Origin of the sequence: Escherichia sp. WS1265 (assembly GCF_046487585.1) — a bacterium.
Classification (GTDB): Bacteria; Pseudomonadota; Gammaproteobacteria; order Enterobacterales; family Enterobacteriaceae; genus Escherichia; species Escherichia coli.
The window spans coordinates 1-56,925 of the sequence record NZ_JBJQJE010000029.1; the positions used below are offsets into that span (position 1 = coordinate 1).

64 protein-coding genes and 2 pseudogenes (1 of these 66 only partly in view) are annotated in these 56,925 nt (G+C 50.8%); 50 read left to right on the plus strand and 16 right to left on the minus strand.

The window, feature by feature from the left end; genetic code table 11:
- Window positions 1–235 precede the first annotated feature (235 nt).
- Window positions 236–445 (plus strand): annotated as a pseudogene (locus ACJHX3_RS22325) (hypothetical protein); the annotation flags it as partial.
- A 332-nt stretch (window positions 446–777) separates the two neighbouring features.
- On the opposite strand, the gene ACJHX3_RS22330 reads toward ACJHX3_RS22325, so the two are convergent.
- The 8 genes from ACJHX3_RS22330 to ACJHX3_RS22365 form a co-directional block, all read right to left on the minus strand.
- A complete protein-coding gene (locus ACJHX3_RS22330; RefSeq protein WP_001703906.1) occupies window positions 778–969 on the minus strand; it encodes a hypothetical protein in 192 nt (63 codons plus the stop codon).
- Window positions 966–1,388: a DUF1380 family protein gene (locus ACJHX3_RS22335; RefSeq protein WP_013307864.1), complete on the minus strand. Its 423-nt coding sequence runs from the start codon at window positions 1,386–1,388 to the stop codon at window positions 966–968. The genes ACJHX3_RS22330 and ACJHX3_RS22335 overlap by 4 nt, the downstream gene beginning before the upstream one ends.
- Window positions 1,389–1,434: 46 nt before the next feature.
- Entirely contained in the window at window positions 1,435–1,860 is a 426-nt protein-coding gene (locus tag ACJHX3_RS22340) for an antirestriction protein (RefSeq protein ID WP_001546490.1), read from the minus strand.
- A 413-nt stretch (window positions 1,861–2,273) separates the two neighbouring features.
- Complete coding sequence (locus ACJHX3_RS22345; RefSeq protein WP_001006251.1) at window positions 2,274–3,044, minus strand: hypothetical protein; 771 nt, start codon at window positions 3,042–3,044, stop codon at window positions 2,274–2,276.
- A gap of 44 nt (window positions 3,045–3,088) precedes the next feature.
- Complete coding sequence (locus tag ACJHX3_RS22350; protein WP_223349485.1) at window positions 3,089–3,607, minus strand: DUF1380 family protein; 519 nt, start codon at window positions 3,605–3,607, stop codon at window positions 3,089–3,091.
- Window positions 3,537–3,758 (minus strand): hypothetical protein, encoded by a 222-nt coding sequence (locus ACJHX3_RS22355; protein WP_001104873.1) that lies wholly within the window; start codon window positions 3,756–3,758, stop codon window positions 3,537–3,539. Before ACJHX3_RS22355 ends, ACJHX3_RS22350 begins: the two co-directional genes overlap by 71 nt.
- Complete coding sequence (locus ACJHX3_RS22360; protein ID WP_040110341.1) at window positions 3,759–4,442, minus strand: DNA methylase; 684 nt, start codon at window positions 4,440–4,442, stop codon at window positions 3,759–3,761.
- 76 nt (window positions 4,443–4,518) lie between these two features.
- A complete protein-coding gene (locus ACJHX3_RS22365) occupies window positions 4,519–4,755 on the minus strand; it encodes a hypothetical protein (RefSeq protein ID WP_269216963.1) in 237 nt (78 codons plus the stop codon).
- Here ACJHX3_RS22365 and ACJHX3_RS22370 point away from each other — a divergent pair.
- Entirely contained in the window at window positions 4,647–4,877 is a 231-nt protein-coding gene (locus tag ACJHX3_RS22370; RefSeq protein ID WP_306234079.1) for an arginase, read from the plus strand. The genes ACJHX3_RS22365 and ACJHX3_RS22370 overlap by 109 nt on opposite strands.
- Here the strand turns inward: ACJHX3_RS22370 and ACJHX3_RS22375 are convergent.
- Complete coding sequence (locus ACJHX3_RS22375; protein WP_064670763.1) at window positions 4,828–5,730, minus strand: DUF1281 domain-containing protein; 903 nt, start codon at window positions 5,728–5,730, stop codon at window positions 4,828–4,830. The genes ACJHX3_RS22370 and ACJHX3_RS22375 overlap by 50 nt on opposite strands.
- 418 nt (window positions 5,731–6,148) lie before the next feature.
- Between ACJHX3_RS22375 and ACJHX3_RS22380 the strand changes: the two genes are divergently transcribed.
- The 5 genes from ACJHX3_RS22380 (at window position 6,149) to ACJHX3_RS22400 (ending at window position 9,239) form a co-directional block, all read left to right on the plus strand.
- Entirely contained in the window at window positions 6,149–6,397 is a 249-nt protein-coding gene (locus ACJHX3_RS22380; RefSeq protein ID WP_000618110.1) for a DinI-like family protein, read from the plus strand.
- Entirely contained in the window at window positions 6,394–6,831 is a 438-nt protein-coding gene (gene umuD, locus ACJHX3_RS22385; protein WP_000109062.1) for a translesion error-prone DNA polymerase V autoproteolytic subunit, read from the plus strand. Before ACJHX3_RS22380 ends, umuD begins: the two co-directional genes overlap by 4 nt.
- The gene (locus ACJHX3_RS22390) at window positions 6,831–8,102 is read left to right on the plus strand and encodes a Y-family DNA polymerase (protein WP_000457510.1); all 1,272 of its coding nucleotides are present in this window, start codon (window positions 6,831–6,833) and stop codon (window positions 8,100–8,102) included. The genes umuD and ACJHX3_RS22390 overlap by 1 nt, the downstream gene beginning before the upstream one ends.
- 211 nt (window positions 8,103–8,313) lie before the next feature.
- A complete protein-coding gene (locus ACJHX3_RS22395) occupies window positions 8,314–8,940 on the plus strand; it encodes a ParA family plasmid-partitioning AAA ATPase (RefSeq protein ID WP_000587689.1) in 627 nt (208 codons plus the stop codon).
- Window positions 8,937–9,239 carry a hypothetical protein gene (locus tag ACJHX3_RS22400; RefSeq protein WP_001245884.1) on the plus strand — a complete coding sequence of 101 codons (303 nt, stop codon included), beginning with the start codon at window positions 8,937–8,939 and terminating at the stop codon, window positions 9,237–9,239. Before ACJHX3_RS22395 ends, ACJHX3_RS22400 begins: the two co-directional genes overlap by 4 nt.
- Before the next feature lie 526 nt (window positions 9,240–9,765).
- Here ACJHX3_RS22400 and yagA read toward each other — a convergent pair.
- Window positions 9,766–11,112, minus strand: a complete 1,347-nt coding sequence (gene yagA / locus ACJHX3_RS22405; protein ID WP_001132021.1) for a protein YagA — start codon at window positions 11,110–11,112, stop codon at window positions 9,766–9,768.
- A 353-nt stretch (window positions 11,113–11,465) separates the two neighbouring features.
- On the opposite strand from yagA, the gene ACJHX3_RS22410 reads away from it, so the two are divergent.
- The gene (locus ACJHX3_RS22410; RefSeq protein WP_001401779.1) at window positions 11,466–12,059 is read left to right on the plus strand and encodes a ProQ/FINO family protein; all 594 of its coding nucleotides are present in this window, start codon (window positions 11,466–11,468) and stop codon (window positions 12,057–12,059) included.
- Window positions 12,060–12,340: 281 nt separating this feature from the next.
- Here the strand turns inward: ACJHX3_RS22410 and ACJHX3_RS22415 are convergent, their stop codons facing one another.
- The gene (locus tag ACJHX3_RS22415) at window positions 12,341–12,928 is read right to left on the minus strand and encodes a serine acetyltransferase (protein ID WP_001418189.1); all 588 of its coding nucleotides are present in this window, start codon (window positions 12,926–12,928) and stop codon (window positions 12,341–12,343) included.
- 344 nt (window positions 12,929–13,272) lie between these two features.
- Here ACJHX3_RS22415 and ACJHX3_RS22420 point away from each other — a divergent pair, with 344 nt between their 5' ends.
- Complete coding sequence (locus tag ACJHX3_RS22420) at window positions 13,273–13,569, plus strand: hypothetical protein (RefSeq protein ID WP_001419651.1); 297 nt, start codon at window positions 13,273–13,275, stop codon at window positions 13,567–13,569.
- A 195-nt stretch (window positions 13,570–13,764) separates the two neighbouring features.
- On the opposite strand, the gene yacB is transcribed toward ACJHX3_RS22420, so the two are convergent.
- The 4 genes from yacB to repA all read right to left on the minus strand — a co-directional run bounded on the left by yacB (window position 13,765) and on the right by repA (window position 16,090).
- The gene (yacB, locus tag ACJHX3_RS22425) at window positions 13,765–14,043 is read right to left on the minus strand and encodes a type II toxin-antitoxin system toxin YacB (protein ID WP_013009346.1); all 279 of its coding nucleotides are present in this window, start codon (window positions 14,041–14,043) and stop codon (window positions 13,765–13,767) included.
- Window positions 14,043–14,312: a type II toxin-antitoxin system antitoxin YacA gene (yacA, locus tag ACJHX3_RS22430; protein ID WP_000079932.1), complete on the minus strand. Its 270-nt coding sequence runs from the start codon at window positions 14,310–14,312 to the stop codon at window positions 14,043–14,045. The genes yacB and yacA overlap by 1 nt, the downstream gene beginning before the upstream one ends.
- Before the next feature lie 54 nt (window positions 14,313–14,366).
- A complete protein-coding gene (locus ACJHX3_RS22435; protein WP_000841008.1) occupies window positions 14,367–14,525 on the minus strand; it encodes a hypothetical protein in 159 nt (52 codons plus the stop codon).
- Between the two features lie 692 nt (window positions 14,526–15,217).
- Window positions 15,218–16,090 (minus strand): incFII family plasmid replication initiator RepA, encoded by an 873-nt coding sequence (gene repA, locus ACJHX3_RS22440; RefSeq protein ID WP_000729438.1) that lies wholly within the window; start codon window positions 16,088–16,090, stop codon window positions 15,218–15,220.
- A gap of 837 nt (window positions 16,091–16,927) precedes the next feature.
- On the opposite strand from repA, the gene ACJHX3_RS22445 reads away from it, so the two are divergent.
- From ACJHX3_RS22445 to ACJHX3_RS22525, 17 genes and pseudogenes are all read left to right on the plus strand, one after another.
- A complete protein-coding gene (locus tag ACJHX3_RS22445) occupies window positions 16,928–17,434 on the plus strand; it encodes a transcription termination/antitermination NusG family protein (protein WP_005082529.1) in 507 nt (168 codons plus the stop codon).
- A 139-nt stretch (window positions 17,435–17,573) separates the two neighbouring features.
- Window positions 17,574–18,236: a hypothetical protein gene (locus tag ACJHX3_RS22450; RefSeq protein WP_005082527.1), complete on the plus strand. Its 663-nt coding sequence runs from the start codon at window positions 17,574–17,576 to the stop codon at window positions 18,234–18,236.
- A gap of 266 nt (window positions 18,237–18,502) precedes the next feature.
- Entirely contained in the window at window positions 18,503–18,646 is a 144-nt protein-coding gene (locus tag ACJHX3_RS22455; protein WP_000176500.1) for a hypothetical protein, read from the plus strand.
- An 80-nt stretch (window positions 18,647–18,726) separates the two neighbouring features.
- Window positions 18,727–18,969 carry a type IV pilus biogenesis protein PilI gene (locus ACJHX3_RS22460; RefSeq protein WP_021515452.1) on the plus strand — a complete coding sequence of 81 codons (243 nt, stop codon included), beginning with the start codon at window positions 18,727–18,729 and terminating at the stop codon, window positions 18,967–18,969.
- A 115-nt stretch (window positions 18,970–19,084) separates the two neighbouring features.
- A complete protein-coding gene (locus ACJHX3_RS22465; protein ID WP_001335624.1) occupies window positions 19,085–19,420 on the plus strand; it encodes a hypothetical protein in 336 nt (111 codons plus the stop codon).
- Window positions 19,421–19,646: 226 nt separating this feature from the next.
- The gene (locus ACJHX3_RS22470) at window positions 19,647–20,717 is read left to right on the plus strand and encodes a toxin co-regulated pilus biosynthesis Q family protein (RefSeq protein WP_000730430.1); all 1,071 of its coding nucleotides are present in this window, start codon (window positions 19,647–19,649) and stop codon (window positions 20,715–20,717) included.
- Between the two features lie 3 nt (window positions 20,718–20,720).
- Window positions 20,721–21,158 carry a type IV pilus biogenesis protein PilM gene (gene pilM, locus ACJHX3_RS22475; protein WP_000539952.1) on the plus strand — a complete coding sequence of 146 codons (438 nt, stop codon included), beginning with the start codon at window positions 20,721–20,723 and terminating at the stop codon, window positions 21,156–21,158.
- 31 nt (window positions 21,159–21,189) lie between these two features.
- On the plus strand, window positions 21,190–22,809 hold the full coding sequence (locus ACJHX3_RS22480) for a PilN family type IVB pilus formation outer membrane protein (RefSeq protein WP_001035562.1): 1,620 nt from the start codon (window positions 21,190–21,192) through the stop codon (window positions 22,807–22,809).
- A 20-nt stretch (window positions 22,810–22,829) separates the two neighbouring features.
- Entirely contained in the window at window positions 22,830–24,125 is a 1,296-nt protein-coding gene (gene pilO2, locus ACJHX3_RS22485; RefSeq protein WP_000129885.1) for a type 4b pilus protein PilO2, read from the plus strand.
- Window positions 24,115–24,573 carry a type IV pilus biogenesis protein PilP gene (gene pilP / locus ACJHX3_RS22490; RefSeq protein ID WP_000095887.1) on the plus strand — a complete coding sequence of 153 codons (459 nt, stop codon included), beginning with the start codon at window positions 24,115–24,117 and terminating at the stop codon, window positions 24,571–24,573. The genes pilO2 and pilP overlap by 11 nt, the downstream gene beginning before the upstream one ends.
- Before the next feature lie 102 nt (window positions 24,574–24,675).
- Window positions 24,676–26,184, plus strand: a complete 1,509-nt coding sequence (locus tag ACJHX3_RS22495) for a GspE/PulE family protein (RefSeq protein WP_000880806.1) — start codon at window positions 24,676–24,678, stop codon at window positions 26,182–26,184.
- Window position 26,185: 1 nt separating this feature from the next.
- Window positions 26,186–27,280 (plus strand): type II secretion system F family protein, encoded by a 1,095-nt coding sequence (locus ACJHX3_RS22500; RefSeq protein ID WP_000697154.1) that lies wholly within the window; start codon window positions 26,186–26,188, stop codon window positions 27,278–27,280.
- 61 nt (window positions 27,281–27,341) lie between these two features.
- Window positions 27,342–27,878, plus strand: coding sequence for a type 4 pilus major pilin (locus ACJHX3_RS22505; RefSeq protein WP_000111521.1), 537 nt, complete (start codon window positions 27,342–27,344; stop codon window positions 27,876–27,878).
- Between the two features lie 44 nt (window positions 27,879–27,922).
- Window positions 27,923–28,408: a lytic transglycosylase domain-containing protein gene (locus ACJHX3_RS22510; RefSeq protein ID WP_001080767.1), complete on the plus strand. Its 486-nt coding sequence runs from the start codon at window positions 27,923–27,925 to the stop codon at window positions 28,406–28,408.
- A 15-nt stretch (window positions 28,409–28,423) separates the two neighbouring features.
- Window positions 28,424–29,050, plus strand: coding sequence for a prepilin peptidase (locus ACJHX3_RS22515; protein WP_013307883.1), 627 nt, complete (start codon window positions 28,424–28,426; stop codon window positions 29,048–29,050).
- A gap of 17 nt (window positions 29,051–29,067) precedes the next feature.
- Window positions 29,068–30,339, plus strand: coding sequence for a shufflon system plasmid conjugative transfer pilus tip adhesin PilV (pilV, locus tag ACJHX3_RS22520; protein WP_410236211.1), 1,272 nt, complete (start codon window positions 29,068–29,070; stop codon window positions 30,337–30,339).
- Between the two features lie 559 nt (window positions 30,340–30,898).
- Window positions 30,899–31,123 (plus strand): annotated as a pseudogene (locus tag ACJHX3_RS22525) (shufflon system plasmid conjugative transfer pilus tip adhesin PilV); the annotation flags it as partial.
- Here the strand turns inward: ACJHX3_RS22525 and ACJHX3_RS22530 are convergent.
- Window positions 31,120–31,368: a hypothetical protein gene (locus ACJHX3_RS22530; RefSeq protein WP_001349157.1), complete on the minus strand. Its 249-nt coding sequence runs from the start codon at window positions 31,366–31,368 to the stop codon at window positions 31,120–31,122. The pseudogene ACJHX3_RS22525 and the gene ACJHX3_RS22530 sit on opposite strands and share 4 nt — an antisense overlap.
- A 657-nt stretch (window positions 31,369–32,025) precedes the next feature.
- On the opposite strand from ACJHX3_RS22530, the gene ACJHX3_RS22535 reads away from it, so the two are divergent.
- From ACJHX3_RS22535 to ACJHX3_RS22650, 24 genes are all read left to right on the plus strand, one after another.
- Window positions 32,026–33,180: a tyrosine-type recombinase/integrase gene (locus ACJHX3_RS22535; protein ID WP_001139955.1), complete on the plus strand. Its 1,155-nt coding sequence runs from the start codon at window positions 32,026–32,028 to the stop codon at window positions 33,178–33,180.
- Between the two features lie 150 nt (window positions 33,181–33,330).
- The gene (gene traE, locus ACJHX3_RS22540; RefSeq protein WP_015058912.1) at window positions 33,331–34,155 is read left to right on the plus strand and encodes a conjugal transfer protein TraE; all 825 of its coding nucleotides are present in this window, start codon (window positions 33,331–33,333) and stop codon (window positions 34,153–34,155) included.
- Window positions 34,156–34,240: 85 nt separating this feature from the next.
- Window positions 34,241–35,443, plus strand: a complete 1,203-nt coding sequence (locus ACJHX3_RS22545; protein WP_000976357.1) for a conjugal transfer protein TraF — start codon at window positions 34,241–34,243, stop codon at window positions 35,441–35,443.
- 59 nt (window positions 35,444–35,502) lie between these two features.
- Window positions 35,503–36,087, plus strand: a complete 585-nt coding sequence (locus tag ACJHX3_RS22550) for a histidine phosphatase family protein (protein WP_000977520.1) — start codon at window positions 35,503–35,505, stop codon at window positions 36,085–36,087.
- 394 nt (window positions 36,088–36,481) lie between these two features.
- Entirely contained in the window at window positions 36,482–36,940 is a 459-nt protein-coding gene (gene traH / locus ACJHX3_RS22555; RefSeq protein ID WP_001079808.1) for an IncI1-type conjugal transfer lipoprotein TraH, read from the plus strand.
- Window positions 36,937–37,755, plus strand: coding sequence for an IncI1-type conjugal transfer lipoprotein TraI (traI, locus tag ACJHX3_RS22560; protein ID WP_000646097.1), 819 nt, complete (start codon window positions 36,937–36,939; stop codon window positions 37,753–37,755). Before traH ends, traI begins: the two co-directional genes overlap by 4 nt.
- Entirely contained in the window at window positions 37,752–38,900 is a 1,149-nt protein-coding gene (traJ, locus tag ACJHX3_RS22565; protein WP_001024976.1) for a plasmid transfer ATPase TraJ, read from the plus strand. Before traI ends, traJ begins: the two co-directional genes overlap by 4 nt.
- Window positions 38,897–39,187: a hypothetical protein gene (locus tag ACJHX3_RS22570; protein WP_001299214.1), complete on the plus strand. Its 291-nt coding sequence runs from the start codon at window positions 38,897–38,899 to the stop codon at window positions 39,185–39,187. The genes traJ and ACJHX3_RS22570 overlap by 4 nt, the downstream gene beginning before the upstream one ends.
- Window positions 39,188–39,201: 14 nt before the next feature.
- A complete protein-coding gene (locus ACJHX3_RS22575; RefSeq protein WP_000014584.1) occupies window positions 39,202–39,753 on the plus strand; it encodes a phospholipase D family protein in 552 nt (183 codons plus the stop codon).
- 89 nt (window positions 39,754–39,842) lie between these two features.
- The gene (locus ACJHX3_RS22580; RefSeq protein ID WP_006855639.1) at window positions 39,843–43,610 is read left to right on the plus strand and encodes an LPD7 domain-containing protein; all 3,768 of its coding nucleotides are present in this window, start codon (window positions 39,843–39,845) and stop codon (window positions 43,608–43,610) included.
- Window positions 43,611–43,627: 17 nt separating this feature from the next.
- Complete coding sequence (locus tag ACJHX3_RS22585) at window positions 43,628–43,975, plus strand: conjugal transfer protein (protein ID WP_001055900.1); 348 nt, start codon at window positions 43,628–43,630, stop codon at window positions 43,973–43,975.
- Entirely contained in the window at window positions 43,972–44,664 is a 693-nt protein-coding gene (locus ACJHX3_RS22590) for a DotI/IcmL family type IV secretion protein (RefSeq protein WP_000138552.1), read from the plus strand. Before ACJHX3_RS22585 ends, ACJHX3_RS22590 begins: the two co-directional genes overlap by 4 nt.
- 10 nt (window positions 44,665–44,674) lie before the next feature.
- On the plus strand, window positions 44,675–45,658 hold the full coding sequence (gene traN, locus ACJHX3_RS22595; RefSeq protein WP_021513963.1) for an IncI1-type conjugal transfer protein TraN: 984 nt from the start codon (window positions 44,675–44,677) through the stop codon (window positions 45,656–45,658).
- Between the two features lie 2 nt (window positions 45,659–45,660).
- Window positions 45,661–46,950 carry a conjugal transfer protein TraO gene (gene traO, locus ACJHX3_RS22600; RefSeq protein WP_001271994.1) on the plus strand — a complete coding sequence of 430 codons (1,290 nt, stop codon included), beginning with the start codon at window positions 45,661–45,663 and terminating at the stop codon, window positions 46,948–46,950.
- Window positions 46,950–47,654, plus strand: a complete 705-nt coding sequence (traP, locus tag ACJHX3_RS22605) for an IncI1-type conjugal transfer protein TraP (RefSeq protein ID WP_023155244.1) — start codon at window positions 46,950–46,952, stop codon at window positions 47,652–47,654. The genes traO and traP overlap by 1 nt, the downstream gene beginning before the upstream one ends.
- Complete coding sequence (gene traQ, locus ACJHX3_RS22610) at window positions 47,654–48,181, plus strand: conjugal transfer protein TraQ (protein WP_001055569.1); 528 nt, start codon at window positions 47,654–47,656, stop codon at window positions 48,179–48,181. The genes traP and traQ overlap by 1 nt, the downstream gene beginning before the upstream one ends.
- 50 nt (window positions 48,182–48,231) lie before the next feature.
- A complete protein-coding gene (gene traR / locus ACJHX3_RS22615) occupies window positions 48,232–48,636 on the plus strand; it encodes an IncI1-type conjugal transfer protein TraR (RefSeq protein ID WP_000086960.1) in 405 nt (134 codons plus the stop codon).
- Window positions 48,637–48,699: 63 nt separating this feature from the next.
- On the plus strand, window positions 48,700–48,888 hold the full coding sequence (gene traS / locus ACJHX3_RS22620) for a putative conjugal transfer protein TraS (RefSeq protein WP_001277255.1): 189 nt from the start codon (window positions 48,700–48,702) through the stop codon (window positions 48,886–48,888).
- Window positions 48,872–49,672 carry an IncI1-type conjugal transfer protein TraT gene (gene traT, locus ACJHX3_RS22625; RefSeq protein WP_001164792.1) on the plus strand — a complete coding sequence of 267 codons (801 nt, stop codon included), beginning with the start codon at window positions 48,872–48,874 and terminating at the stop codon, window positions 49,670–49,672. The genes traS and traT overlap by 17 nt, the downstream gene beginning before the upstream one ends.
- 89 nt (window positions 49,673–49,761) lie before the next feature.
- Window positions 49,762–52,806 (plus strand): IncI1-type conjugal transfer protein TraU, encoded by a 3,045-nt coding sequence (traU, locus tag ACJHX3_RS22630; protein ID WP_001024776.1) that lies wholly within the window; start codon window positions 49,762–49,764, stop codon window positions 52,804–52,806.
- Complete coding sequence (gene traV / locus ACJHX3_RS22635) at window positions 52,806–53,420, plus strand: IncI1-type conjugal transfer protein TraV (RefSeq protein WP_000337399.1); 615 nt, start codon at window positions 52,806–52,808, stop codon at window positions 53,418–53,420. Before traU ends, traV begins: the two co-directional genes overlap by 1 nt.
- Window positions 53,387–54,589: an IncI1-type conjugal transfer protein TraW gene (gene traW, locus ACJHX3_RS22640; protein WP_001189156.1), complete on the plus strand. Its 1,203-nt coding sequence runs from the start codon at window positions 53,387–53,389 to the stop codon at window positions 54,587–54,589. The genes traV and traW overlap by 34 nt, the downstream gene beginning before the upstream one ends.
- 28 nt (window positions 54,590–54,617) lie before the next feature.
- Complete coding sequence (gene traX / locus ACJHX3_RS22645) at window positions 54,618–55,202, plus strand: IncI1-type conjugal transfer protein TraX (RefSeq protein ID WP_001037996.1); 585 nt, start codon at window positions 54,618–54,620, stop codon at window positions 55,200–55,202.
- A 96-nt stretch (window positions 55,203–55,298) separates the two neighbouring features.
- Window positions 55,299–56,925, plus strand: the 5' portion of a protein-coding gene (locus tag ACJHX3_RS22650; protein WP_077250315.1) for a DotA/TraY family protein. Its footprint extends 542 nt past the window's final position; the window shows 1,627 of its 2,169 coding nt (coding positions 1–1,627); the start codon lies at window positions 55,299–55,301; its stop codon lies off the right edge, out of view.

Genomic DNA, 56,925 nt, shown 5'->3' on the forward strand with positions numbered 1-56,925 from the left:
GCACTCATAAGAACCTCCTGACTGAAAGATGTGAGATAAACCGGATACCGGCGACGGGACGTTCATGTGCCCCTTCAGAGGAGCGAAAGCTCCTCCTGCCGTCCACTTCACAGGGGTTTCTCCCCGCAGTGGACCTTTCCGATGGGGGCCCGTTTACCGCCTCACGGGACAGCTGTCCGGGGGCGGACGCAAAATTTTTAGCCGGGTTCATGGCTAAAAATTTTGTGGCCGGTGCATCTCACCCTGGACAGATGGAACGGGAGGGGGTCACGTCTGCCCCCCGGAAAGTCCACAGCGGGAAACAGGCCGCAGAGGTGGCGGCAGGAGGGAAGACTGCTGCGCCATCAGGCGCAGTTTCCTCACACACCGTCAGGTGTGCAGGGAGCGCAGGTCACGGCGCGACAGAGGCGGCGCGACCGGAACGGTCGCTGCAAGCCCGGGTTTTCACGCATCGGACCGTAGCGACAGCCCGAAACCGCGCCAGCGGGTTCGGCGGAGACTGGCGGGTGCGCCAGCAGCTGCCTGTCGGAGTCGGGCCTGACGACCGGATGCCGTCAGGCAGCCGGGAGCCGAAGCGGGCGCAACAAAAAACAGCCAGAAACGGTGACAGTGTCACGGAACATCACACCTGTCCCTGGCATACAGCCATACACTACCTTCTGACCGGAAAGCCGGGCCGGCAGCGCCGCAGGCGCTGCACCCCGCGTTTCCGGCAGGCGCCAGCCTGCCAGGGGGTTTCGCGCGGACTGACAGGCGGCCTCCACCGCCTGCCCTGTATCACCTGTTTCTGCTGCCCTGCAGGATGTACTGACCGCCAAGGAAAACCGCCTGCTGATTCGCCACAAAATCGCAGATTTCATCAACAATCTGCGCGGTGGTGAGCGGTTTCTGCCCCATTTCACGACGCCGCGCATTAATCACGGCTTTGTAATTACGCAGAATTTCGCGGGTTTCCGTGTTGATATTCATGACATGTTCTCCCCGTCCAGCGCCTGTAACACAACGTCCATTGCTTCGCGTTCTTCCCTGACGAACGCATCACCGTCGCCCCCGTTCTCACTCCCGACGGCATACAGGCGCTTCATTTCACTGCCTGCCAGCGCCATCACTTTTTCCAGCATCACCGCCGGGACTGTCACCTGACGGCTGGCGTGCTTTTCCTCCATCAGTTCACGAACAACGTCGTGAACAACGCTGACATCCGCACCATGCTCAAAAGCATCGTCCAGCCGCTGCATGACGGTTTCCAGCTCATCGTCTGACAGGCTCCAGTCCTGGGCTATGTGACGCACATCCCCACGGGTCAGCACTACGGCAAAAACGCATTCACTGTCCGGCACGTCTGTATCCAGTACATCGCGGATAATTTCTTTAACAGTACAGTACATGTTCTCGTCTCCTTTACAGGGGCGGCATTGCCGCCCCGTCCGTTAATCAGTCCAGTGCCGCGTAAATCGCGTTGCATTCGGGGTGAAATTCGATGTGGCTCCACAACTGCGCATCGCGCATCCTGTACAGGTGTGTCAGCCCTGCATCCCCGCTGTCGTGGTACAGCCACAACTGGCGGTTAATCACAAGGGAAGTCAGAATGATGCCTGCGGCATCAGCACTCACGGTACGGTCAAACCAGTTTTCACCGTTGACCAGATGAAAACGGTCGCCATCCGGCATCATGTAACCGCCACCGTCCGGCAGGCGGATGAAGTGCCAGAATCCGCCTTCATATTCCGGCATCATTTTTTTCGCCAGCGCGTATACAGACGCTTCGGCATACAGAAAATCCAGGCCAAACAGGTAAGGCAGAAAAGACAGACGGTCGCACTCTTCAACGTTCAGAGTGACAGGTTTCGCATACTGCATGGGATTTCCTCCGTTGTTCACATATTCCGCGACACCGGGCGGTGCCGTGCCTCCATCTTTGCCGGGCCTGCAGGGTTGCAAGGGCGCAAGGGAAGCCGCAGCCTGACGCGCACGGCTGACGGGAGTTGGAGGGTGAGACCGCGAAATCTGAGCGGGTGAACGACCGGAAAATCACGGCAGACGGGAAGGAGGGACCGGGTGACCGCAGCGGTTCACCTTACCTTGCAACCCGCCCGCAGAAGCCCGGCTACGATGGAGGCACGGCACAGCCCGCACACGACGCTGAGGCCACATAACTGAAAACCCACAAGGCCATGCCCCGCATGGCCGGGTAAAGCGGAGCCTGCGGCGACATCCTTTTGCTCTTTCCGGGGACCGGCTGGAAAAGGCGGAGATTTTCCCCGCCAGCGTCATCATTTCCGGATTTTCGCCAGTGCATCCGCCATGCTGCGGATTTCAGTCCGGGCTTCCAGGACCATCTCCCGCAGAATATCCCGGTCAAACCAGCGACGGGACGGTTCATCAGGTATACGCAGCACATCGCAGGCCAGCCCACTGGACAGGATATGCTCCACACACTCACTGACCAGATACATTTCCACCGACGAAAAACGAGCGCCACGGTTCAGAATGGCATCGAGCACCACGGGCAGATTTTCGTCATCTTCATCAAGCCAGCAGGGGTAATCGCTTTCCTTCACAACCAGACGAAAGCGGCGCGTCTGGCGGGTCAGCAACGTCTGACCGGTGGTGGTCAGCGCCGCCCGGATACGCCGGGCATCTTCTGCCACTTGGTAACAGATGCTTCGTACTGCATTGCGCACTGCATCAAGAACTGCCCTGATTTCGTCTTCGGTCAGCCATTCTCCGGCATACGGGAAAAACACCTGTGTTCCGTCTGCCGGAAGTACCGGCAGCGACTGCCACTGACTGCCGGACAGTACCAGTTCCGCCCCGGTTCCGGTCAGTTTCTGAATGGCGGAGGCCAGGAGCGGCGGCAGTACGCCGCCGTGACGGTTGATAAGTAACGTCGCCAGCCGGGGCACATCCAGCCGCACGTAAATGCTGATCCAGCCCGGATACTTCGGATTACGCTGGTCAACATCCGTCTCTTCCGGCCAGCCCTGCGCCAGCAGCAGGTTGCTGGCGTGGCGATAAATCAGTGCATTCAGCGTTTCGTTCATGATTCATGGTCTCCCTGAATCGCCGCCCGCAGGCGGCGATAACATCAGTCGTTTTCGCGTGTGTTGTTTTTCAGCAGGGCGCGGGCCTGATTAACCACCGCCTGTCGGCGGGTGACGCATTCCGGGACGGCGAGGCCGTTATCACGGGCGGCCCACTCACGTTTCCACAGTGCCTGTTCGGCGGTCTGAATCAGGGACGCCAGCAGTTCAGCAGGGACGGTCACCTGGCGGTTTTCTCTCACGTTATTGATAATCTCCATCGCCGCACCGGAAGAAATACCGGATTCAGTCCGCTGGTCTTCCGGGATGTCCTCCAGGCGCGCCAGGACGGTTCTGATTTCATGATCGGACAGAGAAATATCCATTCCGTCAGCGAGGGCCTGAATCTCTTCCGGGGACCAGATAAGCAGCATCAGCGGCGTGTTTCCCGGATACTTTGCTGCCAGCTCCCGGCATAGCGTTTCGCATGTTCCGTACATTCTCGTCTCCTTCTCAATCTTTGAAGCAGGAATCCAGTTCCAGAATTTCGGTATACGCCTCCATGAACAGGCGATTGGCGCGATACAGCGTCTGGCGTGTCAGGCGTTCAACAAGCACATCGGAATCAAAGCGACAGCGATGCTCCATATCGTTCAGCCTGGCCCGAAGGTCACACATGGTGTTGGCCACCTCCGCCACGTCGGCGCGAAGTTTTTCGTGTCCGGCATAGTTCATTTACGCAGCCTCCGGTTCAAACCAGTTATCATTCGCGGCCCCCTGCTGCATGGCCCGTTGCACGGCGGCCAGTCGTTGCTGTCCGGCACGGTGATACTGTTCAAGCAGCTCGATACCGATATACCGGCGTCCGGACTGGAGGGCAGCGACGCAGGTTGAGCCGCTGCCTGCAAACGGGTCCAGCACAATTGCGTTCGGGTGTGTGAAGCTCTCAATCAGCGGTTGCAGGCTGGTAACGGGCTTTTCCGTCGGGTGATGACGATTGCCCGAATATTTCCAGCCCAGCACGTCCGGCAGCGGGTTTTGTGGCAGACGTGGACGGCCTTTTGCCAGGATGTAGGCGCATTCGTGGCGATAGCCCACATATGCGGCCTTCGATGTGTAGTTTTTGGTGAAGACCAGGTGACCAACAACGCTGAATCCCGCATTTTTCCAGGCGGCCATAAAGCGATCGACGCGGTTCCAGCCGTAGAAGCTCACCATCAGCGCGTCTTTTTTGAGTACGCGGTACATTTCATTACAGGCCGGTTGCAGCCATTCATCGGTTTTATCGCCGGCGATGGTGCGCCCGAAACGGTCACGAAAACCGACGAGGTACGGCGGGTCAGTCAGTATGAAATCAATGGCGTTATCAGGAATACGGGCCATAACATCGATGCAGTTACCGAGGACAAAACGGGACATAACAACGCTCCTTCTCTTACAGAGGGCACCGGGAGGGCACCCCTGTGGTGCCCGTTCCCCGCTGCCTGTGGGCTGTTCACCGCGTCCGGTAACGGGTCAGGCCGACCGTGGAATACCGCAGCCGTCGTCTTTTTGACGGCAAGGCTATGCCGCGAAAGCGGCTTGAAGGGCGTTCATCAGAAAAGGGCGACGGGCTGGCGTACACTGTCACCGACGCCAGCCGGGAGCGGTAAAAGCGCCCGTCCCGTGCCCGGCCGGACGCGGGACACTGACCACAGGCAGCGTTTATGCCGCGCCGCGTCAGCCGGCGCAGTAAAAAGAGGAGCACGGCGACATCCTTTGTCGGAAAAGAAACGGGCGGTTGCCCGCCCGTCTCCGTCATACTTCATCCGCCATAATGCGCCACATTGTCGATTATCCACGCAGGTCCGGTGACTTCCGGCAGCTCATCATCATCTGTCGGGGAAGACCATTCCAGTTCCCCCCACAGCACATCAACGAGCTCTCCGCGCTCATACAACTGCCAGCCACAGAAATTGCAGCCCTGTTCGGCGTACCAGTGCTCCAGCGTGCAGCCGAAACGGCGGCTTAATTCTGCAACAACGTCGCTTTCCGGCTGACACCACGGCGTGTCGAAATCTACCTGAATGAAGTTTTCCCCCTGACTGCTGATATTCAGGTCATACCCACAAGGCCACTTCACGCCATACCGTTCTGTATACCAGTGATATGCAGAAGGAACACCGTTCAGAACACCGCCGTTAAAGCCATTCACTTCAATATCCAGGCGGGTCGGCAAAACCGTCAGCAGGTCAAACGGCATGGTTTTTTCCGGCAGTACGTTGTCACACAGACGGTTCCACCACACCGATACATCCTCGTTACCCCAGATGTCATACCAGTCACCTCTTTTTGCGGTGAAATGCACAGTGATAGTTTCCCTGACATCATCCGGTAACTCTTCCCAGCGACGCTGTCCAGTACCGCTCTGCAGCCAGAGTTCATGCAGCATCAGGCAGTTTTGCTCATCCAGCAGTACACCGTTCTGCAGGTGTGTCAGCCAGCGGGTGAACGCGATATTTTCCGGTGATACAGCACCACGTCCGGCAGCCGTCACTCCGGGGCACTGCTCAGAGCGGATATTTTCAGTGATCTGCAGAAGTCCGGCACTTCCGGCCAGAAACAGCTGAATACCTTCATTTGTGGCGCGGCGATAAAGCGGTGTAACTGCACCGCTGGCCAGTCGTTTAATCTCAGCGATCTGTGCCGGTTCACCAGAAAAATACATACGATTCGAGCACCAGTTTGGCATGGGAATTCTCCTCTCACATGCGGCCTCCATCAGGCCGTGCCGCACCTGTTACCGGGCGACCGCATACGAATGCAGGTGCGGCCCCGAAGCCGCAGCGCGTGGAGGAGGAACGACGAAACGTGACCGGGTGAGGAGGCCGGCGACAGCGACACACTTGCATCGGATGCAGCCCGGTTAACGTGCCGGCACGGCCTGGGTAACCAGGTATTTTGTCCACAGAACCGTGCACAAAATGCTGTGGATAAGCTGGACACAGCAGCCCACAGCAGGCATACAGCCACACACTCAGAGAATTGAGCGTTTTTTAGTCACAACAATGACATTTGACTGTGTGCGGATTCAGTTATTAGAATACTGTATAAGCATACAGCATAAAGAAAAGGGAGATGAGAACATGATCCGCATTGAAATTCTTTTCGACCGCCAGAGCACAAAAAACCTCAAATCAGGCACACTTCAGGCGCTACAGAATGAAATCGAACAACGTCTGAAACCACACTACCCGGAAATCTGGCTGCGTATAGACCAGGGCAGCGCCCCGTCTGTATCTGTCACAGGAGCCCGCAACGACAAGGATAAAGAACGTATCCTGTCTCTGCTGGAAGAAATCTGGCAGGACGACAGCTGGCTGCCTGCAGCATGAGTACCGTTTATCACCGTCCGGCTGCCCCTTCAGGCGATGACAGTTACGTGCGACCGTTGTTTGCCGATCGTTGCCAGGCCGGTTTTCCTTCGCCTGCCACTGATTATGCTGAGCAGGAACTGGATCTGAACAGCTATTGCATCAGCAGACCTGCAGCCACCTTCTTTCTGCGCGCCAGCGGTGAATCGATGAACCAGGCTGGCGTGCAGAATGGTGATCTGCTGGTAGTGGACAGGGCCGAAAAACCACAACACGGGGACATCGTTATCGCTGAGATCGACGGTGAGTTCACCGTCAAACGACTGCTGTTGCGCCCACGCCCGGCACTGGAGCCGGTTTCAGACAGCCCGGAGTTCCGCACACTGTATCCGGAAAACATCTGTATTTTTGGTGTTGTCACTCACGTGATACACAGGACGCGGGAGTTACGCTGATGTTTGCACTGGCTGATATCAACAGTTTCTACGCCTCATGTGAAAAAGTTTTCCGCCCGGACCTTCGCAACGAACCGGTCATCGTACTCAGCAATAACGATGGCTGTGTGATCGCGCGCAGCCCGGAGGCAAAAGCCCTTGGCATCAGAATGGGGCAGCCCTGGTTTCAGGTGAGACAAATGCGCCTGGAGAAGAAAATACATGTATTTTCCAGCAATTATGCGCTGTACCACAGCATGAGCCAACGGGTTATGGCTGTTCTGGAGTCGCTTTCTCCCGCAGTTGAGCCCTACTCAATTGATGAAATGTTCATTGATTTGCGGGGGATAAATCATTGCATCTCTCCGGAGATTTTTGGTCATCAGCTCAGGGAACAGGTAAAGAGCTGGACAGGACTCACCATGGGGGTGGGCATTGCGCCTACAAAAACGCTGGCTAAAAGTGCCCAGTGGGCAACAAAGCAATGGCCACAGTTTTCCGGTGTGGTCGCGCTGACGGCAGAAAACCGTAATCGGATCTTGAAGCTACTGGGGTTGCAGCCAGTTGGTGAGGTCTGGGGAGTAGGACGCAGACTGACGGAAAAGCTGAATGCGCTGGGTATTAACACAGCACTGCAGCTGGCGCAGGCTAACACGGCATTCATCCGGAAAAACTTCAGCGTCATTCTTGAGCGTACGGTACGCGAACTCAACGGCGAGTCCTGCATATCTCTGGAAGAAGCACCGCCGGCAAAACAGCAGATTGTCTGTAGTCGCAGTTTTGGTGAACGAATCACAGACAAAGATGCCATGCACCAGGCTGTTGTTCAGTATGCAGAGCGGGCCGCAGAGAAACTACGTGGGGAGCGTCAGTATTGCCGGCAGGTGACGACATTTGTACGGACATCCCCCTTTGCAGTAAAAGAACCCTGTTACAGCAATGCCGCTGTGGAAAAGCTTCCATTGCCCACACAGGACAGCCGGGACATTATTGCCGCAGCATGCAGAGCGTTAAACCATGTCTGGCGTGAAGGGTACCGCTATATGAAGGCAGGTGTCATGCTGGCTGATTTCACACCATCGGGTATAGCGCAGCCGGGATTATTTGATGAAATCCAGCCCCGTAAAAACAGTGAAAAGTTAATGAAAACACTCGATGAACTGAACCAGTCGGGAAAAGGGAAAGTGTGGTTTGCGGGGCGAGGAACCGCCCCTGAATGGCAAATGAAACGGGAAATGCTTTCTCCTGCGTATACCACCAGATGGACAGATTTGCCAGTAGCCCAGTTATGAATATGTAATCCATCCATAATATTGCTATCCTGTTATCTTGTTATCTTGTTATCTTGTTATCTTGTTATCTTGTTATCTTGTTATCTTAATTAATCTATAAATCAAATACTTAACAACTTGCTAAGTTGTTAACATAACAAAAATAATTGCATGGTTCGCGTTCAGATGGCAATATTAAGTTGTTAACTTAACAGCTTAATATGAGGCTATAATGATAATAGTATTAGGTAGTCAAAAGGGTGGGGTAGGTAAAAGTACACTGGCGGTATCTATAGCTGCGTATCTGATGTCACTAGGCAATAGAGTGATTATTGTCGACGCAGATGACCAGAAATCAGTATTAACCTGGTACAACAATCGCCCTGAAGATCTCCCTCATATTCCGGTTACAGGCGCGACAGGTAACATCAAAGCCATGTTAAAGGAACACGAAAAATCCTATGATTTTGTTATTGCAGACTGTGCTGGCCGTGATAGCGCAGAAATGCGTAGTGGATTGATGGCCGCAGATGTATTCATTTCTCCTTTGCGCCCATCTCAGATGGACCTGGATGTTGTGCCTCATACATGCTCCGTTTTTACAGCAGCAAAAGATTTTAATGAGGATGTTCGGGGATATCTCGTTTTAAACATGACGCCCACAAATATGTTTGTTAATGAAGCCAATGAGGCAGCTGAAGTACTTAAGGATTACCCTGAAATGCATCTGGCAAACTCCCGGGTATGTGATCGTAAAGCACATCGAGATGCTTGGGCCGAATCAATGACAATTTTTGAAACGCAAAATGATAAAGCCCAGCAAGAAATCGAAGCGTTAGTGAAAGAGGTTATTCTGTGAGAAATAGAGCAAACACTTCACCTCGTGACGAGGCAGCATTTATTAACGGTGGCACGGCTGGCCTTGATAATACCAAAAAGTCATCAGATAAATCATCGGTTGTAAGCAAAGCAAAACCAGTGAGTATTTCTTTTTTTGAAGAAAACCTAAAAGACATTGATGCCCTTATAACGGCTGAGATGGTTTCAGGTAAAGGCAGAGTGAATCGTTCTGATGTTGTCAGGGCGGCGGTAGAAGCACTTAAAACACTATCAAAAACAGAGGTATCACGATTGATAGCAGAAGTAAAACAAAGATAACACCTTGAGATAACAAGATAACACCTTGTTATCTTGTTATCTTGTTATCTTGTTATCTTGTTATCTTGTTATCTTGTTATCTTCAATGTATTTTAGGATGACCTATGTTGAATAGAACCTAAAACAAAACAAATATTAATAGGGGTCCGCTTGGAAAAGGGAAATTTTCCCACGCTAAGAGAATTGAGTTGAACGAGTGGTTACATCCAGGCCAGCTAACTCACTGAACCCCGTACAGGGTCAGACATTCGGTATCTCCTTCATCCTCTGAGGAAAACAAATGAATTAACTGCTTACGTATATGGATACATATACATTATTAATTTATTAAGGAGAAAATGGCATGTCAAGACTTAATGATAGTGATTATCATTAACATGAAGTAATGTTACACCGTTCAGAAAGCCTGCTGACGCTGTGGCAGCATCACAGTCTGAGTATTCTCTGGTGCAATACAAAAACCGGACTTTCCCGTAACAACAGACAATGTTACGGGAAAAGTTACAGAACTGAGCCACAAAATATCTCAGTACCTGAGATGCATAAAAACACCGTACATATGTTTCTCAAAAGGGGGATGATCGTTATCCAGCCATTTCGGTGGATCGGTATGCAGAACACCAATCTGCTTCATGCCGGTATGCTGCCTGGATTTTCTCGCGCAGTAATCACTGTCTTCATATCCCATCGTTTCGATGACCACTCTGGCCGTCTTTCCGTCAGGAGCCCTTGCTGTGACAATGAAATCCGGCAGGACATATTTCTTTTCACCATTAACATAAACTTCTGTATCAAACAGGGGCCTTTCCAGACTTAATTCCGGCGTACCTGGCTTTCTTTTAAGCCAGCTGGCCACATTCAGAAGAGCAGTGAGCGTGTTTCGTTCCAGTTTGCTGTCCACAGGCACCGGACATGTCAGTTGATAAAGAGCATGAGCATACCCTTCACTGCAGATGATTCTGCCATCGGCACTCCGGCAAAAAGCAAGAATAACCCAGTAAGGGGGACGTATTCCGCCCTGCGCTTCACCATTAATACTGATCCCCCGCACAGGTCTGATGACCTGAATATTACCGTTCGCCCAGTGAATTTCCACAGCATCACGACAGATGTGCTGCGCCATAAAAATCTGAAAGAACATATGTTTTCTTCTGGCAGGCCAGTGTCGTTCTGAATTCTCCAGCGTTTCCATTAACCGCTCCTGAGACCTTTCAGACATTCCAGGCCGGAAATGGATAATTTCAGATAAGGATCTTCCCCGAATATACTCCTGCTGCAGTGTAACCTGCCGTATGGCATCAAGACACTCACGATAATTAGTCCGGATACGGGGATTAGCCAGGGAATCCAGTTTATTCAGCCCAGCATCGTCAATAAGCGACAGGAGTAAACGGGCAAGGCGCGGACGTTTCTTGCGAACGGAGGAGCTCTCACCATTATGGTAAGCAGAGCGGGCCTGCAGTCTGATAACAGAATTACTGTCATCAGGTGGTAAAAAGTTTCTGTAATTTATACGGGTGCTAACGGGATGCCGGCTTGCTCCGGAAGATGTTTCCTCTTCATTTCCGGATAACTGACGATACATGGGGCATTCAGGTGCATGCTCATGATTAAAACTGGACAGATAAAGAGTACCCGTATTGTTTTTAAGAGCAGCAAAATTCATGGCCGGCGAATCTCCCGGAATACAGTCACACTGTAACCATGCATCATACTCACGCATTTCCCGGAGAATATCATTGGCCAGGTTATGTAGTGCCATGGTTGCTGGCTTTTTCAGTCCACAGACCGTCTTTACTGCAGTCTCTTCCTCACTGCTAAGCTCCCGAATCACTTTGCCCCGGGGATTCTTCTTTACAAGTATCATTGGCATAATGAAAGCACTCCTTATGTACATGCTTAAACAGTAAGTAAAATATACAAAGAACACCCCATGAAACAAAGGCAGAGATGAACTGTGCGCCCCGATATCTTCTTCTGATATCCTTTCAAATGAATTGTTTTTATTTATATCATGACAACATTAAAGTGAGAGAATATATCAACCATGTTTCTGTCAGGGTTCAGTAGAATATCAATTCGACTGTCATGCCATAACTGTAACTACCTCGAGTATAAATATTCAGAGAATGGACTTATTAGCCATGAAAAATCACCTGATGGGAAATTTACTAATTTATGGATTGTGATATTATTAAAGAGTAAAACCAGCCAGCCGAGGTATTTATGGGAAAAAATCAGGAAGAAAGGAAAACTCCCGTCATTGTGGTGAAAAAACGTCGAACTTTTTCGCCACCGTCCTTATCCGAAAAAACAGATATTATCGCACCTGTATTTACTGAACAGACGGCAGAATCAGCCCCCGCCGGAATAAATTCATCTGCCGTCGAAACACATATCCCCGAAGCGCCAGCCAGGAAGAAGAAAAAGAAAAGACACCGTTTTCCACGTCCCTCCCACTGGACCCGTGAGTATACTCACGAGTGCGTGGAAAAAATAAAGGCCCTGTTTCCTCATCTTCGTGCTGAAGGTGGTGGATTTATTCCCCTGAAAATTGGCATAAGCAATGATATTTCGGCATTTCTGGCAGAAAGCCCGGATACAGAACTGTCCATGGACGAATGGCTCTGTGCAGTGTCCTGCATCACCTCCCGCCGCGTATATCTGCAGCGGACCTCTGTCGCCGGCGTCCCTCGTTATGGGCTGGATGGTCATCCCGATGGGCAGGTCTCAGAAACTGAAGCACAGAGTGCTGTTCAAAGACTGGCGATAATAGAACAACGGTGGCTCAGGATGAAGGAACGGCAGACTGAGCAATAAACATTTCAGATAACATCATGACATTGTGTATCAGAGTCTGCTTACAGACTCATGGATGCCACCAAAGGCTCATCAGATGTAAGGCAGAAGCGACGTAACTGCCTTTTGAAAGGAAAAAAGCGACCGCAAGGATGCAATGGATATCTGCCGCATACTGAAATAAAGTAACAAAAAAATCACCACAATCACGGGGGCTTCCTTCCTGTACTCAGGCCATCCCCCCCGCACGTATAAATTTCTCAATCAACAATACAATAAAACTGTGAATAATATCATCATGATTAACGCATAATTACCCGTGATTCTTTCCTGGTAACGTAAGTACAGTTATCCGGAACCTCCTCCATAATAAAAGACATGGCTCCAATTTTTACATTACTGCCTATTTTTACGTTAAGCCCGATAATACACGTATGGGCACCGATATCGACATTATCACCAATAACGATATAATTCTCTCTGCTGTCAGATTCCTTTTCGCCAATGGTCGTATTCTGCCGTATAATCACATTCTCACCGATTTTTACATTTCCGTGAATGACGACGCCTGAATGGTGGGGCAGCACGAGGCCTTTACCAATCTGCGCCCCCAGACCAATATCACATCCATACTTCGCCATAAGCGCATTTTTTATCTTGATCGCACATTTTCGTTGTTTTTTATTCCCCGATATATACATTTCATTAGCCAGGCGCCACCACAGAAGAAAACCTCTCTGCCTCTGCATACCGTTCCTGATAAGCCGGTGAAAAACAAACTTATCCCGCATGATAACTTCTGCTTTCCAGCATTCCAGAAGATGACGTTTTTTTCCTGAAAATAAAAACGTGCCAATATGGAAATAAGAAATCGGATTTTTTATCAACATACGCAAATTTTTAGAAAACAATGAATACAGATGTATTTTATATACACAGATAAAACCGCGCAACAGACATAAATATGACAGTAGCAATGAAAAAGCAGAGAGTGTGGGTGATACAGAAAAGTAACTGTCAGACATTAAATCTGATGCATCGATAAACAGACGCCCCAGCAGATGCACCTGTAATGCAACGATTTTGCCGTGTCTGCTACAGAAGTAATACACAAATTTCCGGGGATTCTGCCTTAGCATTTTGATATATTCAGATACGGTAAATCTCACTTTAGATGGACTAAGGACTTATGATATTTACAAAATTTCAATCTCTGACCCACAAGATAGATACAATGATTATTCATGATATTAAACGGGAGATGCCATTGAAATACGGGTTATACAGGGTGGCCAAATGGTTTGCCTGGCTCGCCCACACAGGAATTTTTTGTACCTTTATTATATATATAGGGTTTTCCATCATCACTCAGCACGCCGGCCAGGAACTACCGGAGACGTTTAAACATGGATTCGCCTTGACTTTCTGTTCATTTGCAACAGCAGCTCTGGTCAGCCAGTGGATCGGAGGCGGATTGCATAGCAAACTGGAAGAAAGAATTCGGATGAAGTGGCAGAACCACGCTCACTGACAGGATCACCCGGTCAGTGCACAGAGGGCGGGTGGCGAAGACTCCGGTGACTGCTCCCCGCCCGCATTGGGCGAGGATTCTCGGCGGTTCTTCGCTGACTGCACCATACCTCCCAGACAAGACTGTTCGGAATATATCGCTCTTACTGGGGGAGCAGTAAACTAAAAATGAAAAGTATTATTCCTGACTGGAATTTTATGGCCACTTCTGTGCGGTATGCAACACGCGCAGGACATACACTTTTCCCCACTGGCTGTCGACCTCATAAACCAGAACAAAATGGGGGTGAATAACCAGTTCCCGGGTTCCTTCCACACGACCGTTGCGACCTTTATACGGCTGCCCGGCCAGGCTGCTGGCTGAATAACCAATCCGTTCGTCCAGTTCAATGGCGGCCATCAGGTTCTGCTCCGCAATGTACTCACGAATGCGCTTCCTGTCCTGGCTGGCCAGCATGGTCCAGAATATCTCCATCATTTATCGGAAACCTTCCTGCTCATTTCATCCCGCCATGCAGCGGCAGAAGATTCGACCATGTCATGGGGAAGCACATCGCCGCGCTCGAGTTGCTGACGTCCTGCCGCAACCTGGTCACGGAACCAGGTATTATGCTGCCGTTCAACGGTCTGGCGCATAAAATCCCGAATTAACTGAGAGCCATTACGGTCCATGCTTTTTGCAGCGGCCATAAAAGCATCCTTCAGTTCAGCGTCGATTCTTAAACTCATATTAACCTGTGCCATTTATCACCTCGTCATTACTACGTATATACACAGTATATAACGATTCAGATATCGTCACCAGGATATGCCGCGCCAGCGGCATGGAAGGCGGCACGCTGTGGTTACATGTGATACCGGAGTAAAACCGCCGAAGCCCGGCGTCAGCCGGTACTGATTGATAGATTTCACCTTACCCATCCCCAGCCCTGCTAAGCCATACCCGCTTTCAGCCATGAGAGAGTTTCTGTGCGCGGTCGGAGTGGTCCCGACGAGGGTTTACCCGAAGTCGGGGCGTATCTCCGCGTTAGCGGGCCGTCAGGGCCGCTTACGAGCGTGTACTGAGAACATCCAGCCAGAAGACTGACAGCGATGATAATGTAGTTACAACATTCATAATTAAAAGCGATGTTGTTCCCGCCCTTTGGGCGGGGGCGGCCTCGCTTTTCAGTTATGAGGGGTAGGCACGGTGCTGCGTTTGTGTGGTGTTTTTATTCCTGATGTCTTTTTGCTGTGGTTTCAGAACGGTGAGGTTCGGGGCCCGCGCGTCAGCGTGGGAGGTGCATATCAGTCTGTCCACAGGACAGGCATTGAACAGGTTTTCTTTTTAAATGGAAGTAATTAAGTAGTTTAAAGGAAATACAGTACTGGAGTTTAAAAGAAACATTGCACCCTGTAACGCCTGCGGCTGGCGCTTTATAGCATTAACGGTTGTAACCTTATGGAGAAGTCCCTTGCAGTTAAATGTGGATAAACAGAATTACCCGTCTGTGAGACGTGTTTTGCGTGAAAAACAGGGGGAGCATGATGAGCCGGAAGGCAGATGATGAGGCTGTTTTTTGTGTGCTGTGCTGCTTTTTTGTGCGTCGCCGGGCTTCAGACGTGCGGAAGCCTCCGGCGCAGGCCGGATTATTCAGATGAGGTCAAACTCAGGGTGAGGCAGTGGCCAGCCGTGTGTAGTTGTTGTTCCGCGACATTATCATGCGTTCCTTCACGCGACGGTCGATTTCGCGCTTCACGGCCTCCAGGCTTCCGCGGAAACGCCCTTCCGCGATTTCACGTGTCAGCTGCCGTTTCACCAGGGTGACAATGTCCTGACGGGTCCTGCCTGCATCGCGGCGCGCACGGGCACGTTTCATGCCGTGGGACTTAAGCTCTGCCTGATAACTGCGGAAACGCTCGCGCACAAAACGCCAGGCCCTCGCTATCAGTTCATCCATACCCAGCGCATCCATCCCCTGCTTTTTGCGCAGCCTGTTTTCCCATTCCACGCGGCTGCGGCGTGCGGAAGCCACTGCCTCTTCTGAGATATCGAGTGAGTCAAACAGTGCCGGCGTGAACGTGATGTCGGTCGGGATGTTACAGCCAATTGTCGGGTCGTATTCCGTCTGGTAGGTTATCAGCCCCAGCTCAGACAGGAACTTCAGGGCACGGGTGGCACGGGTGATGGAAAGTTTCCCGGCCTCAGACTCCGTCGCCAGTCCGCACTCAATGGCCAGCGTGGTGATGGAGCACTGCACGCGGTTGGCCAGCGGGTCATAGTGGAAACACAGCCCCTGCAGCAGCGCATCAATCGCCCGGCGGCGCAGCACCGGCGGCATACGCCGGCGCAGGCCGCGCGAACGGGCATACGCCACATGCGCGGCAAAATCAAAACGGGAGGTGAAGCCCACGGCCTTTTCCATCAGTTTTTCGCAGAACTTCAGCGTTCCGGCATCTTCACGGGGTGTGAACACCGGATTCGGGTTCTTTACCTGACGGTATGTGCTTTCAGTGAATGAGGTCTGGTTCAGGGCCGCCACAAGCTGTCGCTTATGGCGGGAACAGATTGCCGTGCGTTAATGCACTGCGAAGGGTTGAATCTCTGACACGGTTTCATATATACTTATCCCGTATTCTGTGAGGCCCCCATTATCTTTCAGTGATTCCGCCAAGTTTCGATGAAAGATTATGGGGGTTTTCCTTTATGGTCTTCTGAAACTTTTTTCAGCCTTCCGGCCCCGGCAAACAGCCGTCGTTTCTGCCATACATCCTGAATGCCTTATGGCGCATCCTGCCGTTTTCTGACTTTCCGGATCGTGAGGATCCCAAAAGTCACTGCATAACGATCCGCAATATACCCCTTTTCCACCGCTTTGAAAAGCCGACACGATTTCTCTGATTTACCTGGCCTCTCATTAACCACCTAAAAAGCGTCGTTTTTTTGAACTGTGTCAAAAAAATGAACAATTTCACAAACGATCTTTTATGCTGCTTTTTTCTTCTTTTCCAGTAGAAGAGATCGCCGAATTTTTTTAAACGATCTAATATCCCGCACACAATATCAAATATAGAATAATATTCTGTCTTATCAGATATAACGATCTATTCAACTGCTTATCTTCGCTCTTGCCACAGATACATCCTTATGTAATATATTTTCCAGCCATTAATCCTGTTTGCAGGAGTTGTCGGTTTTCGCCCGCCTCGAAACCGTCCACAAGGCTTACAAGAGTGCGTAAATCATGTGCCTGTCAGAACTGCAGGCCAGGCTGAACGTGGGTCAGCCGCTGTTTCCGACACATGCTTTATGTATTCGCCGTTCACAACAACATCGAAGCCCCCCTGCGGGGATCGATTTTCGCGGAGCGTTCCGGATTTTGAATATCAGTGAATTACATCAACGCAACTGGTATCTGGCACAGTACATCCCTACCGGCAAAAACCGCGAACATCTCTTTTCCTGGCTTTCCGAACAACACGTCCTTCCCTGGACACCCCTGATACTGAAAAAGGTCCGCCGCACGGATAAAGTCTGTGGTTACCGTCGACATATACACGCCGTGTTTCCCGGTTACTTTTTCCTGAAAGCAGACCCCGAAAGCCACAGCTTCACTCACCTTCGCCGTCACAGTGCCTTTCTGGACTTCGTGAAAATGGCCGGTGAAATCAAAACCGTCAGGGAGGATATCGTTCAGTCTTTGATGAAAGTGTACCCGGATCCTGCGCTCAATCCGGCAGCCAGGGAGGAGCTGGATGCTGCCTCCACCCTCTGGCTGACAAAAGCGCGTTACCAGTACCTCCTCCGGCTTGATGCCCAGCCTCTGCCGGAGTCGAGGATCGCCCTGCTCCTGCACCTGGTATCTGATGACGGAGCGTTGACATGAAAATTGCTGTCTTCATTTGACGACTTTCCCGGCCTTTATGGCCGGGCTTTTTTTCCCCATCTTTTCCCCAATGCCCGGCACCGGTGACACCTGCGTGTACGGAGAGCGGCTGCCGGGCATTTTTTTTCAGGACATCGTTATGACCATTCAATCCCCGGAAAACCCTGTCATTCAGTTACTGGAGAATATGCTTGAAGCGCTCTCCACCTCCCCGGACAGCATCAACAATGAACGACGTCGCCGGCGCTTCCTGCTGAACTGGCTTGATTCCGCCCGACAGATGAGTGAGTTCAGGGGGATGCCTGAAGAGTTCACCGCCCTGCGCAAACTGCTGGCCACCAATACGGACATACCGGTAGAGAACACGCTGAAATCACTGCTGGAAAGTGGCCACAACGCAGCACTGTATGACCTGTACCGCTTCCGAGCAGCGCTTGCCACGTGCAGGAGTCTGGGATGGCAGATTGGCACGTGCGCATGGAATGACCAGTTACTGAGTGAGACACTTTCCCGCGCACAGACCGGGAAACGTCATATCCTGCAGCTGAACAGCACCGGGGACACCTTTTCCACCACGGGCAGAATGATCAGACCGGTGGCATTTTCATTAATCCATCCGGCCACCATCAACACGTCTGAGGTTGAAGAGATATTCCGGGATGAAGGTTTTATGCTCGCACACGGGCGCGAATGCAGTCTGAACGGCAGCGGCAGAAATATGCTGTCACGCATTCTTCATGTGGGCCATTCAGGTTTAGCGGAAGAGGAATGGGGCATGGACAACAGTCTGCTTTTACACTGAAATACCGGGACAGCCACAACGGCAGCCACTCTCCGCTGACTTTTTTTCGCAAATCGCGGTTTGCTGATGTGGATGTCCCATTTTTGATTATCCGTCCTCTCCGGTTGTCATAAGGCGCATTCCGGCGTGAGGCTTCTGTTGTTATCATCCCCTCCTGCAGACATCCCCTTGTCTTCTGATGACTGACGATATGCTTCTTCTGACAATTAAAGAAGCGGAAGCTTCACGCCATAATGTTGTTTGACTGACCTGCCACAGGAGGAAAAATGACACTGACGTTACTTACCGCGTATAACGCACCCTATCTGGCAGCCCTGACACGTCCACTGGTCATGCCTGCCCCGGAAAAGGTTCCGGATGTCAGCGAACCGGTAATCGCTCCGGATAACTCAGAACCACAACAGGTTTAATCCCCGTGCCGGAATTTTTCCGGCATCTTTTTCACAAAGAATGCCCTCACGGGATATTCTGGTTTAAAGGAGGATTGAAAATGTCCGCAGAAAAATTCAGAGTTGTCATATACACCAATACATGTGAAAAGAAAGTCAGTTATATTTCTGCAACAGAAGATATAAACATCGCTATAATGCCATTTCAGACGGCAGACAATGGCTTAATTATTGTGTGTCAGAACTCCCGTATAATACGACGCAAAGAGCGTATCCCCGGAAGCAGCTGTGAATGGAAAGATGTGACATTAGCACCAAAATCCAGAAACCGCGTTCAGTTATAGCCTGACAGCCTGCTTCTCATCTCCCATAAAAGGGGATAAAAATTAAATATTTCACAACCGCGATATTTTTCAGGAATGCAGATTATTTTCTGTTATGACCAATGGAGAAACAGGCATGAGAACAATCACAACACGTGAACAATTATTAATTAATGGGAGAGTCCACGAAAGAATCGCCACACATATAGTTACAGGAGCTCATGGGTATGAAACGCTTTGCACAAATGGCTATAACGTCAGATACAACAAGGCGCAGCAACTGGTTGAAAGCTGCGAAAAAATAGCTGAAGGTAAACTACCTGTTACCTGTCCTGTCTGTTTCACCATATGGCAGGATGTACACAGATTCACCCACGTTGACTTTGACACACAATCGGGGAAAAGTGATTTTATTGATACCTGCCATTCGGAGATCATAACCGGACATGTTTCAATAACAGGCAAGAAATAAAATAATGTTCCAGTTCTGAAAAACAATATCACTTGTTTTCTGGAAACTATCATTTGCAGCAGGACGTTTTTCTTTTTATATTTCCGGAACCGGAATGTTTTAGTTTTCATAATCACCCCGAACATGAATGTTCATCATCAATATCCTGATGAAATTATATTTATCTGAAGACCTGTTACCAGCCACCTGTCTTATACCGTAACCCGATACATACCGGATTTATTCTATGAAAAAGAAATCACTTACACTCCTTCTGCCGTCATTACTCAGCGGCTGTACGGCATTTAATGCCACGCCTGTTCCTGACACCACGCCTCCGGCTCTGGTGTTCGTCGACGGACAAATTCGCGAAAGCGCTGCCATTATCGCCCATACGCAAAAACGTCTGCTTCCGCCACCGGTGACCCGCCCTGTGACGCCGCCCCGCCCGACAACAACAGCGACGCCCACAACCGCAGTCAGCAGCCAGAGTACCGCACTGCCTCCCCGTCCGCTCCTTCAGGCCACACAGCTGCCCGCACTGGTTATGACCGGTAAACCCGGTCAGTCATCCGTCGTTTATTTACGTGAGGCACATCAGCGCTCCGTCAGTGACTGGATACGCCAGTTGCTACCACCCGGCTGGCAGTTCCGGCAACAGAACGCTGCCATACCGGCACTGAACAAACGCCTCCCCGTCTGGTCCGTTAATGACCAGTGGCACCGGGCACTGAATGCGCTGCTGGCCGGCCAGCAGCTTTACGGACATATGGACTGGAACAGGAAAATACTGACTGTCACGACCTCTGCAACACCGCCGGTCGACGTCACGGCACCGCAGGGTTCACAGAAAGCTGCTGATACACCGCGTAATCCGTTCAGGGGCAGCACCGCAACGCCGGCAGGCCCGACACCAGTGACACCTGCCGTCAGCGTTTCCCGGGCTCAGACCACCACCGGGACATCCGGAACTCCAGAGAGCAGAACAACCACGCCAGCCCCGGTGGCCACGAAACCGGTAGTGCCACCACAGCAGAAGGTCATACCGCCACGGCAGTGGAAAATGGAAAAGGGGACCACCCTGAAAGACGGACTGGCCCGCTGGACATCATCCGAAAAATGCCCGCACGGCACATGGACACTGCGCTGGGAAACACCTGTCAACTACAGCATCGATGCCCCTCTGGTTTTCACCGGCAGTTTCCGCCAGGCGCTGGAGCAGCTCTTTGCACTCTATACCCCGGCTGAAAAACCGCTGTATGCCCGGACCAGCACTGCACAATGCCTGCTCCGTGTGACAGACCGCCCGCAGGAATAACCTATGGGATGGGTTACGGGTTTCATTATGGTCATTATGGCCATTGGTAATTTCTGGTTCCACAGTCACCTCAGCCGTACTGTGCACCATCAGCAGACCGCTGAAATCACACAGCAGGCTGCAGACTTTATTCGTTATATGAATGCCATCAACGATTACCTGTATCAGCACCCTGAACGACGTGCTGCCGGTGGTCAGCTCACGTCAGCACAGCTCGGTCTGCCCGCCACGAAAAACGTCAGCCACCTCATCAGTCAGCAGCGCGTTTTTGTCTGGGCAAAAGAAAAACCCGGCCTTATGGGTGCCCTCCTGGAACAAAGTGGTGATTCGGCCCTGCTTGCCAGAGTGGAAAACGGTCGCCTCCTGGACACCCGTGGGCGGCGTATTTCCATCACGCTCCCTGCTGTGATCCCCGATCAGGTCATCATCTGGATGAATTAGGCCGGACTCTGAATAACTCACGGATTTATCTATGAACAAAAAACTTCTTGCTATTATGATTGCAGCCACTCTGCTGCAGGGCTGTACCAGTTTCCGACAGGCAGAGAACACCAGAAAAGACGCCGTTGCTGAACAACAACGGGCCCGGGAAATGATCGCTGAGCTGCGAAACCGGACACCGGTTGTAAAGGAATCCCCACGTCAGTGGATCAATCCCCGTCCGGTCACGGATAAAAACCCCGGTAATGCGGTGCCCGGCTGTCCGATTATCATTAACACCCGGCAGAGCATCACCCTTCAGCAGGTGGCCCAGCGGATCTCGGAAAACTGTCATATTCCTGTAAGGATCACCCCTGATGTACAGGCGTATCTGAGCGTGACCACCTCCGGCAGTACGCAGCAAATCCAGGGCACAGTACCACCGCCGGATACCGGCGGTATGGTTCCACTGGCCGCCATAGGCAGTTCTGACACGACACTTCCCCGCCTGCAGGGAAATACGGCGTCACTTCCTGAACTGAAGGCTTCAGGACTGACATCACTGCTGAATGCGGTCGCTTCCCGTCTCGGGATTTCCTGGCGTTATGATGGTTCACATATCACGTTCTATTATCTTGATACCCGGACCTTCCCGGTGACCTATATGGACAGCCAGGTTGCCTATAATGCCACCGTGGTCAGCGGTACCATGTCATCAAATGGCTCATCAGGTGGAACAGCATCGGATGCCATTTCCGGTGATGCCAGTAATACCCAGACCACCACCGTGGATATGAAATCTGCGCTGTATCAGGATGTGAAAAATGCTGTCTCATCAATGCTGACGCCGGGGATTGGTCGCATGTTCATGTCGACGGGCTTTATCACCGTCACGGACACCCCACAGGTACTGGAAACGGTCCGGACGTTCATTGAAAAACGCAATGAAGAAATGAAGCGCCAGGTGGTGCTGAATGTGGAAATTCTGAGTATCCGGAAAACCCGTAATGAGCAGGCAGGTATCGACTGGAACGCAGTCTTCAGCGACAGAACGCTGGGACTGAGCCTCGGCAGCACATTCACCAGTGCAGCCAGCGATACCGTCACTGGTGGTGTTTCCATTGTGAACGGGAAACTCACCGGTTCAAAAGCCTTCCTGAAAGCACTCTCTTCCCAGGGAGATGTCAGTGTGGTAACCCGGAATTCCGCCGTGACCAAAAACCTGACCCCGGTACCGATGCAGATTGCCAATCAGCAGAGCTACATTGAGAGTGTGACGACGGATACCACCGCCAATGTCGGCTCATCCACCTCCCTGAATGCGGCCACCATCACCACCGGTTTTAATATGACCCTTCTGCCGTTCATTCTCCCGGACTCACAGACACTGCAGCTGCTCTATTCCATGAGTCTCTCCGACAAACCGGTTATTGAGAATTACGAGAGTGGTGGAAGCAAAGCCCAGCTGCCGAATGTGGATCTGAAAACCATCAACCAGACAGTGGACCTGAAATCCGGGCAGACAGTCATTATCAGTGGCTTCCAGCAGTCAGGGCGTCGCAGTGGAAAACAGGGTGTCGGCACACCGGGATTCTTCGGTCTTGGCGGTGGGATCAACAGTGAAAACGACGACACCATTCTCGTGGTGCTGATCACGCCCAATATCATCTGATTTGCAGAAGGAGGACTATCGTGACGGATATTTCACCGACAGAGCGCCAGGTGTTTCCGCTGACGGCAGGACGGAATGTATTTCTTGCCGGAATGGACTGGAAAACACTGCCCGCAAGCCATAAAAACCCCCGGACGTTTGCCCGCAGTCTGGGGGCAGTACGCTATATTTCCTGTGAGTATCTCAGTACGGAAGATACCGATCGTCACATCATGGTTGCAGCCGTCAGCCAGAATACACTCCCCAAAGGCAGCCGCAGGTATTTCTCTCTCGCCATGCTTATCCTGCCCCTGCTCGAGTCAGGAGGATACGCTATCGTTGAACTGTCACAGGCAAACGATACAGAACTTTATGGTTTTGTTTCTGCTGTTGACGGCATCCTGGTCAGTGACCTGGTGGGAACCCGGGAGGAAATCAGGGAGGCCCGGGAAATATTCCTCACCATTAACAGCGCGCCTGAACACGGCTGGACATGTTATGAACCGCCCTCGTTTAACGGGCCTGACGGCAGAGGTCCCCTGCCACTGGAAACTCTGACAGGTGCAGGGAAATATCCGGCAGAGGCACGCCTTCACCCCGTATCCCGTGGGCCACAGCTTATTCCGGTATTACTCATACTCACCCTTCTGGGTACTGCATGGTATGGCTGGCAGTACTATGAACGCCTGAAGGCAGAAAAAGCAGCACTTGCTGAAGCAGCACAAAAAGCCGCAGAGGAACGGATCACACCACCGTGGCTGAGTATGCCGGAAACCGGAGATTTTATCCGGGGATGCAGTGACGTATGGTCACGCCTGCCGGTGTCAGTCGCCGGCTGGCGATATTCACTCGCCGAGTGTGCTGCCACCGGGAACAGCGGCAATCTGCGTGCATCATATACAAACATCGCCGGGACGACAGTGACCGCATTCAGCCAGCGGGTCAGGGAAATTTTCAGCATCCGGCCGTTTATGGTTATGCCGGACGGGAATAGCGGTGGTTTTGCCCTGCCGGTCACCTTCAGTATGCCTGAAACTCCCGTTGCCGTTGAGGCATTACCGGAAAACACCCTCCTGCAGGAACGGCTGACCACACTCGCCCGGTCGATGCAGCTGAAAATGGACTGGCAGGAAGTCAGCAACAGCTTCACCGATGAAGACGGAAATACCATCCAGCCCCCCTGGAAGGAGTATGACCTGCAGATACTGACGACACTTCCGGCGCACCAGGTGGCAGAGCATTTCAGTGAACCCTCCGTCCGTTTTATCTCCGTAACAAGGCAACTGGAAGAGGGTCGTTTCCGTTATCAATTCACAGGTAAATATTATGTCCAGTAAAACAAAAGCTCTTCTGCTTTCCGTCCTGATCCTGCCGACAACGGTCGCGGCCAGCACCATCAGCAACATGCAACAGAATAACCGGCAACTCCAGGTGGAACAGATTCAGGAAGAAACTGCACTGTATGAAGCCATGCTGGCAAGAGAAAAGGTGCGACATGAACTCAGAACCCTGGAGCAGGGAGAACCAGCTGAGCCTGTGCATTCACAGGAAAGCAGTTCAGCCGTCACGACAGATACCCCTGCCCCCATTACCGGTATTCCCCGGCTGACAGAGATATCCGGAGTTCAGCCCCAGATAACCGCCAGGATACAACTGCCGGGCGGACGAACTGCTGATGTAAAAGAAGGGCAACACATTCCCGGCACCACATTCCGCGTGGAAAAGATCACCACTGACAGTGTTGTCCTTGAACAAAATGGTATCAGAACAACACTACAACCCTGACTCAGTGCCGCCATTTACAGGCGGCTGTCGGAACAGATTATTCCCCCGGCCCTTAATCACAAAAAAATCGTTTCCGGGTACCGCTGCCCGTAAGGAGATTTTATGCTGGCACCTGCAGACCAGCCACCTGATGACATTCTGGATTACGTGGTTGTTGATACAGATAAAACAGGACAAATTCGTGTCAGAGTGGTGGAAGGAAAAAAACACCTTCGTGCCGTCCAGGATTATCTGACCCGCCTGTGCTCCCGCTATCCGGGTAAAGTATCCCCGTTTGAGTTCACCACACTTGATGTGATCGCCCGACTCCGGCAGGAGACGGTCATTTCCGGGGTGGAAAACGGAATTAACCCCGTACAGCAAAAAATGCTCGGGTATATCAGCCATGCGGCCACCCTCAGCGCCTCAGATCTTCACATCACGCCGGGGCGTGACAGTACGGATTTCACGTATCTGGAGGCCCGTGTCCACGGAGAGCTGGAGCTGCTCGATATCGTCAGAAAAGATGAGGGGCTGGAATTACTGGGGGCCACCTATTCCGGAATGACTGACGTCATAAAGGGAACACAGTTTGATCCCGGTGTCCCCCAGGATGCCCGTCTGGCTGAAAGATTCCTGAAACTGGCCGGACTGTTTGGTGCGCGCTACTCCCACTATCCGTGTGTGGGCGGGCTCTATGCCGTACTGCGTCTGATCAAGGATGACAGTCAGCATATACCGACATTCAGTATGCTGGGGTATCACCCTGAGCAGGAGCGCGCTGTCCGAAGGATGCTGCAGCGACCGGAGGGCATCGTGATCCTCTCTGGCCCCACCGGTTCCGGAAAATCCACCACGCTGAGGACGGCTTCTGCCGCCTATCTGGAACAGTATGGCTTCAACGATACCGGAGGGATCCTGCTCCCCCGGCGACGTCTGTTCACAATAGAATCACCACCAGAGGGGCGTATCCCCGGTGCAATTCAGACGGCCGTTATGGATACCGCTCAGGGCTGGGTCGATTCTGTTAAGTCCGCCCTGCGCCTTGATCCTGACGCTATCCTGAACGGGGAGATACGTGACCATGCCTCCGCCATCACGGCGATAAAAGCCGCCATGACCGGTCACCTGATGCTGACCACCCTTCATGCTAACGACCCGATAAATATTCTTGAGCGTCTGGAAATGGAGGGCGTTCAGGCAAGGATGATTGCAGATCCGCAGTTATTTATCGGCCTGCTCAGCCAGCGTCTGGTTCAGGTGATATGTCCCCACTGCCGCCTCCCCTGGCATGAGGTGGAGAGCTCCCGGACGGATGAAGAACGACGCCTGGTGGAAAACTTCTGCCAGCCCGATGCCGTGTATCTTCGTAACCATAACGGCTGCCCACACTGCTGGCGTGGAGTGAACGGCCGGACCGTCATTGCAGAAGTGATTTCCCCGGATGCGAAGTTTTTCCAGATTTACCGGGAAAAAGGCCGGATTGAGGCAAAAACCTACTGGCACCGGGAGCTCGGCGGTATGACACGAAATCAGCACCTGCTGGGCAAAATCAACAGTGGTCAGGTCGATCCGCTGGCTGCGCATTACATATCCCCTGTAGACGAGGACAGCTATACGCTGCTGCACTGATATGAAAATTCTGGAAAGACTCAACAATACGGAACTGGAACTGTCCGGCCTTAACCGCTGGCTGGGCAAAAAGACGTTCAGGCGGACTACGTTTTACGAGTCCCTTGCAGGCATGATCCGGGACGGCACACCGGTTATGCGGGCACTGGAGTTCATCTGCGATGTGGAAACGGATTTTGGTAAAAAGAAAGGGCAGTCCGGCCTGTATTTTCTGGCGACAGACTGTATCGCCAGCATACGCAGCAGTGGTCAGCTCTCTCCGGCCCTGAAGGACTGGGTACCCAAAGATGAAATTGCCCTGATCCGTAACGGTGAAGAGCGCGGTGATATCGCTGAAGCCATGTTTCAGGTTGTCAAAACGGCAAAAGGACGACAGGAGATGATTAGCAGTCTGGTGAGTGTCTGCCTCTATCCGCTCATCCTGCTGACGCTCTGTGTGGTGAATATGTATAACGTTCATACCCGGGTTATTCCGATGATCAGCGCCTTTGCACCGGAAGAACGCTGGTCAGTGCAGATGGTCATTCTGGCCAAATCCTCCGAGCTGGTTATCGGTTATGGTTTGTGGCTGCTGGCTGGACTGCTTCTGCTGGCAATTCTCATCAGGATGTCATTCAGTCTGTATAAAGGTCCCCGACGACGGTATCTTGATCGCATCCCGCCGTGGTCCCTGTATCAGACATTCCATGGCGTGAATTACCTTTTTAATATTTCATCCATGCTGCAGATAAATATTCCTTTATCTCATGCCCTTACCAGAATAGAAAAACATGCAGAACATAACCGATGGTTAAAATCACGAATAAGTGCTATCAGAAAAAATGTCTTATCCGGTCAGTCACTGGCACTGGCCATGAAAAACAGTGGTTATGACTTTCCGTCAAAATCCTGTGTGAATAATCTTCTTTTAAATTCAGAAAGGGAGGACAGTGTTGCCAGTATGGCGCTTTATGCAGACCGCTGGCTGGAAGAAGCAAAAAAGAGTGTCAGAAAAAGCGGCATTATTATTACTGCTATATCAGGTCTGCTGGTATTTCTCTTCATCATCAATATGGTCAGTGCCATTTACGGCATCAGTGACATGCTGAAGCAGTAAACACAGCATCCTTTATATTCCCCTCGATCCAAATTCTGTTTTACCAATCTCAGGAGCTAATATGAGCGTCATAACCTGTTCGTATTCAGAACATAATATTCGTCACCTTCAGAACGATGATAAAGGCATGACCCTGCTGGAAGTCCTCGGTGTTCTGGTCGTCGCTGCCATTGTTATTGGTGCCGTGATGGGACTTATGTCCGATACCCTGTCCTCTTCAGACAACCAGAAGGAACTCAAAAACCTGCAGACAATCGCCACCAAAATGAAAGCCCAGAAATTCCAGGGGCAGTATACAGGTACTGACTACGTCAAAATCCTGACCGAAAGTGGTGGCCTGCCTGCCGATATGATCGCCGGTGGTAATAAGGCGAAAAATGCCTGGGGTGGTGCGGTAACCATCAAAGTCAGTTCAGATAAATACTCCTACGTTATTGAATCCAGCAATGTGCCGAAGAAAAACTGTATTGATCTGGTCACCAGCCTGCGCAGTTCATCCATGTTTACAAAAATCAACGGCAATGTGACGAATAAAGTTGACCCGTCTACAGTATGTAACGCAGATAAAACTACTATCAAACTGGAAACCAACAGTTAATCATTCATCAGCGCCCGCCTGGGCGCTTTATTTAAGGTCACTGTATGAACAGGTTATTTATCCTGACAGTGATTTTTTCACTGTTATGCTCACTTCCTTCCGCACAGGCATCCCCACAGGACAAACAATATGATCGTTGTTTTATTACCGCCGGAAAACGTTATTCCATTGATCCAGGATTACTCAAAATTATTGCCCGCAGGGAAAGCAGTCTGAATCCCCGGGCCATTAATCATAACAGGAATGACAGAGGAAAAATTATCAGTACCGATTACGGGATAATGCAGATTAACTCCACACATATTCCCGGGCTGAAAAAAATGGGCATTATCCGGAGTGAGAAAGATCTGTTGAATAATGTCTGCCTGAATATTCAGACCGGAGCATGGATCCTCGCCCGGCATTTTCAGCGATGCGGCGTAAACTGGGAATGCCTCGGCAGTTATAACGCCGGCTTCAGTAAAAGTAACACTCACCGCCGGATGAAATACGCCCGGCAGATTTACAGCGCTTACATGCAGGGACGTTAGTCCGGGAGAACTGCCATGCTCCAGATGATCCCGGCACTGCTGGTCGCAATAACCGTGGTAATACAGTGTCTGGCCGTTCAGATGAGTCGCTATCGACTCTCCCGGATGAATGCCAGCCCCCCTCACCATGGGCTTGCGCTGATGAGCGGGATGCTTGCAGCTGCCGCCATTATCCTGCGTCTTTATCAGAATGACAGTGCTGTCGGGGTGCTGTTTATGACGATAATGACCGGATGTATGACACTGATGACCCTGACGGATGCTGCATCCTGCCGTCTTCCCCGGCCCTTCACCATCATGTATCTGATAAGCGGCAGCGCATTTCGTCTCTGGCAGGGAGACTGGCTGACAGGCCTGTGCAGTGCAGGGTTCTGGTTCCTGCTGTTGCTTCTGTTCAGGCAATACACCTCTTACCGCAGGAAAACAGAAACCATAGGCCTGGGCGATGTTTTTCTGATTGCCGGTATTGCCATCTGGTCCCCGCCGGGAGACATCCCCTGGATTGTCGCAACGGCAGCAGGCGGAGCCTTACTTTATCTGCGGTGTAACAGACAACGACGCATTACCAGAGAACTTCCCTTTGGGCCGTTTCTCTGCGCGTCACAGTACGCATTTACTTTTTATCCCGGTGGCCTTTGGTAATACCGGAGGGAACGACTATGCAAAAAGACAACGATAAAGGTTTTGCACTTCTTGAAATTCTGGGAGGACTGGTTGTCATCAGCCTGCTCATGCCGCTGTTCTGGTCTTACATTGAAGACTACCTGAATGAAATGCGCAACCAGAGCGCCGCATTTCATGCAGATGCCTACAATACTGCAGCCAGGACCTACATCGCCGATAACAATGCCCGCCTGCATAGCGGAACGCTTCCTGCCACCTTCACGGCGGATGAGTTAATCCGGAAAGGATATCTGAAGGGTCTTAACCGCTCGCCCTTTGGGCAGAGTTATACCACCGGCATCCGTCGTAACACGAGTACCGGTCGTCTGGAGGCCCTGACCTGCTCCACCGGAGGGGAGAATATCAAAGACGATGCCCTGCGCAGTATCGCCAGCCTGCTCCCCGGTCTGGGCGGATTTATAGGAAAAAATGGCACAGCAACCGGTGTTTTTGGTGGATGGACAGATAAACCCGGCGACTATGGACTCAGCTGCAATGGCGGGCACATCGCCATCGTAATGATGGGTGATGACCTGCAGGAAAGCGATCGCCTGTATCGCTTTCAGGTACCGGGACGACCGGAGCTGAACCAGATGAACACGGCCATCAATATGGGAGGGAACAACCTGAACAATGCAGGAAACGTCAATGGACAAAGTGCAACACTGAAAGGTGATGTTACAAGCGAAAACGGCTGGTTAATCACCAAAAATGATAAAGGCTGGAAGAACATCACCTATGGTGGCGGTTTTACGATGACAGACAGCCAGTGGATACGCGCAGTCGGTGGTAAAGGAATTATAACCTCAGGGGAAATCAAAGGAGGAAAAGTCAGTGGGGGAACAGTCCGGTCTGACGGTCGCCTTTCCACAGGTGAGTATTTACAGCTGGATAAAACAGCCGTAGCAAATACAAAGTGTTCACCAGATGGACTTGTAGGCCGTGACAGCAAAGGGGCAATACTTTCGTGCCAATCCGGTACCTGGCGTAAAAGCAATTCTGGTAGTACGGTGATAACTGGTCGTATAGCAAATGGTCAGCAAATACCGCTGCCAACAGGATTTTCTGCCAGTCAGTGCTCATGGAGTGTGAGCAATGCAGAAAACCCTCAAGGTTGGAAGCCGAATTACTTTGCTGGATCAGTTGCAACTTATGATGCAAATCGAATTGTTAAATGTGGTTTTTATGATGAATACAATTTCCATAAAGGGACATTTAGAGCTGATTTAACCGGAAAATGTAGTTATGTCGTCGCGTGTCAGAACTGAGATTAAATTGCTGGCGCTGCTGGCCTACGTGCCAATCCGGTACCTGGAGAAAGGTAGGATCTGGTGAGCTTCAAATTGCTACAGCACAGGCGACAGGTTGGCGCTTTCCTGGAGCAACAGCTACCTGTCCAACTGGAAAACGTGTTACAGGTGGCGGCGGAATATGCACCTCACGAACTGGTTACATATGGCTTACCAGGTCATTCCCATCAGCCAATAACTCATGGTCGGCTGCGTGCGATACAACCGAAGATCAGAATGGTTCAATAACTGTATATGCCATTTGCCAATAAGCTATTTCAAGCAAGTAATCTTCATAAAGTAGGACGAATACTGTGTGTAGTTTTTGGCTTGCCAAGTCATCTCGCCGTTAGAGTCAGGCATGTCAATAGGAACGACTTCTGTTTCTGCCATTTCACGCCCGTCAATACGATAGGTGTTAATACACAGTTTAAACCTCCCTAAGACCTGTGTGTTTTTGGGATATAACGTAAATGTTTTTATATTCGTCCATATCGACGCTGATGATGATTTCCAGGTACCGGATTGGCACTGGCCTACGTGCCAATCCGGTACGTGGAGGACAATAGGTGGAAAACTCAAAGTTACTCAGCTTTCCACCACAGGTTATCTGGGGCAATTCGACTTCTGTGCCATTGCCAGAATGGGCAACGCAGAGGATGCCCACTACTGCCAGGTAGTTGAGAGCCCAGCAGGTTCACGTAAATGGTACAAATACGAGCATAAGACAGGTTGTATTGCGTCGTGTGTAACGCTCAATTAAGTTTGATATCCAAATACTGAAAATACCCCGGCACCACATGATGTATTTTCTGTTGGATAGGATGTTATCTGATAGGAAGTACCTGCAGGTACAGCAAAGCTGATAAAGGCTGTTTTTCCATATGCAGGGTTATTGCTGGCATTCACGCTAATTAGCGTCCCACCAACATATCCCTGCAGTCGGGATGTATTTGCACATGCACCTCCGGCAGATCCTCCATTACCTCCAGATGCATAAATAAACAATGTACTGCCCCCTGAATTCCGCCCTGAGAATGAACCTCTATGTGAACCTAAGTTTGTGTAAGAACCATTGAGCGAACCAGAAGTCTTCCACGTACCGGATTGGCACTGGCCTACGTGCCAATCCGGTACCTGGGGCGCTCCTAAAATTCAATTCACAACGCAGACCTACAACATAGCTAAAAACACTCGTAATTTAAGGCTCGGGGTCCATGCATATTGCTCATGGACTTACCTGAATGGCTCACCCTTTGGTGGTTTTCAACAGGTATATTCCGACCAAAACAACGTTTGGTATGTGAGTAATTATGCTTGGGGAAATTATGAGTCTGGTGGGACCATATCAGTCACATGCCTCAATCTTCCTGGTGCTGGAGTTTAATTAAAGGGGCAACAGTAGGCATCGACATGTTCCTCATCAACACCATCACCAATACCGTACATGCGTGTTCCAGTCATAATGTATCCAGTCGGACATTGAATCGGCTTGTAATAGATCGAACCACCACTCTTACCGCCGATAAAGTGATTCATTGCTACGGATGATTTGTACCAATTACATGCTGAGTAATTAATTTTATTACCCCCTGACCACCGACCGGATTGGCACGCTTGCAGAGAATGATTGTTGGCATTATTTTTTCCTCTTTTGAGGTTAGCATGCCGTCTCCACGCATCCGTAAAATGTCCCTGTCACGCGCACTGGATAAGTACCTGAAAACAGTTTCTGTTCACAAGAAAGGGCATCAACAGGAGTTTTACCGGAGCAATGTTATCAAGCGATATCCCATTGCCCTTCGGAATATGGACGAAATAACGACCGTTGATATTGCTACATACAGAGACGTTCGTTTAGCAGAAATCAACCCCCGAACGGGTAAAGCCATTACAGGTAATACTGTACGTCTTGAACTCGCCCTTCTGTCATCTCTGTTCAATATTGCTCGTGTTGAATGGGGAACCTGTCGTACTAACCCGGTTGAACTGGTTCGCAAGCCGAAAGTATCCTCCGGACGAGATCGTCGGCTAACGTCTTCAGAAGAACGTCGCCTTTCTCGCTATTTCCGCGAAAAAAATCTGATGTTGTATGTCATTTTCCATCTTGCCCTTGAAACAGCCATGCGGCAGGGCGAAATACTGGCCTTACGTTGGGAACACATTGATTTGCGCCACGGTGTGGCTCATTTACCTGAAACCAAAAACGGTCACTCACGGGATGTTCCTCTGTCCAGACGTGCCCGTAACTTTCTTCAGATGATGCCCGTTAATCTCCACGGCAATGTTTTTGATTACACCGCATCCGGCTTTAAAAATGCCTGGAGAATAGCCACACAACGACTTCGCATCGAGGACCTGCATTTTCACGATCTACGGCATGAAGCAATAAGCCGCTTCTTCGAACTGGGTAGCCTGAATGTAATGGAGATTGCTGCAATATCAGGACATCGTTCCATGAATATGCTGAAACGGTATACTCATCTTCGTGCATGGCAACTGGTCAGTAAGCTTGATGCCCGCCGGCGGCAGACACAAAAAGTGGCAGCATGGTTTGTGCCGTATCCTGCCCATATCACGACCATCGATGAAGAAAATGGGCAGAAAGCGCATCGTATTGAGATCGGTGATTTTGATAACCTTCACGTCACTGCCACAACGAAAGAGGAAGCAGTTCACCGCGCCAGTGAGGTTTTGTTGCGTACACTGGCCATTGCAGCACAGAAAGGCGAACGTGTCCCATCTCCCGGAGCGTTACCTGTTAACGACCCTGACTACATTATGATTTGCCCTCTGAACCCGGGCAGCACCCCGCTGTAAACATCATTCAAAACACATACAGAAAGGCGAGTTGCAACAACTCGCCAAACACATTCGATCTGCATGATCGAAATTATTCGTTTCACCAGAAAAAACACCGAAGATACAATAACCACATGAGCTGAAAAGACTTTTTCAGTCGGAGGAACAATGAGACTGAATACGACCGGTATTGCGGCCCGAATGATGCTCTCGCTGGACAAAAAAGCAATCGGCGAAAAACTCATCAACGGTCGTCAGATAAACCCGACACCTCTGCAGGTCCGTTACCCACAAGGGGTAAGAGAAGTTCTGGGGATAATGAGCGAACAATTAGCCATATCCACCGCTGATTTAACCCGAATCCTGCTTGAGGATGCTCTTCATAATATGTTTATGCCTGCGGATAACACCACAGGAAACATAATAAGCAGAATTGAATACATCATGCTGTCGCATGATATAAATGCGCCATTACTGGCAACATTGCTGTCGCCATGGAATATCCGCTCCACGGTTATACAGGACCCGGCCAGACTTGCAGACTATCTTTCAGCTGACGCTCTCGAACATCTTGCTGAATGTTTTAATCTCAATCCGGACTGGCTGAATGGCCATGAAAACTATCCGATAGCGTTGTCCGGTGAATGGCCAGATACTGCTGATAATTTCAGAATGCTTATTAATAATAGCAGCAACACTGAAGTTATTTTCTGGCATAGTTTCCCCTTCGCAGGAAACACGAAAAGAGAATATTGCGGGGTAATATTGAGACAGGAAAAAGAAATAAATGGCTCTGTAATATATCCGGCACTATCATTATCACCAACACTTCTGAACGATGAAAAAAGAAAATGGTTAACTGAATATACAACCAGGCAGAATACAACAATGTCTTTGCGACGCGTCACGTTGAGACCTGGCCTTGCCGAGAACCTTATTACAGGGCAAATACTACCTGTTAGCTTATTTAATACGTCTTTATTACCCTGGTAAATACCAGATAGTACCAAAGTAAAAAATTACGGCACATCCGTGTCATAGCGTTGTTTTGTCTAAATTCTGATAAACAGGAAATTAAATGATGAAGAAAAATCATATTACCCGCACCATCATTGCATCTGCTGTATTATTTTCCTTTAACGCTGCAGCAGCGACGTCATATTTTGAAGCGCGTAACGATGCAATGGGTGGCACCGGGGTAGCATCTTCCCATTATGGTGTGGCACCTCTGGCAAACCCGGCTTTACTGACAAAGCACAACAGCAATGATGATTTCAGCCTTCTTCTGCCGTCTGTTGGGGCACAAGTTGCTGATCCTAATGATGTATCAAATAAAGCTGATGATGTTAAAGATGACTGGGATTTGTTTGACAGTGCTGTAGATAACCAGCATGGCGTACAACAGGCAGCGGCAAATCTTAAACATCGTCTGCAGGAATTCCGCAATATCAATGCAGATGCTCAGGTAGGTGTATCAGCTGTAGCAGCCATGGCAAATGACACTCTGCCGTTTGCCCTTATGGTCAAGTCTTACGGAACTGTCAGCGTAAACGGAAAAGTAAACGATGCAGACCTGGATTATCTGGACAAAGTTGCCAATGGAACAATTACCGACGTCGATAAGAATGCCCTGACCTCACGCGCATTCGGGCGTGCAGCTGTAATTACCGACGTCGGAATTTCATTTGCCAAAGAACTGGAAACGGCCGGACAAAAATGGTCTCTTGGCGTCACACCAAAATATCAGCGTGTGGACCTGTTTAACTACAACGTAACGGTTCGTGATTACGACAAAGACGATTTTGACGGTGACAAGTACCACAACACGAAAAACGGATTCAACGCCGATATTGGTGCTTATACAGACCTGAATGACAACTGGACTGTCGGTCTTGTTGCCCAGAACATCATTCCACGCAGTATTGATACTAAAGTCGTCAATGGCTTTAAAGAAACCTTCAAAGTTCGTCCACAGGCAACCGCCGGTGTATCCTGGCATAATGACCTGTTTACCACTGCTCTTGACGTTGATCTGACTCCTGCCAGTGGCTTCACTTCTGACAGCAAACGTCAGTTTGCAAGTGTTGGTGCTGAATTTAACGCATGGAAATGGGCGCAATTGCGTGCCGGTTATCGTCAGAACATGGCATCAAACTCCGGAAGCGCCTTCACCGCTGGCGTTGGTATCTCTCCATTTGACGTCGTACATATCGATGTTTCCGGCCTGGTAGGAACTGACCACGATTACGGTGCAATGGCACAACTTCAGTTCACTTTCTGATTACTGTCCCCGCCCCCGGCACTAAACCCGGGGGTATTTTTATATTCATTTTAAATAACATGATGAAACCACGTTCTTCTTATTCAAAGACAGCATTCATTCTTTTATTTTCTGTTTTCCTGGTAGCTGCAGTGACAAAAGCAAAAAGCTCGCTTCCCGATATCACCCTAGAACAGGCAAAAGAAATTAATGCTGATAACACCGTTATTTTCCTTTTCCGCCATGGAGAACGTTGCGACCGTTCAGATATGCCATGCTATTCGGATAAAAGCGGAATCACTATTACCGGTACAGAGAAAGCACAGCAGGAAGGTATTAAGTTCGCAACAATCTTCAGTGAATATGATATTTACTCCAGCAATGCGGTAAGAACCATACAAACTGCAAAATTCTTCTCCGGTAAAGACCCCGTCGTTATGGACAGTTTATCAGACTGCAATAATGATCTTTATAAGACGCTTGAATCAATCGCAAGAGAATCTCATAAAAGGAACATAGTAATAATGACACATAATCATTGTTTATCATTTCTGGCCAGAGATAGGCTCGGCAAGAAATTCAAACCGGCGTACCTTGATGCCCTGATCATGCATTACGATGGTACCCGGCTCATACTTGACGGAAAATACAACAAAGAGGCATAGAGGATATTTGAATTTACATAAATTCTGATATACTCAGTAAGATACAAGAGTGTACGGGCACATGTGCCTGTCTGAATTGCAGGTCATCCGGACGAGGGCCGGGAACTGTTTCAGGGACAAGCGCCGGTACGTTCGATTCATAAATCGTCGAGTCATCCATCATGGATCGATTCGGCGCGGAGCGTTAAAGATTACGCTCATATTCGTTTTATGTCTGACGACACATCAACCAGCCAGTATCAGGAATAATCACCTTCAGTAAACTATGAGGCTATTTACCTGGCCACACTGGCATTTATTTCCGGTAACGCAAGTATAGCCGGAAACAAACATCATCCTGTCTGTACCGGAGCACCGGTATATCCCATTCTGATTTAACTGCTCAGGAATTATTATGAACCGTATTATACCTGCGGGGTGTCTTGCCGCCCTTTTTCTGGCTGGCTGCAACTCCCCTTCTCAGCATACTCCTGTTCCGCGTAACTACGGTGCTGCCTCTGATGTGGCGGTTACCCGGCACACTCAGTACACATTATGGGACAAAGGTGTGTTTTCCGGCCAACTTCCGGTTTCAACGGGGTCTCATCTTCTGACAGCTAACAGCGATCGCCTTTCCTTTGACTGGGAAGGTGATGCAATTGAATTACTGAACGAACTGGCCAGAGTCAGGGGGATGCAGTTTAACTACAATGGTGTCCGCCTGCCGTTACCAGTCAACCTTCACGTCCGGGATATGACGTTTTCCAATACGTTGAGACTTATTGAAGCCCAGACAGCCTGGAGAGCAACAATCCATCAATATCCGGGCTTGTTACAGGTCAGCTTCATGCAGCCGGAGAACCGGAAAAAATGAAAGCACTCACCTCTCTCATTTTGCCAGTAATACTGCTTACTGGTTGTTCTTCTTCCCCTACCATCTCGCCAGGTGGTGTCAATACGCCACCACCTGACATTAATGCATGGCTTAAACCACGAAGTGAAAAGCCGGATAGTCTGTCAGAAACACGCTGGAAAATGCTGACCGACGCAGGTAAAACGCTTGGATTTCGTGGTGGCAAGGCTCAGCGTTCATGGGAGCTGATTCAGGCACTCAACGCCCGGGAAAGCACACTTAATGCCTTATACGATTTCCGGCCACTGATTAGCCCGGAAGGCTGGCTACCACCGGTTATTGATGAAGCACAGGACGTAGCTCATATCACGCCAGATCAAATCCGGACCTCTTCCCGGGTCTGGACCATCATTCGCCCTGAACGCTTTGTCAGCAATCCACCGGGCTGGCGTGACTGGCTTCTCCGGGGGCTTTCAACAACAGCCACTCCGGGTACAGAAGGCAGCGTCGTTCCAGAAGACAGCGTGCAACGAAAAGTGTGGGAAACCGCATTACGGCAGGGATGGCAGGAAGGAAGACAAAACGCCGACCTGACGCTTGAAGCCAACCAGAAAACCCTCACCCGTGATTACCGGGGCATGATGCTGTACTCACTTCTCTGGCGTCAGGGCATGATCACCCGTCCGGATGTTTCTGATCAAATGCAAACCGTTACAGGTGACGGGAAAAAACTGGTCACTGGAGATCGTGTTCGTCGCCTTAAAAATCATGCGGAATTCAATCTTCAGAAATCTCACTGGCGTCCGCTTATAGGCACTGAAGGAGGCTCCCGATGAATATTCCTGATGAGTTTGGTCTTTTTCCGTTTCAGCGTTTCACTGCAGATGAATTACGGCATTTCTTTGTCTGGTGTGCCGCACATAAAGTCAGTGATGTGGATCTGACCGGTGGGTCACCTGTATCTGTCAGTCGCTTTGGCCGACGGGTGCGTTGTTCCAGTGCAACGTTACCAACCACACTCATGTCCTCCCTGATTGATGAACTGTTCGGTCGGGAAGTCGTTCCCCGCGTTCTGGCAGGCAATCCGGTTGACAGGACGATACAGATTAACGGGGATGCATCCGGTCGCTATGGTCTTAAACGCGGAGAACGCATCCGGTTACGCTCCCACCTCATTCAGGGCACATCTGGTGCAGAGGAGAAAGCAGTCTCAATAACCATGCGTGTCATCCCGACAGAAATACCGGACATTCTCTCCATGAACATTGAACCAGACCTGCTTGAAGCAATGGTCTGCAAAAGCGGTCTGGGATTTGTATGTGGTGAAACCGGGTCAGGAAAATCAACGCTGTGTTCAGCACTGTACCGTTACATTATGGACAATTTCCCCGACGCCAAAATCGTGACATATGAAGACCCGGTGGAATATATCCTGGGAAATGAAAACGATCTGCTCCCACCGCATCAGGCAGAAATCGGGCGTGATGTGGTCAGTTTTGCTGCCGGACTGCGTTCTGCTGTACGACGTAATCCCGAAATTATCGGTGTTGGTGAGATCAGGGATAACGAAACCGCCGACGCAGCGGTACAGGCAGGCAACACCGGGCATTACTGCCTGAGCACCATGCATACGAAATCTCCTGGTGAAACGCTGGCACGTCTTCTTGGGCTGTTTCCCCCTGTCATCAGGGATTCGATGGCCTGGGCTGTCCTGTCACTGTTGCAGTTCATTCTGGTTCAGGTTCTGGTCAGAACAAATGACGGTGGTCGTAAAGCCGTCCGGGAATATATCGTCATTAACGATGAGCTTCGCGACAATCTTTCCGGAATGCCGCATGCAGAGTGGGGGCATCACATTGATGCCATAATCCGGCAGGAGAAGCGCCGTATCCGGGACCAGATTCTGGAAATGTATATCCGGAATGAAGTTGACCGAAGAGAAGCGATTCTTTTTATCCCGCCAGGGGAGTTACGGTCATGAAAAGAGAAGGTTTCTGGCGATATGCAACACCGCCAGTCAACATCCAGGGCGTACCTCTGCCGTTCACCATGATTTATCTGTTTATATGCCCCTTTCCCTCCAAAACAACCTTCTGGATTTGCACCGGCATCATTTTATTTTTCGTCATTCTCGACCGTTCAGGCTGGACTGTCAGGACGATCTGTACTCGCATTTTCAGCATTCTGAGAGGGGCCATCGCCTCCGGTCGTCCATGGTGGTATCGCCACCATACGGAATCACCACGAGACTGGACTGGCCTCGATTAAATTCTGGAGTCTTTATGTCAGGTAAAAAAACTATCGTTACTCTGCTCCGGGTATCGCTACTGGCATGCCCGTTACTGTTCACGACACCATCGTTTGCAATGATCGACACGCCATCCGTGAAGGTCGGCTTTTCTCCTGAAGGAAGCGCATCCGCTCTGGTGCTTGACACAATCAACAGTGCGGAAAGCTCCATCAGGATGATGGCATATTCCTTCACCGACCCGGATGTAATGCATGCGCTGGCAAAAGCGAAAAAACGCGGAGTGGACGTCCGTATTGTTGTTGATGACAAGGGGAATACGAACCGGGCAAGTCAGGAAGCGATGAAATATATCAACCTGCTGGACATTCCTCTCCGGACTGTAGATGCCTTCCCCATCCATCACGACAAAGTCATCATTGTTGACGGAAACACGGTTGAAACTGGCTCCTATAACTTCTCTCGTGCTGCTGCACGCAAGAATTCAGAGAATGTCGTTGTGCTCAAGAATATGCCGGATGTAGCCGCACAATATCTTGAACACTGGCAGGATCGCTGGAATAAGGGTACAGACTGGAGACCCTGACAAACATTTCTCCCCCGATTTTCTATCCCCCCAGCCACCCCCGGCTTCCGGCGGTGGTTTTTTTCCGTCTTTTTTCAGGAGAAGCACTCATGCCGTCTGTATCCCGCTACCGCACCTGGCTTGCCGTGCCTGCAGATGAAATAGAAGATCTCAAAAAAGCACATCCCCCGATGAACGGGCACACGCCCGTCATCTGGGACAAGGAGCACAAACTCTGGTTCGCCCGCCCGGGGGCGGACCTGTCCAGGCTGGACCGCTGGCTGCCCCGGCCACAGGACGTCTCCATGAACGGCAGTGATCCGGTCACCGAGTTTGCCCAGGTTCTGGAGAATGCCGGACTGGTTCTGAAAGAACTGCCGGTCATGGACGGGAAAATCCACCGTGTCCCGACCGCCGATGACAAAAAAGGACAAAAAAGTGGCGCATATCGCGGATTCCTGGACGGCAGACCTGCCGGCTGGTACAGGGATTATCGCAGCGCGGATAATTCGCCGATCACCTGGACCTTCTCCGGCGGAGAACAGACAGATCCCCGCGCAAGACTCCACCTGAAAGCGCATTCAATGCAACGCAGGGAGGACGCGGAGCGGGAACTGAAAGCACAGTACAACCGACAGGCCGCGTATGCCCGCCGCTATATCAACAAATGGCCGCAGGCCACAGCACATGAATACCTGACCCGGAAAGGCATTCAGGCTGCACCGGGGGTGCGGGTAAACAACAAAAATGAACTGGTTATTCCCTTCAGTAACCGTAACGGCGCGATACGCTCTTACCAGCGTATTCCGGTCACCGGGGGGAAAGATGCCCGCATCCTGATAGATTCGGAGAAAACCGGTAACTGGTTTGCGCTGGGCACACCGCGCAACGGTCAGCCGGTACTGTTTGCCGAGGGCTATGCCACTGCGGCCTCCCTGCACGAAGCCACGGGCCTTCCGGTACTGATGACGGTGGATGGAGGCAACATGATTGCCGTTGCCGAAAATGCCCGGCAAAAGTGGACGCAAAGCCCCTTTATCTTCTGTGCCGACAACGATCATGCAATCCGGGTTAACAAAGGTATCGTCAGTGCAACAAAAGCCGCAGAACTGACAGGAGGATCGGTCATCTTTCCTGCGTTCACCGATGCCGAAAAAGCGCAGGGGCTGACCGATTTCAATGACCTGGACGCAAGCCGGGGACGGGCCGCTTTTCAGCATGTCATCAACGCCCAGTTAGAACACATCGGGGTTTCCACCCCCAACAGTAACACCCCGGAAATGCGCGAGGCACTGGTGATAGGCAACCTCGTTTTTACACCGGTCCACACTGAGGAAAAAACCATGACTCCGACAGAATATCCTGAAACATCACCCGATACAGGGCACAGCCATGACCAGGGACCTTCTCTGCCGTCCGCCACGCAGCAGGAACAACCAGCTGCTTCCAGCAGTAACATTGCTGATGAAACACAGTCATTTACCAGTCACGCCACTGAAAATAACGGCAAAGATGAGCGGCACGCTGATAACGTTCAGGCGCAAACGGAAAGCTCTGTAGTTCAGGACTCCCCTGCAGAATCACTGGCGTCCCCGGAAAGTACAACGGCGTCTGCCCCTGATGAACCCGCTCATCCGGCGGAACCTCCGGAAAAAGTTGTCTCGGTGGCCACAGATAAAGACTGGCGTGAATTTGAAGCTGAACTGTCACAACCGGAAAAAAACGAGTCACAACAGGAATCCGGCACTTCACCTGAAATACCGGCCCCTGCTGCCACCACCGCATCCCCTGAAGACAGTCCCTCATCTGAAACCATGAATGAATCAGCCGAGCCATCACCTTCCCCTGATGCAGTCAAAGAGGAAATGACCGTGATGACGGAGCCTGATGACAAACAAAGCACCGGAATATCCCCGGATACTCCCCGGGAAGAGGCGGTCAACCATGTAACTGAAGACATTCCCCTTCAGCCAGAGCCGTTCCTTCCTGAGTCAGATGGCCCCGAAGAATACGAAAACTACAGCGCATATCAGGAGCTGATGAACAATGAAAATCCTGAGCATCTGCAGGAAAACAGTGATATGCCGTCGCAACCGGACACAGGCCACGTTCAGGCTGATGAGTCAGAACTTCAGGCCACAACAGATACAGTAGAACCGGCTGTCCGGGATGACCCCACTCCACAGCAACCTGTTCAGAGCACATCATCTTCTGATAATACTTCATCGTTTCTCGACAAAGCGCGTGGCTTTTTTACGCGTAAAAAAACGGATTCACAGGCGCATGAGAACAGTGATCCCACACCCTCACCGGAAACCACGACGACCACACCGGCACCTGACAGTATTGTCTACGCCCCGGAACGCCCTGATGCACCGATATCGCTCAATCTGGACGAAATCATTAAATCGCTGGAAGGTGAAGAACGAGCAGACAGAACCGTCCTGTACAAACTGGATGGCAAACCTGCCTTCATTGACCGGGTAAACCGGCTGGAAATGGTCAACGGTGCCAGCAATGACGATCGCAGTGTTCTGGCTGCACTTGCTGTGGCCACTGATTTTTATGGTGGTGTCATTGAGCTGACGGGCAGTGATGCCTTTAAGCAAAAAGCGATGCAGTTGATCATCGAGCACAACATCAAAGTGCGCATGAAATTCCCGGATCAGCGAGCGGCGCTCGAAAAATTACGCAAGGAAATGGCTGTCGGTAAGGATACTGTTGTCACCCATAAGCCAACACCGGAACTTAACCGGAATACCCCTGAACAACCAGCAGTCCCAGACCCTGTTCAGGAAAAAGAAGCCACACAATCCCCGGCGTCCCCAGTAGCCCCTGAAGCATCAACCGTCAGCACCGTCCCTGCATCATCACCGGCTGAACCTGGCAAAACGGCAGATGCGGCACAAGGTGAAGAACCACCAGGAAAACTTCGCCCGGGAGAGAGCGTGACTGCCGTACTGCACAATTTTGGTCGTGCTGAATATGCACCCGGCAAAGGAGAGAGTTTCTTTGTTGAGCTTAAAAACCGCAGTGGCAGCAAACTCTACTGGGGGGAACAACTGGAAAGTCTGGTCAAAAACCATCAGAAAGGTGACGTGGTGACACTGACACTTCAGAACCGCGAACAATTCATCCTCCCGGGAGAGCAAAAAGCACGTTTCCGGAATAAGTGGTCCATGGAGTCAGTTACCAACGGGATCTCGGTATCACATGATAATCCGGATAAAGGTCAGCGTATTCAGGCGATTCCGGTCGAAACCTTTATGAAAGTGGCTGCGCAAATCAGCCAGGGGTGGCCCGAAGAGATGAAAGCGTTACGTATGCCAGAAAACGTCGGCTCACATCTGTTTATCGGTGAAGACCGACATCCGGTCTCCGCGCCACAGAACGCAAATCAGGTAACAGAAATAACCAGCGCAGCCCCTGACAAGCTGACACCTGTTCTGGGATCAGTGGATAAGGATACGCGTGAACTCAACCTGCTACTTGTCCAGAGTGCCGATGAACATCTGCAGGGTGTGGTCCGGCTGAACGGCACATTGTATCCGGCACTGGCCACCCCATCAGCCGACAACAGTCAGCTGGTTATCAATGCGCTGACCGACAAAGGTTTACGCTTTGCAGGTTATGGTGAAGCGGTAAACCACGATGCTGACAGCACGAATCGCCCTGCACCGGAGCTTATGCAGTTTCATCTGAAAACCCGGGAAGAACCGCTTTTTGCTGCTGTCTACACGCCGGAAAAACAACCTGATGCGTTGTACCGGAACCTGGGCTTCGAGCAGTCATGGCAGCAGTGGTCCAACAGCCAAAAGCCGGAGGACAGGCAGGAAAAAACTCTGCATCAGGATCTCTCCCACAGCCCCGGCCGATGAGCCGGTAAGGAAGCCATATGAACATGCATAAGTCTCTGGTTGCCGTGCTCGGCCTTATCCTGATTTCATCCACGGCAAGTGCTGCAACCTGTCGTGCGGGTAGCGCGGCACAGGCCGGTAGTAATACAGGATATGAGCGAGCACGTGCAGCTGCGGATGCATGGTCACAACGTGAAAACGATGTTTCCTCATCCCTGCAGTCCTGTCTGTCACGAATCAAAAAAATCAGCATAAACCTCCCCCAGTTCCCCAGCCTTGACGACATTCTGTCGCAGCTGGAAAACCAGGTCTGCGACGCGGTCGTGGACAAGGTGAATGAAAAGCTGCCGGGGAATATTGATCCCTGGAAGGACTACAACCTATGACCGAAAATACCGAGCCATCCTCGCCATCACATCCGGCACCTGACCCGGAAATACTGAAGAGCACAATCAGGGCTATGAAGCAGTCAGAACAGCGGGCAAATAATGTCCCTGCGCTGATAAAAGCGCTTTTATGTACGGGCACATGTCTTCTTATCAGTATTACTGGTAACGCCATTCAGTACTGGCACTCAACGAATGTGGAGCGCGAATATTTCGCTACAGACAATGGTCGTCTGGTCAGGCTGGCACCAACAAGTCAGCCAGCATGGAGTCAGAATGATGCAATGGCCTTTGGCAGCCAGGCACTGGCGACCGCATTCAACCTGGATTTTGTGCACTATCGTTCACAGATCTCCTCCCTGTCTCCGCGTTTTTCTGACGAAGGTTTTGTCGGATATGTGAATGCATTACAGGCATCTAACATTCTGGAGACGATCAAGAAAGAGAAGATGAATCTGACCGCCACGACAGGTGCTGGCGTTCTGGTACGACAGGGACAAATGTCCGACGGCGTATGGTTCTGGACATTCCAGTATCCTGTCCGTATGCGTCTGGTCGGCCAGACAACCAGCAAGCCAGAACAGTCTTTTGTTTTCGAAATCACCATCCAGCGTGTTGACCCCAGACTGAAACCATCCGGTATGGAAATCCGGCAGATGATCTCCCGTAACGCCGGACCGAACTCCTGAGATAAGTAATATGCAATCACGTTATTTACTGAGCACACTGCTCCTGGTGTGCAGCGCCGCCACGTCTGCAGATAACGCAGGATGGCAGAACGCACGCACACCACAAACGACAAATTCTGCCAGCGATCACGTTCAGAACACCTCCCAAAACACCGGAGGTGTTCCGGCAACACTGGTAAAAGGTGAGCTGCCTGCCCCCGGGCAGGCCAGCCCGCTGGTACAGGATGCGGCAAGGCTTGATTCTGAGCTCTCCGCCGATGAGATTCGCTCACTACGCAGTCTCATGGCGGATAACGAGCGGGCCATCAATGCGCCCATCACCAGTGTTGTACCCCGTATCAGCTCTCTGACAGTTAATCTGTCCCCCGGTGCCAGCCTTCCTCTTGTTCGCACAGCCATGAACAACCTGAGCGTGGTGACATTTACCGATATCAACGGTTCACCATGGCCACAATCCGATCCTCCTTATAACGCGGCACCAAAACTCTTTGATGTGCAGTACAACGAGAACATGGTGACAATCACACCATTGCGGCCATGGGCATCCGGAAATATTTCTGTCTACCTGAAAGGTCTGTCGGTACCGGTCATCCTGAACGTAACCAGTGGCGAAACAGATACGCCGTCATCCAGTCAGGAAATGGACAGTCGTCTGGATCTGCGAATACCACGGCAGGGACCAACCAGCCCAGTTGTCTCCATCCCGACGGATAAGATCGCCCTGCATGATGCAACATTACAGGCATTTCTGGATGGTATTCCTCCCCGGGACCCTTCAGTTAAGAGGCTGAAATTCACAGGTAATGTCCCGGATACAACGATCTGGCAACACGGCGATGACCTTCTGGTTCGTTCCCGGGCGATGTTGCGCGATGAATTTGAACAGACCTTGTCCTCTGCCGACGGAACTCATCTCTGGAAACTTCCCGTCACCCCACTACTGACTTTCTCTGTGAATGGCCAGTCCGTTCACGTGACACCAGAACTGGAGTAATCATGAGTGCTGAACAGGATGCCGGTAAATCCGGAAAGAAACTGGCTGCCCTGCTTGGACTGGGCAGCATCATCTTATTTGGCGGCGGCTATATCGCGTTTTCCAAACTATCAGGGAGTAACAGCGATATGCAGTCAGCCGTGAACATTAACAGTGCAGCAAGCGGCGGAACGCGCAGCGTTACCGAAACGCCTCACTATCGTGAACTGTTAAGAGCGGATAATGAACGAGGGGCCGCAGCTGCAGCCCGCAATAATCAGACGTTCATTGCCAGTCTTCCACAGGGGCTTGATATTCCGGACACTCCGGAAAAGCAACAACAGCCTGCAGCAAAACCGGAAAACTATGCTCATCGCCAGGCTTCCGGCACACCACAGGAGGATCGAGCAGCCAGTGAAAAACGTATGGAGCGGCTGCAAAAGCTGATTGTAAGAATAAAAGATCAGCATCCTGCCGGTAGTACACCAACCATAGCAACGACTATGTGGAATAAATCTCCGGCAGAAACAACAGGGCAGAATGGTACGCAGCAATTCGCATTACAGAATGCCAGCCTGTCCACGCCTGTAGCAGAAAAAGGGATACAACTGATACCTGCTCTGACCCGTATACCGGCATATATTGATACTGCAGTGGATTCTGATAACCCGTCATCCAAGGTTATCGCAACCATTCCCGCTGGCCCCTGGGCAGGGGCAACGCTGTTCAGTCCGGGAGTCAAACTGGTGGGTAACGGCGTGGAGATCCATTTCGACCGGATGAGCTGGAACGGCATGGACCTTAAGGTCAATGCATATGCTCAACGGGAAGACAACCTGATGTCATCCGTGGCCAGCAATGTGAATACACGCTGGTTTAAACATATCATTCTGCCGTCAGTGTTAGGAGGTGTGGGCAGTATTGGCACACTTTATAAAGATGCCAACACGCAGGTTATTCAGGGTAACTATGGCACGGTTACCGGACGCGTGGGAATGCCCAGTGGTGAAGCTGTTGCGGGCGTTATTGCCGGTGGTATGGCGGAAAGAGGAAGTCAGATATTAACCCGCCAGGCAGAAAGTGAGCCCTATAAACAGGTAGAAGTGTATCAGCATGAAGTCGTATCAATTCTGTTTGTTGACCCGGTAATGACAAACGACGCCAGGTCATCTTCCCTTTCCAGTGGCATTTCCCCTTCAGTTAATCGTACATCACAGGCGGAACAACGCTCGCAGGCACGAATGCAGACAGCCATGGAGCAAAGAAAAGCTGTGATGCAACGTCGGTATGATGAACAACCGGAGACACCATAATGAAACCTGAAACAGAAATAGATGAAACCGGCAGCTTCGGTGAACCCGAAGAGAAACCCGCCCCCTTCTGGAAACGTTCCGTCTGGGGGATATCTGTAGCAACATGGGGGCTATGTGCAATCGTGTTGCTCGCAGCCATATGGTATCTGTTCCTGAGAGCGCCATCGGAAACAGGCATGCCTCCGTTTAATGATGCGGATGCTGGCGTACAGACCTGGCAAACCACACAAGAATCATCACCTTCCGTTCAGTCCACTGAGACTATGACTGTCCGGACAGGAGAAGATATGAGCCAGCTTGCCCGGGATGTAAAAACAGAGCTGGATAACCGCGATGAAAAAATTCAGGCAACACTGAATATGCTTCACGACAGCATTAACAAGCTGGGCGAAGCTATAAAAAAGGATGAAGAATACGCACAGGAAACACGCCGTCAGCTGGATGATATCCGGAGCCGCCTGAACGGAATAATGACACAGAAAAGCGTCACTGAATCCTCTTCCACACCGCATCCAGCAAAGAAAAAAACGTCGTCTGTACTTAACGGAATGAAAATCATGTCGATGGAAACTGGTATGGCCTGGATTCGCTGGCAGGGTAGTACCTGGGCTGTCAGAGAAGGTCAGACGCTGGGCAATGTGGTGATCCAGCGGATTGATCCGACTACCCGGACCATCATCACCAGTGCAGGGACGTTACGCTGATGAACATGGATGCCCTGACCGCCATTGAGAACTTTGCCAGCAGTATTTTCAGTGCCGGAATGGATTTCCTGTTTACCTGGGGAGAATTCATCGGGGTGATCAGCATGATTACCCTGTTTGCCCGCGCCCGTTCAGCCGGTCCGGTAAAAATGTCTCCCGGAAAATTTATTGCGGGGATGTTAACCAGCTGCATGCTCGTATCACTCCCGGCAATGATTAACGCCGGAGGCGTACAAATGGGATTCAGGGCTGACTCATTTGGCCCGATTGCATATGTACAACCTCAGACGTTTGGCGCTGCTGCTGGCGCAGCAAATGCAGTTCTGTCGCTGGCCAAGCTGGCCGGTGTTGGATTTGTAATGAACGGGATATCCATCTGGCGCAAGGCCGGACTCGATGGACATACCGCACTGAGTGCCAGTGAATCCGTCAGTAAGGGAAACGTCAAATTTATTGCCGGCGTCCTGCTGGTCTTTATCGATCGTGTCCTCAATGCCCTGCTGGCAAGCATTGGAATCGTCTTCTGATTTTTTTCACCTTCATATAAACCACTGATATATCCATTTAAGGAGAAACTATGTCACGTATTCGTGTCGTAGCGGCCCGTCTGTACGCCGCATTTATCCACGCACAACTGTTTGTAATGTCATGCCGGAGCAAACTGACTAAGTTCCTGCTGCTCATTCCCATGATGTTGCTGCCCAAAGCCGTTCTTGCCGATGGAGATCTTGCCGATATGGTTCGCAATGTCGAACAAGGTGCCAAAACAGCACAGTCATCATCACTGACTATTGCGCAGTTCATCGGCGTAATTCTGTTTCTCGGGGGCCTGATTGGCCTGAAAAAAGTTGGGAAACAAGGGGGGATGGGACTGGCTAGTTGCATTGTATCTATCGTCATTGGGGCGGTACTTGTCGCCGGACCTGAAATGATGAGTCGCAGCCAGAAACAGTTGGGGATTTCCTCAATTTCCATTGGCTAATCTTGTCCAGGGCACTGGCATTTATCCGGTGCCCTTCCTGTTCGGCAATACAAGGAGGCACATATGTCTGCCTGGAGCCCGGAGCACATAACGTTACGACGAACAGAAAACGGCAATGTGATTGCCCACGACAGTCGGGACGATCAGGAATTCATTTTTGCAGAATGCTGTTCCGATGAAATCGCAAACATCATTCTGGAAGCCGTGAAACGTTACACCAGTACGGAGCCTGCTCATGCAACACAGCATTAAAAACTTGTGGTTGTATCCCTTTCCAGAAATTGATGTGGTTCATACACAGGAGCCACTGTTACCGGAACCGGAATTAACAACGCCCGGTCGATGTATCTGCTGCCGGCAAAACGTCAGGCACCGTTTCAGACTGGATGACTCATGGCCACTCAGACAGCTTACCGACACAATCAGTGACACACGAGTTCGTCTTAATAAGGCCACAGAACATCTGGTTAAGTTAATCAGGCGTGGTGAACCAGTCGCAACCGGCGAAAAGGAAAAGTACAACACGGCAGTAAAAGCCGCTGAACGGGCGCTTGAGCAGGCCCGTCTGTCTGCCAGACGTCTTTCACTCCGCCATGTACAGAAAGCTGAAATCACCAGTACAGAGCCGTTGTCAGAGAAAGAGCAGGAACTGTTTCATGAAGACGGCCCGCCTTACAGCTTATGTGCTTTCTGCCACGCCTGGCATTCACTGAATGGTTATGCCGCAGCACAGGGCGTTATGGTGTGGCTACCCGACCTTCATCCATCCACAGTCGTGGCCCTTAACCGCCGTTCATTACAGGAAGTTTTCAGTAATGATAAGTTCCGGGTCCGGCGGGGACGGGAAGCGCTCTCTGCACTGATGCAAAACAGACTGGCGGTTGAGGATAAATTCCGCAGTTTCCGCCCGGCCGATTTCGCTGACGTTTTTCGTCGCTATCCACCTTCCGGTCGTTCGCCCCTGCGTGAAAAAATGAACGGGATTGCCCTGATTCTGACACCAGATTCATTCATCAAAAAAGAATACGTTGATTGATTTTTCTTCATGCCACTCCAGCGCGGGGTGGCATTAAAAAAATCAAACTGCACAAACCTCCCTCCTGTAAGTCCGGAGTTCCCTCACCTATGAACATAAACCGTTTAATCTTCACTATCGAAGACTGTCTGAACACGCTATCCCGTTTCTCTGTCGCAAGCAGTTTTGTTGAATATTGCGATTTACGTACTGTAATTGGTCTGGACAGACAGGATCGTGAACGCCGCCCATGGCTGAATTCGCCCTATATTGCAGCCACAAAGCGTGGAGAATATCTCTCTGTCTTTGAAGTCAGCGGTGCTTTCAGGGAAATGGATGAAGCATCCGACCAGACTGGCCCAGGTTCACTGGAATCGCTGATCACCAGCATGAGTGACAGCCTGAATACGGCATATAAAAACAGCGGTCATAAAATCAGCTTCGTTTTTGAGCGTGATCCTGACATGGGGAAAGAAGAAATCGAAGACATGGTCGCCCCACAAAAGCGCTCACTGGCTAATACAGGTATCCAGTTACAGGATGTGGTCGATGAGAAAGTCACAACACTGTCCCCATGGCTGGTCCGGGAGCGTTGCTGGCTGGCGATCTGGAGTGGACCCGACCTTATCAGCAACAGCGATCGCACCGCCCATGATGAGCTTGTCAGAAGACTGGCTGAACGGGTACCGAAAGCACGCTTTGCCCAGTCCCCCTGGCAGTGGGCCTTATCTGCACTGAAAATCCGCCACGAAGCTTTTCTTGATAATGTGGAACAGGCACTGAGACATTCATCTGATGGCCTGATTCTCCGGCTACTGGATATACACGAGGTCGGGCGTGAAATACGTCGTCAGACAGAACGGCACAGCACACCGCGTAACTGGCAACCCCACCTGCCTGAAGATGCCCAGCCAGCGGGATATCGCTGGACTGACGATGAATCCGTACTACATGCTCCTTCATTGCATTTGCAGTTATTCAACACTCAGGTGACCACACAGGGCAACCTGGTTCAGGCGGGCGGACTCTGGCACGGAATGGTATCGATTACTTTACCTCCGCAAAATCTGCAGACGTTTAACGAACTGGTCCGTGCCGTCCCCCGCGCAGTCCCCTGGCGCATCAGAATGGATCTGATGCCCGGCGGGATGAAGGCTCTTAATCTGAAGAAAACGCTTCTGACTTACAGCAGCTTCATTTCTGCCGTTCGTCCAATGTATGAATCCGTTATGACCCTGGCTGCAACGGATGAAAAAGAACCTGTCTGCATAATGACCATCATGGCCTCCACGTGGGGAAAAACACGTGAAATATGCACACGAAACCAGGCCATTCTGAAATCGGCCATTGAAGGCTGGGGCGTATGTGGCACCACGACAACATTTGGCGATCCCCGACGCGCCTGGGTGAATACCATTCTCGCGGCATCCGGAGGCTCCGGCCCGGTTCCCCTGTATCCCCCGTTGTCACATGCCATCTCGCTTTTCCCGCTTAACAGGGCAGGCTCTGTCTGGCGAGGCAAAGGGAATCTGATGTTACATACAGAAGACGGTTCCGCATTTGAGGTTGGTCTGGCGTCATCCCAACAAAATAAACATACAGAACTGGCACCAGGCGATCCGGGACTGGGTAAATCAGTTCTGATTAATACGTTGTCGGAAATACAGATATCATCTGCTCAGAAAAACCTGCCCTTCATTGCCTATATCGATAAGGGATACAGTGCTCAGGGACTGGTTCAGCTTATTCGCGACAGTCTTCCTCCGGAAAGAAAAGACGAAGCTGTCGGTATTATTCTGAGCAATGATCCGGAATACACCCGTAACCTTTTTGACGTGATGTACGGCGCTAAAAAGCCTATTACGCCGGAAAAGAATTTCATGTCATCTGTGCTGTGTGCTCTCTGTGTCGATACCGGTACCGGTCAACCCTGTAACCCCGGAGACACCCGACAAATTATCAACCAGCTTATCGAGCTGGCTTTTAAAGAGTACGGTGAAAATAATCCGCGACTTTATCGCGCCTCAACGGAAGAACTGGTGGATTCAGCACTGCAGGACTCGGGACTGTATGAAAAACATGATGCAGCCTGGTGGGCCAGATCAACCTGGTTCGAAGTCCGGGATATGCTCCACAATGCCGGGTATATCATGGCGGCTCAGCGGGCACATTATCAGGCAATGCCCCAGCTTCCCGAAGTGTCCTCGATGCTGGGCCATACCAGTCTCAGGGATGTTTTCGGTACTGTTCAGCGTGATGGTTCAAACGAACTTCTGCTGGACTACATCCGCCGCGCTCTCGAGCAGGGACATAACGACTACCCCATGATATCCGGGTATACCCGGTTTATGATCAACCCGGAAACCCGGGTCATCGCTGTCGATCTGAATAATGTTGCCGGTGACAAAACGCCTGCAGGCAGGCTTAAAACCGGCATCATGTACCTGCTTGCAGGTCAGATCGCCGGTGGTGACTTCACCCTGCCACAATACAGGGATGAAGTGTTAAAGCAGCTTCCACGGGAATACCATGAAATCGCTCTTAAACGTATTAACCAACTTGATCAGGAGGTTAAGACAAAAGTTTATGATGAACTGCATAACGCCCGGGGCATTGACTTCATCTGGGAAAATCTGGATACCCAGGAGCGTGAGCAACGCAAGTTTGCTATCCGCACGGTTCTGAGTACGCAGTATCTGAGGGACTACCCGGAAAGCGTTCTTAAGTCAGCAAATACTCTCTGGTTACTGCGCTACAAACCCGAAGATATCCCCGTACTGAGGGATAACTTCAACGTGCCTGAATTTATGCTGAAACGCTTCCTGAAAATGCCGGAAGGCCCGGCACCAGATGGTAGTGGTGTTCCTGTTCTGGGAGTATTCAGGGTAAAAAGTGGCACGCTTGCGAGAATACTCAAATTTACCGTCGGTCCACTGGAGCTATGGGCGCTGAACTCATCGCCAAAAGACAGTGCCCTGCGTAAAACACTGACAAATAAGTTAGGTTCAGTTCGGGCACGTAAGATTCTGGCCGAAAACTTCCCCAGAGGTTCTGCAACGTCATTAATTGAGCACCGGGCGGGCCAACATAACAGTGACAATGTTATTGAAGAACTGGCCTCGGAGCTCATCCGAAAACAGGGATACAATCTCTGATGTGTACAATTCATATCACCCCACGCTGCCGGAGACCTGCCAGAGGGCAGGTATTTCTTAAAAAACTTGAGGTAAAAGGTGACAGTTTCTCATTCACTCTGCCGTCACGTGTCTTCAGGTTACATCCGGCCCCCAATCCCAGAGTGATATACGCCTCGGATGCCAGAACACAGGGAAAGGTTACAGGCATGCGGCTGTTGTTGCCGTCCAGCACAGATGAGCTGATAACAACGGCAATATGGCAGGTTTCTGTCCCGGATGAAGCACCATTCGACGTTCAGCATGTCATCCAGTGGATACTCCCTTCACCGCTGGCTTCGCTGATGTCCGATGATACCTGGTTATGGCCATCCGTTCCCGGAACGCCGGCACTGAGTGCCGGTGACTGGCCTGTAATGGATACTGACCCTTCCACCTTACGGCGCGTCAGACGTCGTTCTTTCAGCATCATCGATAACCGGAACAGGAAAGGTTATATCACCAGGCGATATCAGTGTTTCCCACTGGCCCCACTACCTGAAGACAGAAAATACGACAGCCTTCCTGACCTTGTGCTCCACCCCGAGCAGGAGACAATAAAATGCAAAGAAAAACATTACTCGCAGCCCTTATAGCTATCCTGAATGGAACGGCATACCAGGCTCATGCTTATTCAGTCACCGTCGTCGCCAGCCGTCCCGTTGAACAGCAGGTCGTCCCCAGAATGGAGGCCATCAAAGGTGTGCTGAGTGACATACTGAGTACCCAGACAGCCACGGGTACCGCTATCAATCAGAACTCTGAAAAGCTGGCAAGTGTCATTGCCCAGAACGGACAGGCGACACGTCAGCAGATGATTTTCAGTAATGAAACTCAGCGCCTCGAGGAGGCACGGAAAAGCTTCACCGTGCCAGACTCCATCTGCAGTGAATCCGCATCAGGGATTGCAACAGAAAGCAAAAGTGCCTCAGCATCCGCAGCCTCAAAACTCAGTAAAGGTGGCGGTGTGAGCAACCGTAGCATCCGCGACCGTCTGGCCAGCGCAGCAAACTCTCCCGTGCGGGAAGCTTATGATGGCGCGGCCATACACGCCAGTTACTGTACAGAAGCAGAATATGCACGTTTTGGAGGAACCGCCGTTTGTCCTTCTGTGGGCGAAATACCAGGTGGAGACAGTCAGGTACGCTCGATTTACCACGGCGCAGGTACAGCGGACACACCTGCGGCACTGACATGGGATCAGAAGCAAATAGATGCAGCGACGGCTTACATGAAAAACACTTCCCGCCCCTCTGCCGGTCGTGCTCTGGGTAAAGGAGAAGTGAATACCCAGAGTGGGCGAACCTACGTCGGACTCCAGAACGAATACAACGGCATCATTGATTCTGCGTCGAATCCCCAACTGACGTTGATTGCTGACAGCACGCCTAATGAAAGCACACGTAAAGCACTGGCTGAAACACTGCAGTCAGACTCAGCGGCCGCTTACTTCGACCAGGTGGCTTCACCAGAAGCAAAAGCACGGGGATATATGAGTACCCGTGAGTTTGAAGCTTTTGAGGCTGGCCGGCGCTACGCCAACACAGCATACCTGGTGGATTTACAGGAAATGCAGGGGGATAACCTGCTCCGTGAACTGGTAAGAATCACTGCGCAAATGAACTGGCAGCTGAACGATCTGAAAGAACAGATCCGCCAGGGTAATGTTATCTCTGGCCAGCAACTGGCTCTGACTGCCCGCCAGTATTATGAAAAACAACTCGGTAGCCTTGAGAAAACAATCAATCAGGCAAACGCACGTTGAAAGCTGACGTCAGAACAGGACTGAAAAAATGAATAAGTTACCGGAAAATTCAGACCAGACGAAAAACGTCAAAAAATCACCATCCATAACCCGCATAGCCACCCGGAGGATTATTAACATTTTTGTTCCGCTGATGGAGACTCGCCTGATAACGAATTCTGTACAGCATATGCTGGAACAACAAAAACGCAGGCTGGACAGATTTCGTCAGGTAAATAATAAAAAGGCGCAACTCCACCTCACGTGGGAAGAAGCTCTGCAGGCCAGCCATATGTCAGTAGACGATCTGGATCGTCGTTTCCGCCGGCGCAGAACAGTATGGCGATTCTGTTGCTGGAGTCTGCTGGCCATCGCTTTGTTTCTCAGTGGTATGCTCTTTGCCGCCTCTTCATTACCTCTTACGACTCTGGTACGCGCCATCAGCACTCTTGTGTTGATACTGTCAGGCGTCGCTCTTTGTGCTTCCAGAGCACTGATTGTTACATACCGCCTCTGGCAGTTGCATGAACGAAAAGTCAGCGAACCCGAGCAGGGGACTTTCCGTGATTTTCTGAACGACCGCAATGGCTGGCGCAATGCCACATTAATTGCCGTAACCAGTAAACAATACTGATCACGTCCAGATGCCAGTACCAGTGGCATGTCGCCATCCCCCTTAATTAAATCCTGTGTGGCCTTTGCCCATACGCAATTCTATTCCGGAGTTACTGTGAAAATTTTACTTCGCGCACTCTGTGCAGGCCTTGCTATATCCTCACTGCCGGCAATGGCTTCAGTGACCTATCAGGATATTGTGTCTGCCGCCACCAATCCTGACGATCTGTCCCGCCAGGCGCTGGTCACGATATTCGGTGATGTGGTCACCAATCCACTGTCAACCAGCGACCCCACCCTGATCGGAAGCATGTTCTGGGTGTTCAACAATATCATTGCCGTACTTGCTATCGTCTGGTGTATCTTCATTAGTATCCGCCATGTTGTGCGTTCGGGGCATCAGGGACAGGTATTCAGCGTCGGGCGCGATATTGTCGGCATACTGAGTTTCGTCGCAGGTTTTCTGATGATCGTTCCTACCGGAAATGGCTGGAGTCTCGCTCAGCTCATTATGTTATGGGGCGCATCGATAATGGGGGTTGGGTCCGCCAATGTGATGGTGCAAGTTGCCGCTGATAATATCGCAAATGGTTATTCAATGACTGTACAGCCAGTTCAGGCATCCACACGAACAGCAGCGCGTGGCATTTTTGAAATGGAACTGTGTAAGTATGCGGTTAACGCAGGGCTAAATGATTTTAATCAGACGGCCAAATCCTCGACTTCACTGATGACAGAATCAGCTAAAACCGCCAGTGGTAATTACACTGTCACAATATCCAATGGCAGCGGTATCTGTGGTACTGCCAGCCTGTCAGTAGAAGGGAACGGAACAACAGATCAGTCGACGATTGGAAAATTCTTTAATCCCTTCAGTAAAAACGAATACAGCGGTGTTATCTCAGCACAACGTGCAGCCATGGATAATATGATTAGCGACATGGACAACGCTGCCAGTGAGTTTGTGACAACATTTCTGGAAAAAAGAAATTCTGGCAACGGAACACTGCCGGATATCGAGACACGAATTCAGAAAGCAGCCGACGAATACGAACGTGCTGTGCAAAAATCGCTACCCACTGATAACGGAGAGCAATCCAGAAAAGAGGCTCTTAAATCTTATCTCACAACCTACGGGTGGGTAACGCTTGGCGCGTGGTATCAGACCTTTGCGACAGCTAACCAACGTCTGGCAGAGCTGGCTGACAGAGCTCCAGCTGTAACCTCAATGTCATCACTGGGAGAAGTTGGTGATACTGACTTATTCAGTGCAGTCATGAGTGCCTACAAGACTCAATTACAGAACACCACCTATACACCACCTCTGGGCACTGTTACATCAGCCAATGAGCAACGAATGGCCAATGCGCAAGATCCTAAGTCTGCCTTATCTGAAATGATGAGCTTCTTTGTCTATCGAACCAACTGGATAGCAACAGAGATAAGTGGCACAGGAACAACAAGCGATCAGGTCAATCCATTGATAAAGATGAAAAATATTGGTGATTATACATTAGGAACAACAGAGATTCTCTGGAGTGGATATACAACAGTTAGAGTTCTCGCGACAGTAGGTGATAACTCTATTTTCGGAAAGGTTGCCAATTTATTCTCTGGATTACCTAAAGGATTAGTTGCTCTGCTGGATGCTGCAGCTCCCCCAATATATTTCTTGTTGTTCCTGTTGTTTTGTGCGGGTTTTTCCTTATCAATTTACCTACCATTTATACCATTCATTTTCT

Coding starts and splice junctions, on each gene's coding strand:
- ACJHX3_RS22330 (WP_001703906.1), bottom strand. CDS start 969: ATGAATATCAACACGGAAACCCGCGAAATTCTGCGTAATTACAAAGCC.
- ACJHX3_RS22335 (WP_013307864.1), bottom strand. CDS start 1,388: ATGTACTGTACTGTTAAAGAAATTATCCGCGATGTACTGGATACAGAC.
- ACJHX3_RS22340 (WP_001546490.1), bottom strand. CDS start 1,860: ATGCAGTATGCGAAACCTGTCACTCTGAACGTTGAAGAGTGCGACCGT.
- ACJHX3_RS22345 (WP_001006251.1), bottom strand. CDS start 3,044: ATGAACGAAACGCTGAATGCACTGATTTATCGCCACGCCAGCAACCTG.
- ACJHX3_RS22355 (WP_001104873.1), bottom strand. CDS start 3,758: ATGAACTATGCCGGACACGAAAAACTTCGCGCCGACGTGGCGGAGGTG.
- ACJHX3_RS22360 (WP_040110341.1), bottom strand. CDS start 4,442: ATGTCCCGTTTTGTCCTCGGTAACTGCATCGATGTTATGGCCCGTATT.
- ACJHX3_RS22375 (WP_064670763.1), bottom strand. CDS start 5,730: ATGTATTTTTCTGGTGAACCGGCACAGATCGCTGAGATTAAACGACTG.
- ACJHX3_RS22380 (WP_000618110.1), top strand. CDS start 6,149: ATGATCCGCATTGAAATTCTTTTCGACCGCCAGAGCACAAAAAACCTC.
- umuD (WP_000109062.1), top strand. CDS start 6,394: ATGAGTACCGTTTATCACCGTCCGGCTGCCCCTTCAGGCGATGACAGT.
- ACJHX3_RS22390 (WP_000457510.1), top strand. CDS start 6,831: ATGTTTGCACTGGCTGATATCAACAGTTTCTACGCCTCATGTGAAAAA.
- ACJHX3_RS22395 (WP_000587689.1), top strand. CDS start 8,314: ATGATAATAGTATTAGGTAGTCAAAAGGGTGGGGTAGGTAAAAGTACA.
- yagA (WP_001132021.1), bottom strand. CDS start 11,112: ATGCCAATGATACTTGTAAAGAAGAATCCCCGGGGCAAAGTGATTCGG.
- ACJHX3_RS22410 (WP_001401779.1), top strand. CDS start 11,466: ATGGGAAAAAATCAGGAAGAAAGGAAAACTCCCGTCATTGTGGTGAAA.
- ACJHX3_RS22415 (WP_001418189.1), bottom strand. CDS start 12,928: ATGTTGATAAAAAATCCGATTTCTTATTTCCATATTGGCACGTTTTTA.
- ACJHX3_RS22420 (WP_001419651.1), top strand. CDS start 13,273: ATGATTATTCATGATATTAAACGGGAGATGCCATTGAAATACGGGTTA.
- yacB (WP_013009346.1), bottom strand. CDS start 14,043: ATGGAGATATTCTGGACCATGCTGGCCAGCCAGGACAGGAAGCGCATT.
- yacA (WP_000079932.1), bottom strand. CDS start 14,312: ATGGCACAGGTTAATATGAGTTTAAGAATCGACGCTGAACTGAAGGAT.
- ACJHX3_RS22435 (WP_000841008.1), bottom strand. CDS start 14,525: ATGGCTGAAAGCGGGTATGGCTTAGCAGGGCTGGGGATGGGTAAGGTG.
- ACJHX3_RS22450 (WP_005082527.1), top strand. CDS start 17,574: ATGACCATTCAATCCCCGGAAAACCCTGTCATTCAGTTACTGGAGAAT.
- ACJHX3_RS22455 (WP_000176500.1), top strand. CDS start 18,503: ATGACACTGACGTTACTTACCGCGTATAACGCACCCTATCTGGCAGCC.
- ACJHX3_RS22460 (WP_021515452.1), top strand. CDS start 18,727: ATGTCCGCAGAAAAATTCAGAGTTGTCATATACACCAATACATGTGAA.
- ACJHX3_RS22465 (WP_001335624.1), top strand. CDS start 19,085: ATGAGAACAATCACAACACGTGAACAATTATTAATTAATGGGAGAGTC.
- ACJHX3_RS22470 (WP_000730430.1), top strand. CDS start 19,647: ATGAAAAAGAAATCACTTACACTCCTTCTGCCGTCATTACTCAGCGGC.
- pilM (WP_000539952.1), top strand. CDS start 20,721: ATGGGATGGGTTACGGGTTTCATTATGGTCATTATGGCCATTGGTAAT.
- ACJHX3_RS22480 (WP_001035562.1), top strand. CDS start 21,190: ATGAACAAAAAACTTCTTGCTATTATGATTGCAGCCACTCTGCTGCAG.
- pilP (WP_000095887.1), top strand. CDS start 24,115: ATGTCCAGTAAAACAAAAGCTCTTCTGCTTTCCGTCCTGATCCTGCCG.
- ACJHX3_RS22495 (WP_000880806.1), top strand. CDS start 24,676: ATGCTGGCACCTGCAGACCAGCCACCTGATGACATTCTGGATTACGTG.
- ACJHX3_RS22500 (WP_000697154.1), top strand. CDS start 26,186: ATGAAAATTCTGGAAAGACTCAACAATACGGAACTGGAACTGTCCGGC.
- ACJHX3_RS22505 (WP_000111521.1), top strand. CDS start 27,342: ATGAGCGTCATAACCTGTTCGTATTCAGAACATAATATTCGTCACCTT.
- ACJHX3_RS22510 (WP_001080767.1), top strand. CDS start 27,923: ATGAACAGGTTATTTATCCTGACAGTGATTTTTTCACTGTTATGCTCA.
- ACJHX3_RS22515 (WP_013307883.1), top strand. CDS start 28,424: ATGCTCCAGATGATCCCGGCACTGCTGGTCGCAATAACCGTGGTAATA.
- pilV (WP_410236211.1), top strand. CDS start 29,068: ATGCAAAAAGACAACGATAAAGGTTTTGCACTTCTTGAAATTCTGGGA.
- ACJHX3_RS22535 (WP_001139955.1), top strand. CDS start 32,026: ATGCCGTCTCCACGCATCCGTAAAATGTCCCTGTCACGCGCACTGGAT.
- traE (WP_015058912.1), top strand. CDS start 33,331: ATGAGACTGAATACGACCGGTATTGCGGCCCGAATGATGCTCTCGCTG.
- ACJHX3_RS22545 (WP_000976357.1), top strand. CDS start 34,241: ATGATGAAGAAAAATCATATTACCCGCACCATCATTGCATCTGCTGTA.
- ACJHX3_RS22550 (WP_000977520.1), top strand. CDS start 35,503: ATGATGAAACCACGTTCTTCTTATTCAAAGACAGCATTCATTCTTTTA.
- traH (WP_001079808.1), top strand. CDS start 36,482: ATGAACCGTATTATACCTGCGGGGTGTCTTGCCGCCCTTTTTCTGGCT.
- traI (WP_000646097.1), top strand. CDS start 36,937: ATGAAAGCACTCACCTCTCTCATTTTGCCAGTAATACTGCTTACTGGT.
- traJ (WP_001024976.1), top strand. CDS start 37,752: ATGAATATTCCTGATGAGTTTGGTCTTTTTCCGTTTCAGCGTTTCACT.
- ACJHX3_RS22570 (WP_001299214.1), top strand. CDS start 38,897: ATGAAAAGAGAAGGTTTCTGGCGATATGCAACACCGCCAGTCAACATC.
- ACJHX3_RS22575 (WP_000014584.1), top strand. CDS start 39,202: ATGTCAGGTAAAAAAACTATCGTTACTCTGCTCCGGGTATCGCTACTG.
- ACJHX3_RS22580 (WP_006855639.1), top strand. CDS start 39,843: ATGCCGTCTGTATCCCGCTACCGCACCTGGCTTGCCGTGCCTGCAGAT.
- ACJHX3_RS22585 (WP_001055900.1), top strand. CDS start 43,628: ATGAACATGCATAAGTCTCTGGTTGCCGTGCTCGGCCTTATCCTGATT.
- ACJHX3_RS22590 (WP_000138552.1), top strand. CDS start 43,972: ATGACCGAAAATACCGAGCCATCCTCGCCATCACATCCGGCACCTGAC.
- traN (WP_021513963.1), top strand. CDS start 44,675: ATGCAATCACGTTATTTACTGAGCACACTGCTCCTGGTGTGCAGCGCC.
- traO (WP_001271994.1), top strand. CDS start 45,661: ATGAGTGCTGAACAGGATGCCGGTAAATCCGGAAAGAAACTGGCTGCC.
- traP (WP_023155244.1), top strand. CDS start 46,950: ATGAAACCTGAAACAGAAATAGATGAAACCGGCAGCTTCGGTGAACCC.
- traQ (WP_001055569.1), top strand. CDS start 47,654: ATGAACATGGATGCCCTGACCGCCATTGAGAACTTTGCCAGCAGTATT.
- traR (WP_000086960.1), top strand. CDS start 48,232: ATGTCACGTATTCGTGTCGTAGCGGCCCGTCTGTACGCCGCATTTATC.
- traS (WP_001277255.1), top strand. CDS start 48,700: ATGTCTGCCTGGAGCCCGGAGCACATAACGTTACGACGAACAGAAAAC.
- traT (WP_001164792.1), top strand. CDS start 48,872: ATGCAACACAGCATTAAAAACTTGTGGTTGTATCCCTTTCCAGAAATT.
- traU (WP_001024776.1), top strand. CDS start 49,762: ATGAACATAAACCGTTTAATCTTCACTATCGAAGACTGTCTGAACACG.
- traV (WP_000337399.1), top strand. CDS start 52,806: ATGTGTACAATTCATATCACCCCACGCTGCCGGAGACCTGCCAGAGGG.
- traW (WP_001189156.1), top strand. CDS start 53,387: ATGCAAAGAAAAACATTACTCGCAGCCCTTATAGCTATCCTGAATGGA.
- traX (WP_001037996.1), top strand. CDS start 54,618: ATGAATAAGTTACCGGAAAATTCAGACCAGACGAAAAACGTCAAAAAA.